Origin of the sequence: Cupriavidus phytorum (genome assembly GCF_003254285.1) — a bacterium.
In the GTDB taxonomy this organism is placed as follows: domain Bacteria; phylum Pseudomonadota; class Gammaproteobacteria; order Burkholderiales; family Burkholderiaceae; genus Cupriavidus; species Cupriavidus phytorum.
In genome coordinates, this window is record NZ_QKZN01000002.1 from 591,852 (window position 1) to 644,703 (window position 52,852).

45 protein-coding genes and 3 tRNA genes (1 of these 48 running past the window's edge) are annotated in these 52,852 nt (G+C 67.9%); 28 read left to right on the forward strand and 20 right to left on the reverse strand.

The annotated features are described in order from the left end of the window. Positions 1–100 carry the beginning of an undecaprenyl-phosphate glucose phosphotransferase gene (locus tag C7416_RS08125; RefSeq protein WP_111518128.1) on the reverse strand. The gene continues 1,280 nt to the left of window position 1, outside the view, so the window shows 100 of its 1,380 coding nt (coding positions 1–100); it begins with the start codon at positions 98–100; the stop codon falls past the left edge of the window. 660 nt (positions 101–760) lie between these two features. Between C7416_RS08125 and C7416_RS08130 the strand changes: the two genes are divergently transcribed. The 4 genes from C7416_RS08130 (at position 761) to C7416_RS08145 (ending at position 6,261) form a co-directional block, all read left to right on the forward strand. After that, a complete protein-coding gene (locus tag C7416_RS08130; RefSeq protein ID WP_111517923.1) occupies positions 761–1,582 on the forward strand; it encodes a transcriptional regulator in 822 nt (273 codons plus the stop codon). A gap of 74 nt (positions 1,583–1,656) precedes the next feature. Further along, on the forward strand, positions 1,657–3,366 hold the full coding sequence (locus C7416_RS08135) for a hypothetical protein (RefSeq protein WP_181461169.1): 1,710 nt from the start codon (positions 1,657–1,659) through the stop codon (positions 3,364–3,366). Between the two features lie 187 nt (positions 3,367–3,553). Next, positions 3,554–4,675: a hypothetical protein gene (locus C7416_RS08140; RefSeq protein WP_111517939.1), complete on the forward strand. Its 1,122-nt coding sequence runs from the start codon at positions 3,554–3,556 to the stop codon at positions 4,673–4,675. A gap of 662 nt (positions 4,676–5,337) precedes the next feature. Beyond that, complete coding sequence (locus C7416_RS08145; protein WP_240988168.1) at positions 5,338–6,261, forward strand: transcriptional regulator; 924 nt, start codon at positions 5,338–5,340, stop codon at positions 6,259–6,261. 28 nt (positions 6,262–6,289) lie between these two features. Here the strand turns inward: C7416_RS08145 and C7416_RS08150 are convergent, their stop codons facing one another. Then, positions 6,290–7,228, reverse strand: coding sequence for a LysR family transcriptional regulator (locus C7416_RS08150; protein ID WP_111517944.1), 939 nt, complete (start codon positions 7,226–7,228; stop codon positions 6,290–6,292). 89 nt (positions 7,229–7,317) lie between these two features. Here C7416_RS08150 and C7416_RS08155 point away from each other — a divergent pair, with 89 nt between their 5' ends. After that, positions 7,318–8,292, forward strand: coding sequence for an NAD-dependent epimerase/dehydratase family protein (locus C7416_RS08155; protein ID WP_111517954.1), 975 nt, complete (start codon positions 7,318–7,320; stop codon positions 8,290–8,292). Positions 8,293–8,329: 37 nt separating this feature from the next. Here C7416_RS08155 and C7416_RS08160 read toward each other — a convergent pair whose 3' ends face one another. Continuing rightward, positions 8,330–9,280 (reverse strand): LysR family transcriptional regulator, encoded by a 951-nt coding sequence (locus C7416_RS08160; RefSeq protein WP_111517960.1) that lies wholly within the window; start codon positions 9,278–9,280, stop codon positions 8,330–8,332. 130 nt (positions 9,281–9,410) lie between these two features. Between C7416_RS08160 and C7416_RS08165 the strand changes: the two genes are divergently transcribed. The 6 genes from C7416_RS08165 (at position 9,411) to C7416_RS08190 (ending at position 12,777) form a co-directional block, all read left to right on the forward strand. Then, on the forward strand, positions 9,411–10,256 hold the full coding sequence (locus tag C7416_RS08165; protein WP_111517971.1) for a type 1 glutamine amidotransferase domain-containing protein: 846 nt from the start codon (positions 9,411–9,413) through the stop codon (positions 10,254–10,256). A 120-nt stretch (positions 10,257–10,376) separates the two neighbouring features. Beyond that, entirely contained in the window at positions 10,377–11,171 is a 795-nt protein-coding gene (locus tag C7416_RS08170) for an SDR family NAD(P)-dependent oxidoreductase (protein ID WP_111517981.1), read from the forward strand. Between the two features lie 152 nt (positions 11,172–11,323). Further along, complete coding sequence (locus C7416_RS08175) at positions 11,324–12,406, forward strand: alpha/beta fold hydrolase (RefSeq protein ID WP_111517983.1); 1,083 nt, start codon at positions 11,324–11,326, stop codon at positions 12,404–12,406. A 107-nt stretch (positions 12,407–12,513) separates the two neighbouring features. Further along, positions 12,514–12,589 (forward strand) — tRNA-Asn (locus tag C7416_RS08180). 4 nt (positions 12,590–12,593) lie between these two features. Then, positions 12,594–12,669, forward strand: a tRNA-Gly gene (locus C7416_RS08185). Between the two features lie 33 nt (positions 12,670–12,702). Beyond that, a tRNA-Thr gene (locus C7416_RS08190) sits at positions 12,703–12,777 on the forward strand. A 60-nt stretch (positions 12,778–12,837) separates the two neighbouring features. On the opposite strand, the gene C7416_RS08195 is transcribed toward C7416_RS08190, so the two are convergent. From C7416_RS08195 to C7416_RS08205, 3 genes are all read right to left on the reverse strand, one after another. Continuing rightward, positions 12,838–14,184, reverse strand: coding sequence for a type II toxin-antitoxin system HipA family toxin (locus C7416_RS08195; RefSeq protein WP_181461171.1), 1,347 nt, complete (start codon positions 14,182–14,184; stop codon positions 12,838–12,840). Positions 14,185–14,186: 2 nt separating this feature from the next. Beyond that, positions 14,187–14,519 carry a helix-turn-helix transcriptional regulator gene (locus C7416_RS08200; RefSeq protein WP_111517987.1) on the reverse strand — a complete coding sequence of 111 codons (333 nt, stop codon included), beginning with the start codon at positions 14,517–14,519 and terminating at the stop codon, positions 14,187–14,189. A 192-nt stretch (positions 14,520–14,711) separates the two neighbouring features. Next, positions 14,712–15,632 (reverse strand): TVP38/TMEM64 family protein, encoded by a 921-nt coding sequence (locus tag C7416_RS08205; protein WP_240988167.1) that lies wholly within the window; start codon positions 15,630–15,632, stop codon positions 14,712–14,714. Between C7416_RS08205 and C7416_RS08210 the strand changes: the two genes are divergently transcribed. Further along, positions 15,631–16,482 (forward strand): helix-turn-helix transcriptional regulator, encoded by an 852-nt coding sequence (locus tag C7416_RS08210; RefSeq protein WP_111517991.1) that lies wholly within the window; start codon positions 15,631–15,633, stop codon positions 16,480–16,482. The two genes, C7416_RS08205 and C7416_RS08210, sit on opposite strands and share 2 nt — an antisense overlap. 30 nt (positions 16,483–16,512) lie before the next feature. On the opposite strand, the gene C7416_RS08215 is transcribed toward C7416_RS08210, so the two are convergent. From C7416_RS08215 to C7416_RS08235, 5 genes are all read right to left on the reverse strand, one after another. Continuing rightward, positions 16,513–17,742, reverse strand: a complete 1,230-nt coding sequence (locus tag C7416_RS08215; RefSeq protein ID WP_111517993.1) for a hypothetical protein — start codon at positions 17,740–17,742, stop codon at positions 16,513–16,515. A 299-nt stretch (positions 17,743–18,041) separates the two neighbouring features. Beyond that, a complete protein-coding gene (locus tag C7416_RS08220) occupies positions 18,042–18,554 on the reverse strand; it encodes a GNAT family N-acetyltransferase (protein WP_111517995.1) in 513 nt (170 codons plus the stop codon). A 27-nt stretch (positions 18,555–18,581) separates the two neighbouring features. Continuing rightward, on the reverse strand, positions 18,582–19,103 hold the full coding sequence (locus tag C7416_RS08225) for a phage tail protein (protein ID WP_111517997.1): 522 nt from the start codon (positions 19,101–19,103) through the stop codon (positions 18,582–18,584). Between the two features lie 37 nt (positions 19,104–19,140). Beyond that, entirely contained in the window at positions 19,141–19,677 is a 537-nt protein-coding gene (locus C7416_RS08230; protein WP_111517999.1) for a phage tail protein, read from the reverse strand. A gap of 9 nt (positions 19,678–19,686) precedes the next feature. Continuing rightward, positions 19,687–20,235, reverse strand: coding sequence for a phage tail protein (locus tag C7416_RS08235; RefSeq protein WP_111518001.1), 549 nt, complete (start codon positions 20,233–20,235; stop codon positions 19,687–19,689). Positions 20,236–20,691: 456 nt separating this feature from the next. Between C7416_RS08235 and C7416_RS08240 the strand changes: the two genes are divergently transcribed. Further along, complete coding sequence (locus tag C7416_RS08240; RefSeq protein ID WP_111518003.1) at positions 20,692–24,807, forward strand: putative Ig domain-containing protein; 4,116 nt, start codon at positions 20,692–20,694, stop codon at positions 24,805–24,807. A gap of 70 nt (positions 24,808–24,877) precedes the next feature. On the opposite strand, the gene C7416_RS08245 is transcribed toward C7416_RS08240, so the two are convergent. After that, positions 24,878–25,348, reverse strand: coding sequence for a hypothetical protein (locus tag C7416_RS08245; protein WP_240988166.1), 471 nt, complete (start codon positions 25,346–25,348; stop codon positions 24,878–24,880). Positions 25,349–25,599: 251 nt separating this feature from the next. Here C7416_RS08245 and C7416_RS08250 point away from each other — a divergent pair, with 251 nt between their 5' ends. Next, a complete protein-coding gene (locus tag C7416_RS08250; protein WP_111518007.1) occupies positions 25,600–27,027 on the forward strand; it encodes a homospermidine synthase in 1,428 nt (475 codons plus the stop codon). Between the two features lie 32 nt (positions 27,028–27,059). Next, positions 27,060–28,370, forward strand: a complete 1,311-nt coding sequence (locus C7416_RS08255; protein WP_111518009.1) for an NAD(P)/FAD-dependent oxidoreductase — start codon at positions 27,060–27,062, stop codon at positions 28,368–28,370. Between the two features lie 12 nt (positions 28,371–28,382). Here C7416_RS08255 and C7416_RS08260 read toward each other — a convergent pair whose 3' ends face one another. Beyond that, positions 28,383–28,823, reverse strand: coding sequence for a DUF2231 domain-containing protein (locus tag C7416_RS08260; protein WP_111518011.1), 441 nt, complete (start codon positions 28,821–28,823; stop codon positions 28,383–28,385). Positions 28,824–28,914: 91 nt separating this feature from the next. Further along, entirely contained in the window at positions 28,915–30,444 is a 1,530-nt protein-coding gene (locus tag C7416_RS08265) for an FAD-dependent oxidoreductase (protein WP_111518013.1), read from the reverse strand. 182 nt (positions 30,445–30,626) lie between these two features. Here C7416_RS08265 and C7416_RS08270 point away from each other — a divergent pair, with 182 nt between their 5' ends. Continuing rightward, positions 30,627–31,247: a DUF2239 family protein gene (locus C7416_RS08270; protein ID WP_111518015.1), complete on the forward strand. Its 621-nt coding sequence runs from the start codon at positions 30,627–30,629 to the stop codon at positions 31,245–31,247. Positions 31,248–31,256: 9 nt separating this feature from the next. Here C7416_RS08270 and C7416_RS08275 read toward each other — a convergent pair whose 3' ends face one another. Then, positions 31,257–31,658 (reverse strand): hypothetical protein, encoded by a 402-nt coding sequence (locus C7416_RS08275; RefSeq protein WP_111518023.1) that lies wholly within the window; start codon positions 31,656–31,658, stop codon positions 31,257–31,259. Positions 31,659–31,851: 193 nt separating this feature from the next. Here C7416_RS08275 and C7416_RS08280 point away from each other — a divergent pair, with 193 nt between their 5' ends. From C7416_RS08280 to C7416_RS08305, 6 genes are all read left to right on the forward strand, one after another. Further along, on the forward strand, positions 31,852–32,358 hold the full coding sequence (locus C7416_RS08280) for a DUF1993 domain-containing protein (protein WP_111518025.1): 507 nt from the start codon (positions 31,852–31,854) through the stop codon (positions 32,356–32,358). 352 nt (positions 32,359–32,710) lie between these two features. Beyond that, entirely contained in the window at positions 32,711–33,346 is a 636-nt protein-coding gene (gene queE, locus C7416_RS08285; protein WP_111518027.1) for a 7-carboxy-7-deazaguanine synthase, read from the forward strand. A gap of 144 nt (positions 33,347–33,490) precedes the next feature. After that, positions 33,491–33,967, forward strand: coding sequence for a 6-pyruvoyl trahydropterin synthase family protein (locus C7416_RS08290; protein ID WP_111518029.1), 477 nt, complete (start codon positions 33,491–33,493; stop codon positions 33,965–33,967). A gap of 11 nt (positions 33,968–33,978) precedes the next feature. Continuing rightward, a complete protein-coding gene (gene tadA, locus C7416_RS08295; RefSeq protein ID WP_181461172.1) occupies positions 33,979–34,581 on the forward strand; it encodes a tRNA adenosine(34) deaminase TadA in 603 nt (200 codons plus the stop codon). Next, positions 34,578–35,534, forward strand: a complete 957-nt coding sequence (ldcA, locus tag C7416_RS08300; protein ID WP_111518031.1) for a muramoyltetrapeptide carboxypeptidase — start codon at positions 34,578–34,580, stop codon at positions 35,532–35,534. The genes tadA and ldcA overlap by 4 nt, the downstream gene beginning before the upstream one ends. 182 nt (positions 35,535–35,716) lie before the next feature. After that, positions 35,717–37,339 carry an ABC-F family ATPase gene (locus C7416_RS08305; RefSeq protein WP_012352879.1) on the forward strand — a complete coding sequence of 541 codons (1,623 nt, stop codon included), beginning with the start codon at positions 35,717–35,719 and terminating at the stop codon, positions 37,337–37,339. 66 nt (positions 37,340–37,405) lie between these two features. Here C7416_RS08305 and C7416_RS08310 read toward each other — a convergent pair whose 3' ends face one another. Then, positions 37,406–38,008: a hypothetical protein gene (locus C7416_RS08310; protein WP_111518033.1), complete on the reverse strand. Its 603-nt coding sequence runs from the start codon at positions 38,006–38,008 to the stop codon at positions 37,406–37,408. Positions 38,009–38,253: 245 nt separating this feature from the next. Between C7416_RS08310 and C7416_RS08315 the strand changes: the two genes are divergently transcribed. The 4 genes from C7416_RS08315 to C7416_RS08330 all read left to right on the forward strand — a co-directional run bounded on the left by C7416_RS08315 (position 38,254) and on the right by C7416_RS08330 (position 43,821). Next, complete coding sequence (locus tag C7416_RS08315) at positions 38,254–39,687, forward strand: aldehyde dehydrogenase family protein (RefSeq protein ID WP_111518035.1); 1,434 nt, start codon at positions 38,254–38,256, stop codon at positions 39,685–39,687. Positions 39,688–39,807: 120 nt separating this feature from the next. Further along, the gene (locus C7416_RS08320; RefSeq protein ID WP_111518037.1) at positions 39,808–42,267 is read left to right on the forward strand and encodes a penicillin acylase family protein; all 2,460 of its coding nucleotides are present in this window, start codon (positions 39,808–39,810) and stop codon (positions 42,265–42,267) included. Positions 42,268–42,397: 130 nt separating this feature from the next. Further along, positions 42,398–43,105 carry a glutamine amidotransferase gene (locus C7416_RS08325; RefSeq protein ID WP_111518039.1) on the forward strand — a complete coding sequence of 236 codons (708 nt, stop codon included), beginning with the start codon at positions 42,398–42,400 and terminating at the stop codon, positions 43,103–43,105. Next, entirely contained in the window at positions 43,102–43,821 is a 720-nt protein-coding gene (locus tag C7416_RS08330) for an MOSC domain-containing protein (RefSeq protein WP_111518041.1), read from the forward strand. Before C7416_RS08325 ends, C7416_RS08330 begins: the two co-directional genes overlap by 4 nt. Before the next feature lie 22 nt (positions 43,822–43,843). Here the strand turns inward: C7416_RS08330 and C7416_RS08335 are convergent, their stop codons facing one another. After that, a complete protein-coding gene (locus C7416_RS08335; RefSeq protein ID WP_111518132.1) occupies positions 43,844–44,095 on the reverse strand; it encodes a DUF1289 domain-containing protein in 252 nt (83 codons plus the stop codon). A 166-nt stretch (positions 44,096–44,261) separates the two neighbouring features. On the opposite strand from C7416_RS08335, the gene C7416_RS08340 reads away from it, so the two are divergent. Next, positions 44,262–44,735 (forward strand): PaaI family thioesterase, encoded by a 474-nt coding sequence (locus C7416_RS08340; protein ID WP_111518043.1) that lies wholly within the window; start codon positions 44,262–44,264, stop codon positions 44,733–44,735. A 379-nt stretch (positions 44,736–45,114) separates the two neighbouring features. Beyond that, positions 45,115–47,142, forward strand: coding sequence for a galactose oxidase early set domain-containing protein (locus C7416_RS08345; protein WP_111518052.1), 2,028 nt, complete (start codon positions 45,115–45,117; stop codon positions 47,140–47,142). Positions 47,143–47,242: 100 nt separating this feature from the next. On the opposite strand, the gene C7416_RS08350 is transcribed toward C7416_RS08345, so the two are convergent. The 3 genes from C7416_RS08350 to acnD form a co-directional block, all read right to left on the reverse strand. Beyond that, positions 47,243–48,367 (reverse strand): asparaginase, encoded by a 1,125-nt coding sequence (locus tag C7416_RS08350; RefSeq protein ID WP_111518054.1) that lies wholly within the window; start codon positions 48,365–48,367, stop codon positions 47,243–47,245. Between the two features lie 294 nt (positions 48,368–48,661). Beyond that, positions 48,662–49,852 (reverse strand): 2-methylaconitate cis-trans isomerase PrpF, encoded by a 1,191-nt coding sequence (gene prpF, locus C7416_RS08355; RefSeq protein WP_111518056.1) that lies wholly within the window; start codon positions 49,850–49,852, stop codon positions 48,662–48,664. Positions 49,853–50,006: 154 nt separating this feature from the next. Beyond that, the gene (acnD, locus tag C7416_RS08360) at positions 50,007–52,619 is read right to left on the reverse strand and encodes a Fe/S-dependent 2-methylisocitrate dehydratase AcnD (protein WP_111518058.1); all 2,613 of its coding nucleotides are present in this window, start codon (positions 52,617–52,619) and stop codon (positions 50,007–50,009) included. Between the last annotated feature and the right edge of the window lie 233 nt (positions 52,620–52,852).

Here is a 52,852-nt window from a genome sequence, read left to right on the forward strand (position 1 = left end):
CGAACCGCACTTCACTGGCCAGGATTGCCGCCACCCAGATGGTGCCGGCGTCGAGCAGGCGAGCCATCAGCGCGAGCTGATCGTGGTGCCTGGCAAACATATCGCGATAGATACCCAATTGCTTCTCCCAGAAGCGTTGAGTAATGGGCGCTCATGCGAGTGCCCACGCCCTTGTTGTCTCCTCCGAACTCCCGGTCCGCGCGAAGTGGCGGCCAGGCTCGTCGCATGGCATGCATCTGCCTGTGCATGCTCATGGCGTGATCAAGCAGAGTCGTGCGGGGCTGCCTTGCGGCAGCGGTTCCATGGTGTGGCGACGGTCAGCGCGTGACCTGCCACGGGCCGCATCGGTGAGGGCCGTCCATGCAACTGCAACGCTCTCGTTCTGCCGGTGCGCTGAAGGCCCCGGCGTGCTCCGTGTTTTCAGGAGCGAATAGTGCGATGCGGCCAAAAGCGTCGGTACCCTGCATCGGAAGGGAAACTCCGGACGCGTGCGAAGCGGCCTCGCGCCGGTGCATGCAGCGCAAATCGTGGGGGACGTGACCGACTTTCGCGCGTTTTTTCGCGCGCGAAAATGCCGTCATTCGCGCTTGCGCGTTACCCCGCGCAAGGAGGGAAACGACAGGGCAGCGCACCCCTCGCTGCGGGGGTGAGAATAAAAAGCGATGACGAGCAGGTCCGGAACCGCCGGCCCGGTGCGAGGCACCGACACGGCGGATGCGGTGCAGCGTCCGGGCATCCTTCACTCCACCGCGGTAGAGGAATGAGAAAGAACACAGAGCCACTGACGGTCTTCACGCGCGAACAGCTGGATTCGTATTTCGCGTCGTACGTAGGGATGGAAGGCGGCAATCCAGGCGCTGCGGTCTGGTTCTGCGACAGCTCTCCGCTTCCCGGCGTGGCGCCGCTGGCGGGCCCGCTGGTTCCGCATGCGCGGCCCACCGCCTGGGATGCCGCCTACCGCTACAAGTACCGGCACCACATGGAGCGCTGGCAATCGCACCAGAGGATCGCGCGCATCATGGCCGCCGCGCGCGCCAGGGTGTTCAAGACCACCATGGGCGAGCAGGACTGGAAGCATTACTTCGATCATCACCTGTACGGCCCGCAGGGCGCCGAGTTCAAGCTCAGCCTGTTTCCGCTGCCGGCGCGGGTGACCGAAGAAATCCCGTGGTCGAAGGCGTTTCGCGGCCAGCCGGAACTGTTTCCGCGGCGGCGCTATCTCGACCTGTGCCGCGAAGGCCGGCGCTTTGCCTTTATCGACGGGATTCGCCGGTTGTGGAAGCCGAAGGTGGTGATCTGCCTGGGCGAGCGCCATGCCGACGATTTCGCGCAGGCCTTCGGCCTGGCGCAGGCGCACGCCACCGACCACGTGCTGCAGCCCGCCGACCAGCCCAAGACGCTGCGCGTGCTGGAACGCGACGGCACTACGTGGCTGATCTGTCCGCCGCTGGCCGGGGCCGGAGGAATGATGTCCGACGTACTGCTCGACGCGATGGGGCAGTACCTGTCGCGCTGGCTGCGCCCGGACGATTTCTCCGGACACGTCATCGGCATGGCGCAGGAGCCGGTGAGCCAGCCATGAACCCTCGCCAGCGAGCGTCATGGACACCCTCACCATGTTTCGTCGTAGCGATGTATTGATCTCAGGAGAGCAGCGTGCAAACTAAAACCCGGAACATCTTCATGCTTGGCATCATGGCAGGCGCGGCGGCAACGCTCGTGGCTTGCGGCGGCGGCGACGATTCGCCAGCGCCTTCCCAGCCGTCCCAGCCCTCTGCCACGGTAAGCGGCAAGGCGGTGGACTTCTACCTGTCGGGCTCGACCGTGACCTTCCTCGATTGCGAGAACAAGACCGCGGTCACCAATGCCACCGGCGACTTCACCTTCCCGGCAGGCTGCACCAAGAGCGCGCTGAAGCTGACCGGCGGCACCGATGTCGGCACCAACCTGCCGTTCGCCGGCGTGCTGCAGGCCCCGGCGATCGATTACCGGGAGGGCGTGACCCAGGTGGTCTCGCCGCTGACCACGCTGGCGGTGCAGCTGGGCGCAGGCCAGGTCGCGCCGCTGGCGACGGGACTGGGCCTGGCAGGCAAGGACCTGGCCACGCTTGACCCGATGCAGGATGCGCAGGCGCTGCGCGCGGCGGTCGTGGTGCAGCAACTGGTCGACCACGTCTCCAAGACCCTGACGGGCCTGGGCGCGGGCGGCACGCTGACGCCGGCGGATTCGGCCGCGGCGGCGTCGAAGGCAGTTGCCACCGCGGTGGCGAGCGCGCAGGGCACGGCGGATCTGAGCAGCGGTGCGCTGGTGGCGGGCGTGGTGTCCAGCGCCGTGCAGAACGCGCAAGCGGGGCTGCCCACCAGCCTGCAGTCGAACATCGGCGCCGTGGCCACCAATGTGGCCGCACTGGCCGCGCCGGTGATCGCCAGCGAAGTGGATAGCGTCAGCACCGCGCTGGAAGCGATCGACGTCAGCAGCAGCCCCACCGAAACGCTGTCGGCCCTGATCGAGGGCGGTTCGATCAACATCGTCACGCAGAGCGCCCAGACGGCCACGACCACGGCGCTGGTGCAGGCGGTCCCGGCTGGCGCACTGGCCAACGCGGCAAACGCGGCGGGGCTGGCGCAACTCGGCGACGCGGTATCGAGCGGCAGTGCCGCACAGATCCAGCAGGTCGCCGCGAACCTCGGCGGCGTGGTGGACGCGGGCGCCATCAACAGCGTGGCAGACGCGGTCCGGCTGAAGAACTCGCTGGTGCTGTCGAACCTGACCATCAACGGTGTGACGCAGCCGATCACCGACACCATCACCGCCACCGGCGGCTCGCTTAATGCGATCCAGGTCGGCGTGGCGCAGAATGGCGACGCCTTCAACGGCGGGCCGACGCAGGTGCGCGCGGGGCTGAGCTACACCTATAACGGCAACCAGGTCGATGTCATCATCGAGAACGTCACGCTGACCTTCAACGGCTCGCAACTGGTCGATGCGGTGGTGCCGGCCAACACCGCGTATTCGTTCCGTGTCAGCGGCAACCTCTCGGTCGCGGCAAGCCTGACCAATGCCGCTGCCGACAGCCTGTTCTCCAGCGCCAACGGCGGCTCGCTCAACCTGCCGTTCACCACCTTCCTGGGCAAGCTGCGCTCCTCCGGCGCACTCAGCCAGGCGCAGGTCGACGCGCTCACGCCGAGGGCGACCAGCACCTTCCCGGTGACCTTCGCCACCACTACCGGCCGCCCCGGCAGGGACGTGCGCGTGGGCATGCTGGTCAACAACGACGTCGCCTTCGCCAAGACCGCCCTGGTCAAGACCGACGCCGAGATGGTGGTCGGCGACGGCCTCAAGACCACGGTCACGCTCAACCCGTGAGCGGCGCTTAGCGCCGTAGCAAAGGCCTTCCGCCGGCACGGGGAAGGCCACCGCCCCCGGTCATGCGGGCGCGTGGCGGGTGTTGCCTGCCGCGCGCCGGCGATGACTGGGTCATGTTGTGTCTGCGTCGGGCGCTTCCGTGGAGCGCGCCGCGCATGAGGCTCGCCCAGTGGCCTCGGAGTTTCCTATGCAGCTGCTTCGAAAGCGCCGGCTGGACCAGGCCTGCGCCCTGATGCTGGGGCTGTGCGCCGTCGGTACGGCCAGGGCCGCCCCGGACGATGTGTTCATGCAAGCCGAGCCCGCCACCGGCGAGTTTACTTCGGTGCGGGTGGAGGCCAGCTACGACATGGTCAACCGCAGCGTCGATGTGTTCAACCTGCGCGGGCGCCAGGGCCCGGTGTCGGACAATGCGGGCGACTACCGCGGCGGCAAGCTGATGCTCGGCTACAAGTTCTCGCCGCACTGGTCGGGATCGGCCACCTACTGGCGCCGCGGCATCGACTACGGGCAGGACCGCAACCATATCGATACCTGGATGCTGGCGATGCACTACGACCCGCTCGCCGAGGCCGGCGCGCGCGATCGCATCATGCTGCGCTTCTCGCTGTGGGGCGACCACGCCGGCAGCCTGAACCGCTCGTCGCCGGTGATGGTCCGCAACACCACGTTCAACAGCCTCACCGTGAACAACGCCAATGATGTCCAGGCCCAGGCCGACGTGATCTTCTCCGGCGAGCTGAGCGAGCGCAACCAGCTTACCGGCTTTGTCGGGCTCGGCATCAGCCGCGTCACGGTGGGCAGCCTCAATACCCGGGTGCAGCGCGGCAACTGCAATTTCAATGTTGCCATCGGCTCCGACAATCTCGCCAACGGCCAGCTGGCGGCGCCGTGCAACGTCGGCAACGTCACGCTGCAGTCGGCCTCGTTTTCGGTCAATGCCAGCCAGTTCGGGCTCGATTTCAACGACGATTTCAACTACACCGCCGGCTACCTGAACCTGGGCGGGTCGTGGCGCTGGAAATACGAGCGCTTCGCCGCGCGCCTGGGCTACCAGTTCCAGTACCTGCTGCGCAGCAATGTCGACAGCCGCGCCGAAACCTATGGCCATGCGCCGATCCGCTCCAACCATACGCTGGGGCTGGAGCTGTCGTACGGGGTGGCCAAGAACGTGGAGGTGTTCCTGCGCGGGCAGGCCTCGCTGTACAACTTCGTCGGCACCATCCCGTTTCTCTACAACGCGACCACCGCCGGCAAGCTGGACCGCTACTACGGCTACGGCTCGATCGGCATCCGCTTTTCCGGATTCTGAGCCGCACGCGCGCGGCGGGGCCGCTTCCGGTAATCCGTCAGCTGTTTTTTATCCCCTCCGGCGAGGGGATGGAAAATCGCAACCAAAATATATTGCGGCGCAGCAGATTGCTTATTTCAGACCTTAGAAGATTGAAATTCCTATATCCAGGGGTATTGGATAAAATCATCTCAATCGAGAAAGGGCCAGAGAGCCCAATATCAGTCGAACCGGCACCGGCATGGTGCATTTGGCGAACCGCGGCCCTGATTATCCAGCGTGGAAGGCCAATGCCAGGTTTGAAACATTTGTAATTTTTTGTATTTACTGGGGGGAAGTAAAATAATGAATATGCTTCGGCCTGTTTAAAAGCCCAGACGCATTGTGTCTTGTCGCGCGCCAGCAGTGGCGCGCGAGATTCCCGCCACCGGAGCGCGTGCCAGGGCGTCCGCGCCGGGACACGCCTGTTCCAATCACGCCGGCAGGCAGTTCAGGACATTATAAAAACCGATGGATGCATGCCGCTCGGGGGAGGGGCATTGCGCGTCCGTCTATTTCCCTGCCTGAAACAGAATTTGCTTATGACCATGGCAGTACGTACGCCCGTTGCGGCGGCGGCATGCTGCGGCATTAAATATTGGGGGTCCCACCAAGCAGCAAGGGATAAAATGCAGCATTCACGGATGTTCACGCGCCAGGAACTGGACCGCTATTTTGCCTCCTACGTCGGCATGGAAGGAGGCAATCCCAGGGCCGCCGTCTGGATATGCGACCGCAGCCCGGCGTGGTCCGAGCCCATCGTCGCACCGCTTCATCCACACCTGGCACCACCGGCATGGGATGCCGTGTTCCGCCAGCAGCATCGACAGGACATGGCCAGGTGGTTCGGCCACCAGTGCGTGGCGCGCATCATGGCCGCCGCGCGGGCCGAGGCGCTTGGGGTGCGCCTCGGCGACAACGACTGGGAACATTACTACTGGAGCCATCTGTATTCGCCGGCGGGCGCGGAATTCAGGCTCAGCCTGTTTCCGCTGCCCGCGCATGTCGACGGCAGAACCACATGGTCCAAGGCGTTCCGGGGCCAGCCGGAACTGATTCCGCAGAAGCGCTATGTCGCGTTGTGCCGGGAAGGCGAGCGCTTCCGCTTTATCGCCAGGACCTGCGAGCGCTGGCGCCCGAAGGTGGTCATCTGCCTGAGCCACCGCCATACGGACGAATATGTCGAAGCCTTTTCGCTCGACGACGTCGCCGGCGAAGAGCACGCGCTGCGGCCGGCGGACCAGGCCCGGCGCCTGCACCTGTTCACCCGGGGCGACACCACGTGGATCATCTGCCCGGCGATCGGCGGCAGCGCCGGCATGACCTCGCAGGTCCAGCTCGATGCGTTTGGCAAGTTCATCGGCGCGCGCCTGGCAGCGAGCGACTTCAAGCACTGCCTCGAGCTGGCAGCGCACGAGGCACCGGCGCGGCCGGAGCACGTGCCCGAGCCGTATGCCGCGAGCGTGGTGCCTGTCGCGGCCGCTGGACGCGATCCTGGCCATCGCATCCCACCCGGCTTCGGCTGGGGTGAGCCCGTGCGGGCCGGCAATTGCGAATCCTTCGCCTAGGCATTTCGCCGGTTCCGGGAAGGCGCCGCTAGCGGCGCCTTTTTTTATTGGCCGGCGCGCGGGCAGCGCGTGCGTGGCCGCTGCCGACGTGCGCCTGCATGCAGGCCACCAGCGCATCGAACACGACCCGGCAACGGCGGCTGCCGCGCAGGTCGCCATGCATCGTGACCCACGTGTCGAGCGAAAAGGAGAACGCATCGGGCAGCACGCGCAGCAAGTAAGGATCGCGTGCGGCCAGCGCCGCCTGGCAGATGCCGATGCCGCAGCCTGCGCGCAGCATCGCCAGCTGGGCCAGGTCGCTGTCGCTGCGCAGTGCGAAGGCCTCGCGGCGCCAGGCCGGAAACCTTGCGCTGGCGGCGCGCAGGAACGGGGTTTCCTCATCAAAGCCGATCAGCGCATGCGCGGCCAGGCCGGCGACGGTGGCCGGCATGCCGTGCTCGGCGACGTAGTCGGCATGGGCGAACAAGCCCAGCTCGACGGCGCCGATGCGTCGTGCCACCAGCGCCTCTTGCCGCGGCGGCGACATGCGGATGGCGAGGTCGGCTTCGCGCTGGAGCAGATCCTGCACGCGGTTGGTTGCCACCAGTTCCACGCGCAGCAAAGGGTGCTCGCGCCGCAGCCGCGCCAGCACCGGCGGCAACACTTCGATGGCGATGACCTCGCTGGCCGAGACCCGCACCGTGCCCTGGATGCCCTGGCCCTGGCTGAACGCCTCGCGCTCCAGCGCGGCCGCGGTGCTGTGCATGGCCTGCGCGTACCCCTGCAGCGCCGTGGCGGCGTCGGTGGGCACCAGTCCGGTCGGGGTCCGGGTGAACAATGCCTGCGCGAACGCCGCTTCCAGCGCGCACACATGCCGCCCCACCGTGGGTTGGGTCAGTCCCAGCTTGCGCGCGGCGCCGGACAGCGAACCCTCCGTCAGCACGGCGAGGAAGCTGCGGTAGTACTCCCATCCGATGTTGTGTCCCATACAAAAACGTATAGCAGATAGCCTTCGATCGATAATTGCAGTTTAGCCCGGCGCGCGTGACCATGTCTCCAATTTGATGGAGAGGCCCGATGCCCGAACACAATGACGAAGCGATGCACGCACTGGTGCTGGGCGCCAGCGGCGGCATCGGTGGCGAAGTCGCCCGCCAGCTGCGCGACGCCGGCTGGCAGGTGCGGACACTCAAGCGCGACCTGGCCGACGGCAGTGAATACCGCGACGGCATCAGCTGGCGGCGCGGCGATGCCATGAACCGGCACGACGTGCTAGAGGTGGCGCGGGGGTGCCAGGTCATCGTCCATGCGGTCAACCCGCCCGGCTATCGCCACTGGGCCCAGCGCGTGCTGCCGATGGCGGACAACACCATCGCCGCGGCCATCGCGGAGCGTGCCACCATCGTGTTGCCCGGCACGGTCTACAACTACGGGCCCGATGCATTTCCGGAGCCGAACGAAGATGCGCCACAACACCCGCAAACCCGCAAGGGCCGCATCCGGGTCTTGCTCGAGCAGCGCTTGCGCGATGCCACCGCGCACGGCGCGCGCGTGATCGTGGTGCGTGCCGGCGATTTCTTTGGCCCGCGTGCCGGCAACAGCTGGTTTTCGCAGGGCCTGGTCCGGCCCGGCCGACCGTTGCGCAAGATCCTGCAGCCAGGCAAGCCTGGCGTGGGGCACCAGTGGGCGTACCTGCCTGATGTCGCGCGCACCATGGTGCGCCTGATCGAGCAGCGTGCCGGGCTCGAGCCGTTCGCAAGCTTCCACCTGGCAGGGCATTGGGATGCCGATGGCACCGCGATGACCGGCGCGATCCGCCGCGTGGCGCTACGGCATGGGCTTGCTCCTTCGATCGCGGCCTTCCCCTGGTGGCTGACGGCACTGGCGGCGCCGTTCGTGCCCACGCTGCGCGAACTGCGCGAAATGCGCTACCTGTGGAGTCAGCCGGTACGCATGGACGCCTCGCGCCTGGCGCAGTTTCTCGGCGAAGAACCGCACACGCCGCTGGACCAGGCGGTGGAAGCAACGCTGGCCGGACTGGGTTGCCTGTAGCCGGAACGTCCGGCGCCGATGAAGGCGACGAGCGGGTTCAGCGCAGCTGCCTGGTGGTGCGCCCGGGTTCAGGCTGCTGCGGCTCGTTCGCTTCGTTCGCGGTCAGCAGTTCGATCATGGCCCGCGCGGCCGCGGATTGTTGGCGGTGGGGTGCATAAACCACGGAGAACGGCCGCGAGCGGCCTCGCAACTGCGGCAGCAACTCCACCAGCCGTCCGCGCCCGATCCGCTCGCGCACGATGAATTCATAACTCTGGCAAATGCCGACCCCTTGTTCGGCCAGCGACACCACGCCCAGCACGTCATCCGAGACGGCCAGCGATGCATCCGGCAGCCAGTCGAGGTCGCGGTCGTCGTCGCGAAATACCCATGGTGCGAGCCGGCCCGTGCGCGGCATCACGAAGGGCAGGCACTGGTGTTGCCGCAACGCGTCCAGCGTCTGCGGCATGCCCATGCGTTCGATGTAGTCGGGCGATGCCACCAGCAGCAGGGCGGCGTCTTCCAGCTTTCGCGCCACCAGGCCGCTATCCGGCAGATGGCCAAGGCGGATGGCGAGATCGAAGCCTTCCGCCGCCAGGTCGACATTGCGGTTGGTGATGTTCAGTTCCACCTGGACGCGCGGGTAAAGCCGGGTAAAACGCGCCAGCAAGGGCGGCAGGCGGTAATGCCCATAGGTGGTCGGCACGCTCAGCCGTACGCGCCCGGCCAGTTCGCCCTCCTGGCCCTGCACCTCGCGCTCGGCATCGTCGAGCAGGGAGAAGGCTGAGCGCGTCTGCTCGAAGTACAGCCGGCCGGCGTCGGTCAGGCCCAGGCGGCGCGTGGTTCGCCGCAGCAGCTGCCGGCCCAGGCGCGCTTCCAGCCGTGCGATGGCGCGACTCAGTACCGACGGCGTGGTCGAAAGCTTCACGGCGCCCGCGGTGAACGAGCCCTGCTCGACCACGGCAATAAAGGCTTCCACATCTCCCAGGTAGTCGAATTTGCGGCTCATTTTGTCTTCAAAAGAACAAATGTTTTCTCGGGTGGCTAGTTTATCTCCTCGTGAGCGATGAATACAGTGCAGTGGCTGGCCCGGTACGCCACTGCCATCCCTTGAACCGATTAACCCTACGAGCCTCTCCATGAAGCCGATGCACCAACTCGTGGCCGCGATGGCCATGGCCTTGAGCCTCGCGGCCACCGCCGCTCACGCGGGCAACGTTCTGGTCGTGTTGTCCGACGCCGATCGCCTGGACCTGAAAGACGGCAAGGTCTTGCCGACCGGTTTCTACCTCAATGAACTGATGCAGCCGGTCAAGCTGCTGCGCGATGCCGGCCACCAGGTCACGTTCGCGACCCCCACGGGCAAGGCGCCGGCGGTCGACGCGGCCTCGATCAAGCCGATCTATTTCGGCAATGACGCCGCCAGCCTGAAGGTGCACCAGGAGCTGCTCGACCAGCTTGCGCTCACGTCGAAAGAGACCTCGCCGGTTGTGAGCCTGGCGCGCATCGAGCAGATCGGCTATGACCGCTTCGATGCGGTCTATCTGCCCGGCGGCCACGCGCCGATGCAGGACTTGCTGAAGAGCCGGGCTCTGGGCCGCCTGCTTGCCGATTTCCATCGCCGCGGCAAGGCCACGGCGCTGGTGTGCCACGGGCCCATTGCCTTGCTGTCGACGTTGCCGCACGCCAATGGTTTTGTGACCGCGATGGCATCGGGCCAGGCCAGGCGCGTGCCGCAGTGGATCTACAGCGGCTACCAGGTCACCGTCATCAGCAACCAGGAAGAAGAACTGGCCCGGCCGCAACTGGGCGGCGGCGAGATGAAGTTCTATCCGCAGTCCGCGCTGCAGCGGGCCGGCGTGCAGTACCGCGCCCATGACACGCCGTGGGCTCCCAACGTGGTCGTGGATCGCGAGCTGATCACCGGCCAGAACCCGGCCTCGGCGCTCGGCGTGGCGCAGGAACTGCTCAAGCGCCTGAAGTAGGCGGCGCCGCGCCGCCGCGACATGCACCGCCGGCGCGCCGTGCCGCGCCGGACTTTGCTAAGCGATGGCGGGCCCCGCGGTGCACGCGGACACGCCATCGGTTCAACTCAAGGAAACCCAATGGATCTTCAACTCAACGGCAAGACTGCCCTCGTCACCGGCGCCACCGCGGGCATTGGCCTGGCCATTGCCCGAACCCTGGCGCGCGAAGGCGTCGCCGTTACCCTGGCCGGGCGCGACCCCGAAAAGCTGGCAGGCGCCGCCGCTGGGATCGCCGCGGCGGCCCCCGGCAGCCAGGTTGCGACGACGGTCGCGGACCTCGGCGGCGCCGCGGGCGCCGCTGCCTTGATCGAGGCCCACCCGGACACCGACATCCTGGTCAACAATCTTGGCTATTACGAGGCCAGGCCCTTCGCCGAGATAACCGACGAGGACTGGCTGCGCATGCTCGAGGTCAACCTGATGTCCGGGGTCCGGCTGTCGCGCCACTACTTCCCGCGCATGCTGCAACGGAACTGGGGCAGGGTGATCTTCATTTCCAGCGAGGTGGGCGCGTTCACGCCGCCGGACATGGTGCATTACGGCGTCAGCAAGTCGGCGCAGCTGGCGGTCTCGCGGGGCATGGCCGAGCTGACCAAGGGCACCGGCGTTACCGTCAACAGCGTGCTGCCGTCGGCGACGCGCTCCGACGGCATCATCGACTACCTGCGCCAGACCGCGCCGCGGCCCGGCATGACCGATGCGGAAATCGAGGCGCACTTCTTCCAGACCTATCGCCCCAGCTCGCTGATCGCGCGCATGATCGAAGCCGACGAGATCGCCGCCATGGTCGCGTTGCTGGCGAGCCCGCTGGGCGCCGCGTCCAATGGGGCCGCGGTGCGGGTCGAGGGCGGTACCTTCCGCTCCATCCTCTGACCCAACGGGCGGCGCGCCAATTTTGTATCGCCGTATGGGATCGTGCCGGTCGGATACACGGCGATACAGATGGCGCGATTTCAGACACATGCCGCTTGCAACGGCCTCCTAGACTTGCGTTCGGATTCACACCACGCATACAGGAGAACAACATGTCGAACGCCATCAATCTGCCCCGTCGGGGCTTTCTCGGTGCCGCCGCGGTGACGCTGGCGGCCGGTTCGCTGGGCCTGGCGGGCGCGGCGCACGCACAGGCCAGTGTGTCGCCGGCGGACGCGCTGCCGACCATCGCGCCGGGCACGCATACCAGCTTTGCCTCGATCCGGCAGGTCGATGCCGGCGTGCTCAACGTCGGCTACGCCGAGGCCGGCCCGGCCGACGGGCCGGTGGCCTTGCTGCTGCACGGCTGGCCCTATGACATCCACAGCTTTGCCGACGTCGCGCCGCTGCTGGCGGCGCGCGGCTATCGCGTGATCGTGCCTTACCTGCGCGGCTATGGCTCGACCACCTTCCTGTCGGCCGACACGCTGCGCAACGGCCAGCCTTCGGCGATCGCCGCCGACATGATCGCGCTGATGGATGCGCTCAAGATTCAGAACGCCGTGGTCGCGGGCTTCGACTGGGGTGCGCGTACCGCCGACATCATGGCGGCGCTGTGGCCCGAGCGCGTGCGCGCGCTGGTCTCGGTCAGCGGCTACCTGATCGGCAGCCAGGCCGCCGGCCGGCAGCCGCTGGCGCCGGAGGCCGAGCTGCAGTGGTGGTACCAGTTCTATTTCGCCACCGACCGGGGCCAGGCTGGCTACCAACAATACACGCACCAGTTTGCCAAACTGATCTGGAAACTGGCGTCGCCGCAGTGGAACTTCGACGACGCCACCTTCGCGCGCAGTGCCGCGGCGCTCGACAACCCCGACCACGTCGCCATCACCATTCACAACTACCGCTGGCGGCAAGGCCTCGCTGCCGGCGAGGCCCGGTTCGATGCGATCGAGCAGCGGCTTGCCACGGCACCGACCATCGGCGTGCCGACCATCACCATCGAGGGCGATGCCAACGGCGCGCCGCATCCGAAGCCGAGTGCCTATGCCAGCAAGTTCACCGGCTGGTACCAGCATCGGACCCTGAGCGGCGGGGTGGGCCACAATCCGCCGCAGGAGGCGCCCACCGCGTTTGCGCAGGCCGTGATCGACGTCGACCGGCATGCGCCGGGGCGTGGCGGGCGCGGCGCGGCGTGAGCGCCGGCGCGGACCCCGGAAGCAACGCTGCAAAAGCTTTCAAAACGGGGCTTTCAATTCGGCGCAATGATGTTGTAGAATTCGCGCTTCGCTGAACGGCGATATGTTCCCTGATAGCTCAGTCGGTAGAGCGACGGACTGTTAATCCGCAGGTCCCTGGTTCGAGCCCAGGTCGGGGAGCCAGCATGCGGGAGTAGCTCAGTTGGTAGAGCGCAACCTTGCCAAGGTTGAGGTCGCGAGTTCGAGACTCGTCTCCCGCTCCATTTGATTCCGCGTGGTTCCACGCCGGAACACCCGCCCATGTGGCTCAGTGGCAGAGCACTCCCTTGGTAAGGGAGAGGTCGGCAGTTCGATCCTGCCCATGGGCACCATTTCCCTTCCGCTTTATTTCGCTTCGGTCGATCGATGCCTGCGCTGGCATCCGCCCGCGTTCACAGGTCCGCCTCGGTCCGCGCCGCCAGCCTGCGGTTGTGCCGGCGCATGCCGTCGAAGATCGCGTCGGCCACATCCAGCGGAAAGTCCGCCGGCAATCCCGACGCAACCTTGTCGATGACCTGTGCGGTCTGCCCGGTCACGTGGTCCAGGATGGCCTCCACCTCGGCGGGAGCAAAGCCGATACGCTGACCCTGTGCAAACCAGTGGCGCGCGCGGATCTCATGGATGGCGTAGTGGGTGTTCCGGCCATGCAGCGCCATCGCCAGCCGCGCCTTCTGCGGCGCCAGCTGGTTGCGACCGCGGCCGATCACCGGATGTGCCGACAACACGTCGTACAGCGGCGTCGCCTCATACTGGCTGCCCGGCAGGTGGCTGATGCTGAAGTTCTTGGCATGGCCGTCGGTTGCGGCCAGCAGCCAGAACACCACCTGCGCCGTGAAGAAATGCCGGCGGTCGGCCGCCGCCGCGCGCGAGCCGGACAGGATCTCGGCAATCTGCCGGATGCCAGGTCCGCCGTCGGATTCGTATTTCTGCAGGGCCGAGGTGCCGGTGGCCTGGCACATGTCTTCCTGCGGCAGGCGCAGCAGCCACGTGCCGCGACTCGACGGCCTGCGGTCGAAGCGTTCGACCACCAGCGCCTTGGTGCCGGCGAAGCGGGCGATCTCGCACTGCGCCACCGGCAGGCCATACGCCGCGACGATCTGGGCGCACAGCCATTCGTTTTCGACCGAGGTGCGCATGTCGGCGCGCATATTGCCCACCAGTCCGAGCGGCAGCTTGAAGATGTGCGTGGTCGGCGTGCTGCCCTGGGGCAGCTGCCATTGTCCGCGCCAGCGCAGCAACGCGGTTTTCTCCTGCGCGCCGGCGATCGACAGCCGCAGGTCGTCGATGGGCTCGCGATGGCCCAGCACGGGCGCCGACGTGGTTTCGTGCAGCAGCGTGGCAATGTCTTCGTCGCCGAGCGCGCGGCCGCTGACCGTCTGCAGCGCCTCGGGCGTTTCGCCGGGCGGCAGCATCTGGATGGCGCCGACGCAGTCGCGTCCCACCCTGGCCAGCAGCGCGAAGGCGTCGGTGCCGCCGGCCCGATAGCGCGCCGCGATGCGGCGGCGGATGACATCGCTGTCGGGCAGCAGGTTGTCGAAATAGTTGGCCACCGCCGGTCCGCGATGCGGCTGGTTGCCGGGCGTGAACGGCAGCGACAGCGACAGCGGGCGCCCCTGCGGGTCGGCGATCCAGTCTTCGCGATAGACCAGCCGGTCACCGCCGGCGCCGGTTTCCCAATGGCCGACCGGGATGCCGTTCATCCACAGGTCGAGGCGGTTGCCTTGCCGCGCGCGCGCCATGGTCACCAGTCCTCGCGCGGGCGCCGGCCGGTCGCGGGCCGGGCCGGCGCGGTCTTGCCTGCCGGCGTACCGGGCTTGGCACGGGGGCGGGCGGGCGCGGGCTGCGCGGTAGTGCCAGCCTCCGCCTGCGACAGCACGAGTTCGACGCCGAGCACGCGCAGCACCCGCAACAGGCGTTCGACGCTCACGGCAGCGGGGTTGGCTTCCAGTTCGGCATAGGTCTGTTGCGTAACCCCGAGGTGCTCGGCCATCACGGCCTGTGTCATGCCGCGCGACTTGCGGAATCCCTGCAGAATCGGACGCAACTGGTGGACGGTCTTGATGGCGTAGTGCATGGCGCGTTCCCGGACCCGGCCGGCGGCCGGACAGATACAGGATATTGCCTGTTACGCGGATTTACAAGCTTTGGCCTGTTATTTGTAAAAACAGGCTATTTCCTGTATTAGTGGATTATCGGGCGAAACCTGTGAGGCGCCGGGCGCAGCCGAGCGGCCGCGGTGGCGCCAACGCCCCGCATACCAGTCTTGTCAGCGCTGCGGCAGGCGGCGGGTGCGGTGCTTGCGCGCACGCAGCGCCAGGCCGGCCGCGACCGCCACCACTCCGAGGACCGCCACGGCGACCAGGAAGTGCAGGGGCTGGTCGATGGCCAGGCTTTCGCCCGCGACGACGATGCCGAACGCATAGACGGCTTCGGCGAGGGCCATGGCGGCGAGGAATTTCAGGAAGGGGTAGTGCATGGTGCCGAACAGGTAGCCGGGGATTTCCGAAGGCACCGCGATGCAGAACAGCAGCACCGCCCAGAACTTCATCCGCTTCGACACATAGCCCCGGTATTTCTCCAGCTTGTCCGCGTAGCCGATACGGGCGAGCAGCGGACCGGCCAGGCGACCGATGCCGAAGGCCGCGCACGCGCCCACCAGCCAGCCGCCCCACAGCAGCAGCACCGTCAGCGGCTTGCCCCATACTTCGCTGGCCACCGGCACCAGCACCACGCTCGAGGCAAAGGCCAGCATCGCCGAAACGGCCGAGAACACGAAGAACACCAGCGCCCCCGCGCCTGGGTGCCGTGCCATGATCTCGCGCGCCCAGTCGACCGCCTGATCGATCAGGTCCTTGAAGGCGGGCGACATCGCGACCGCGACCCCCAGCACGGCCACGGTGCCGACCGCCAGCCAGAACCAGAGCGCGCGCCGGAGGGTGTGCCGCTTCCCAGACAATGTGGCAGACAATTTGCTCAGCATATGAAAATTTAGAACGCCGGGCCGGGGGCAAAGTTTCGGCACAGGCTGCCGTCGACGCGGGTGGTGGCCGCAGGCGGGCGGGTTGAAGCGCACTCGCGTGACGCCGCCGCATGTCGCCGCCGCGTGCGGCACGCTACAATCCGACGGTCTGGCATTTTCATCATTCTTGTCGTTACCCTTGTGCCGCCGCAGGCGAAAGGCAAGCATGCGCCCCTCACCGACCGCCCTGACGTCAGAGGACAAGAAGCTGCAGGCATTCCGGGATGAAGTGATCTCCCTGTACGAGCACGAGCCCGACCTGCTGGCGCTGCCGGACGTGCTGTTCCCCAGCGTAGCCAGGCTGACCGACGGCGACGTCGTCGCCTATGCCGAATTCCACCATCGCAGCCAGGCGTTCCGCGCGCTGGTCTCGGTGGACGATGACCCCGCCGCGCGGGCGCGCGGCATGCAGGCCTTCGCCAGGCACCGCCTCACCCATCCGTTCTGGCAGTACGACCCGGCGTTCTATGGCGAACGCGCCTTGCGCGAATCCGATTTCTTCAGCGATGACGAGTTCATGGCGCTGCCGATGGCGCGGGAAGCCTTGCTGCCGTCGAATGCGCGGCGGCTGCTGGCGATCGTGTTCGAGCACGAGGGCTATGTGGTCACCGTGGTGAGCCTTCGCGTCAGCGGCAGCCCGCCGTTCAGCGACGGCGACCGCGACCGCCTGCAGGCGCTGCGCCCGCACTTGCTGCGCTGCTATCGCCAGGCGCAGCAGCGCACCGTCGCCAGGCTGGGGCCGGCCGAGCGCCTGCGGCTGGCATTTCCGACGCTGACGCCGCGCCAGCTCGAGGTGTGCGGATGGCTGGCGCAAGGCAAGTCGAACGAGGACATCGCGGCCATCCTCGGTGTCAGCGTCGACACCGTGAAGGTGCATGCGCGCGTGATCTACGACAAGGTCGGCGCGGGCGGCCGGCACGGCGTGGCGGCGATTGCGCACACCGTGCCGCCGTTCTCGCAATGGCCGCCGCTGTGGACCCTGCAGGCGGCCGCCCGCGCGCGAGGCGCAGCCGCCTGAGCGTGGCGCTGGCGGTGGCTGGGCGCTGCGCTACAGCCTGAGCGACGGCCGCGCCGTGCTCGCCTTGCCGGCCAGCGGGCTGGTCCCGGTCTTCAGCGTGCGCTGGCTTTGCGGCGGATAGACCGTCGCGGTGATCTCCGGCAGCGGGTCCTGCACGCTGGCGCCGACCGTGTTCATGTTGTTGACCACCTGGAACGTGGTGAGGGTCGGCACGGCTTGCCACCAGATTCCGGTGGTGGCCACGTCGGGCTTGTCGATGTCGAACCGCTTGGCGATGGTGGTGGCTTCGGTGATCGACAATTCCTCGGTGAACGAGACCGAATAGGACAGCGTCAGGTTGACCTTGGCGCTGAACACGCCGATATCGAAACCCGACTCCAGCCCCAGGCTGACGCCGAGGGTTTGCGTTTCGCTGTCGGTGATGCTGACGCCGGTGGTCACGTCGACCTCGTAGCCGGTGTCCAGGCCGGGCTGTCCGGTCAGCTCCACCAACTGCTGCCACACCTGGCTGATGCCGAGGATGGTGTAGGTGCTGCTGTCCGTACCCGGCACCAGCATGGCGAACGGCGTGCTGGACGTGACGGTGGCCGGCATCTGCTCGCCGACGTAGGTGGGCGCGGGCGGTTGGTCCGGTGCGCCGTAGGGCGTCGCCGGCGGCGTGTCGAGCGTCACGGTGCTGGCGCCGCCGATAAACACCGGGCCGCTCGGTCCCCAGTTGCTGATCGCGCCCGACGGCTGCAGCGCAAAGCCCTGCGTGGCGGTCTGGTCGGCGCCGTTGGTCAGCAGCACCGACTGCACCATGCCGCAGAACGGATACGAGTAGCTGTCCCAGAACGCGCCCACATAGCTGGTGCCGTCGGCAACCGGTGGCTGCAGCGGATTGTCTGACACCGGCACCGATTGCACCTGCACCCCGTTGACCAGCCCCACCAGGCTCTGGCCCTGGGTCCAGATCATTTCCACCAGGCTCCACTGGTCAGTCGGGATCTGCCCGGCCTGGAAGGTGTAGCGGTTGCCGGCGTTGTCCCACACCTCCGGATAGAGCAGCGGCACGTCGCCACCGGCGGTGCCGACGCCCAGGATCAGCGATTGGGAGAGCGAAAACACTTTCTGGTCGGCGGGCAGTCCCGCGCTGTCCACATAGATCCAGGCCAGCACGTGCACGGTGCTGGCGTTCAGGATGATGCCTGGCGCACCGGCATTGAACTGCACGGCGCCGGGCGATGAAAAGTCGAATGCACTGACGGTTGGAGCGTTCATGGTGTTACCCCTCGGATCTCGAATCGTTCATGAAGCAACGGGAACGGCATTTACCCCTGCAACAACGTGCCGCCTTATTGATCGGGATGCGGAACGGAAGCGCGGCTGGCGGCTGAGTCGTTGCTGTGGCCCGCGCTCCGTGCAGCGATGTCGCATTGCGTCGCGCGGTGCGCGTTGCGCCGGACATGCATGCTGCTGGGGCAATATAGGATCGCGCCATGCCGGTCGCCATTACTCATCGGGATTAGGGGGAGCGGGCAGGGCGGCATGACGGCCGCTGGCAGCAAGCGGCGTTTGACTCAGGCCTGCGCGGGCCCTTCGGCAATGGAGCGGGGATCGTCCCAGACCATCCGTCGATAGATGCCGTCGTCGTGCACCGTCCGGAAACCGAGCCGCCGGTACAGCGCCTGCGCACGGTTGTGCCGTTCCACATGCAGCACGACGATCTTGCCCGCGTTGCCGGCCAGCGCCTGCACCGCCGCCAGCACGCTGCCGCCGACGCCACGGTTCTGGTGTTCGGGCAGCAAGGACAGGTCGATCACGCGCAACGCGCGGGCGTTGTGCTGCAGGTAGAGGCGCCCGATGGTCTCGCCGTGACGCAGCATCAGCAGCAACTCGGCATCCGGGTAGGCCTGATAGGCGCGCTGCTGGGCATAGAACTGCATGGCGAGGAAGCTGGCGCGCTGCGCCTCGTTCCACCCGGTGCGGTGCATTTCGGCGTCCCGGGTGGTGGCGTACAGGCGTGCCAGGAAGGCTTCATCGGTCGCGACGACCGGCCGCAGCGCGATGCCGGGCACGGCGATGGTGGTCATCGGCGGTCATCGGCGGTCATCGGGGGGCTATGGACGCGGCGGATAGGCGCCCGTCAGCGCGATGCAGTACATCAGCGCGGTGCAGGGCTGCATGTTCTCGTGCGGCTGGCTGGCGCCGGCCGTGCCCACGGCCTGCGGCGACAACGTGGTCATGACCGGTGCCGGCGAGGCGTCGACGGGGATGCAGCTCTGGTTGTTGGGCAGCATGAAGCGGGCGGGCAGCCTGGCGCTGGCCTCGGTGGACACCGCGCGCGCGGTATCGCCGTAGACCAGGTGGTTGTGCGCGGGCATTTCCGCCGCGGTGAGCGTGACCGTGGCCGTGCCCTGCGGATTGCCCGGCTGGTTGTCGACCGGCCCGGTCACCGCGCGGCCGCGCAGGTCGGGCAGGGCGAAGTTGGTGGTGCCGTTGCCGCCGTACTGGGTGCCGAGCAGCGAGAACAGCGCCGGGTTCTGCTGGATCGCCAGCAACTGGCCGTCGCACGCGGCCCAGCCGGCCGGCGGGTAGGCGCAGCCGAAGATGCGGATTTCTCCCAGGTACTGGTCTGACATATGGCCTCCGTTGTCCAGGTTGGCTTGCGCCCGGTGCTCAGCTTTGCGACGGATAGATGCCATCCGTGGCGATGATGTAGTTCAGCGACAGCGTCGGCATCTGGTTGCTGTGCGGCTGGGTGCCGCCGCTCATGCCGACGGTGCCGGCCGCAAAGGCGTTCTTGCCGGGCGGGTTGGCGGTGCCGGCGTCGTAGAACGCGTTGGGCGACGGCGTGGTGCCAGGCAGCACGTCCGGTCCCGGCGTCACCGTCGAGGCCATGGTGTTGGTCGCCTGGATCGGATGGGTGTGCCCGGGGATCTGGCCCGGCAGCAGCGTTATGTTGGGGCTGCCGAAGGCCTGGCCGATGGTGCGTGCGCTCAGTCCCGGTCCTGTGCCCTGGCCCAGCGGCAGGTTGCCGCGCAGGTCGGGCAGCCTGAAGGTGGTGGTGCCGTCGCCGCCGTAGATAGTGCCCAGCAGCGAGAACAGCATCTCGTACTGGGCAATGCTGAGCGTCTGGCCAGCGCAGAACTGCCATCCCGCCGGTGCAAAGTTGCCTGCAAACATGCGGATCTCACCCACGAACGGTTGCGCCATGATGTCTCCTCAACCCCGGCTCGGGTAGATGCCGGCCAGCGAAATGATGTAGTTCAGCACCAGCGACGGCTGCATGTTGTCGTGAGGCTGTCCGCCGCCGGTGCTGCCGCAGGCCTCGTCCAGCCATGGCGTGAGCGAGTCAGGCGTGCCGTACAACAGTTCGCCGGGGCCGGACACCGACGGATCGTTGGGGTTGTAGAGGTTGCTGGCCGCCAGCATGCGGTCTTGCGATACGCCGACATTCAGCGCCGTCGCCGGGCTGGAAGAGACGTTGAACGGATGGCTGTGGGCTGGCACCTGCGCGGTGGTCAGCGTGACCGCCTCGGCCCCCGCCATCTGGCCCTGTGCGATGCCGTCGGGATCGCGGTGCAGCGGCGTGCGGCCGCGCAGGTCGGGCAAGGCGAAATTGGTGGTGCCGTTGCCGCCGTATTGCGTGCCGAGCAGGCTGAACAGCGCCTGGTTCTGCGCGATGGGCAACAAGGCGCCGTCGCACAGCGCCCAGCCCTTCGGCGCAAACGCGAACGCGCACAGCCGGATTTCCCCCAGATACTGTTCCAAGATCTGCCTCCCCGGTTGAACAACACCCAAAAGACGCGGCGCCTCCCTGCCAACGGCGTCGCATCGATACTGATTTAATTAAATTTGATATCTGTTATCAAATTTGATCAATTACGTATTGATCGATTTGACGTATTTTCTGCACCGGGCCGCATCACGATTGCGGCCCGTTCCGCAGCCCATCCCGCGCGATTCACAGACAGACCGAAGTGTTGGCGATGCCAGCGGAAAGTCAACAAAAATAACAACGCCCGTCCCGAGCCGCGCCCGGCCAAGCATCGGCGCGCCGCGCTCGACGACGGCAATGGCAACCCGCCGCAAGCCGCGGGTGTCGGGAGAAATCGGGTGTCAAGACAAGCCAGGGGTTGCGCCAGCGCTGAGCGCGCGGAGCGGACGGTGGGGGCCGTCGTACGAGTCCATCGGTGGTGGCGGGGCTGGCGTTGCGGGTTCGGATCGGTGCTGGTGGCACTGTGTCTGGGTTTGCTGCTGGGGTCGCCGGCGCCGGCATTTGCCGTCTCGTGCACGCTGAACATCGCCGCCACGTCCAACCAGCAGAAGGTCTATGCCTTCACCGCCGCGGATTACACCGCCTGCGATCCGAACCAGTTCGGCATCGCCTATGACGCCATCGGCAACGGCAACTTCGGCGCCCCGATGCAAACCACCCCGACTGCCCAGAGCGGCACGCTCTATGTCTACAACGGCAACCTGCCGAACGGGCAGAACGAGAACGGCTTTGTCTACACGCCGCCCGCCGGTTTCACCGGCATCGACAGCGCCGTCTTCTATACCAGCGACAATGGCGCGACCTGGTCGCCCGCCGGCACGGTGTACTTCAACGTCGCGGCCGGCCCGCCGACCGTGACCGGCGTGACGCCTCCGTCCGGCCCGGCCAGCGGTGGCACCGCTGTGACCGTTACCGGCACAAACTTTGTCGGCGTGACCGCGGTCAGGTTCGGCGCCGCGGCCGCATCGTTCGTGGTCAACAGCCCGACCTCGCTGAGCGCCACCGCGCCGGCGGGCGCGGCCGGCACCGTAGACGTGACCGTGACCACCACCGCCGGCACCAGCGCCACCAGCGCCGCCGGCCGGTTCACCTATGTCTCGGCGCCCCCGGTGGCCAACAACGTCAGCGCCACGGTGGCGTATGGCAGCGCCGGCAACCCCATCACGCTGAACCTCACCGGCGGCGCGGCCGCCAGCGTCAGCGTGGCGTCGCCGCCTGGCCACGGCACGGCGATCGCCAGCGGTACGTCGATCACCTATACGCCGATCTCGTCCTACGCCGGACCGGACAGCTTCACCTATACGGCCACCAACGCTTCCGGCACGTCCGCTCCCGCCACCGTGACGATCACGGTGACGAACCCGAATCTCATCTACGCGCCGGCATCGCCGCCGCCGGGCTCGGTGGGCGGGGCCTACAGCCACTCGCTGGCAGCAGCCACGGGCGGAACCGGGCCGTACACCTATGCGGTGGCGTCGGGTTCGTTGCCGCCCGGCATGACGCTGTCTGCTTCGGGTTTGCTGGTGGGTACGCCGACGGCTGGCGGCACCTTCAACTTCACCGTGCGAGCCACGGACAGCAGCACGGGAACCGGGCCGTTCAGCGTCACCAGCGGCATGCTGTCGCTGGTGCTGGGCGGGGCCGCGATGAGCCTGTCGCCGGCGCCCGGCGTGCTGAGCGCGGCGGCAGGCACGCCGTTCAGCCAGGCCTTCACCGCGAGCGGCGGCACCGGCCCGTATTCCTACTCGATCACGGTCAATGGCGGCACCATGCCGTCCGGACTGGCATTCAACAGCGCGAGTGGCGTGCTGTCCGGTACGCCGCGCACGGCGGGCACCGTGTCGTTCACCATCCAGGCCAACGACAGCAGCACGGGAACTGGGCCGTACAGCGTGGCCGGCGCCTATGCGCTGACCATCGCCGCGCCAACGGTCACGCTGGCACCCGCGACGCTGGCCAATCCCGCGCTGGGCGTCGCGTACAGCCAGAGCGTGACGGCGACCGGCGGCACCGCGCCCTACACCTACAGCCTGGTCGCGGGCGCCTTGCCGCCCGGCCTGACGCTGAACAGCAGTACCGGCGCTATTGCCGGTACCGCGGTGGCCGGCGGCACCTACAACTTCACCGTCCAGGCGACCGACAGCCAGGGCTTTACGGGAAGCCGCGCGTACAGCCTTGCGATCGGTGCGCCGACCATCGTCATCAATCCGGCCACGCTGCCGCAGGCGACCGTCGCCGCGGCCTACAGCCAGGCCCTCACGGCCGCCAGCGGCACGGCGCCGTACACGTTTGCGATCACGGCGGGCGCCTTGCCCGCCGGCATGTCGCTGTCGGCAGGCGGCGTGCTGTCGGGCACGCCGACCGCCGGCGGCACCTACAACTTCACCGTGCGCGCCACCGACAGCAGCACCGGCACCGGCCCCTATACCGGCAGCCAGGCCTACACGCTGACCGTCAGCGCGCCGGCGCTGAGCCTGTCGCCCGCGTCGCTGCAGGCTCCAGTGGCAGGGGTGGCGTACAGCCAGGCGTTTACGGCGGGCGGCGGCACCGCGCCTTACACCTTTGCCGTGGCGGCCGGCACGCTGCCCGCGGGCCTGTCGTTGAACCCGTCCACCGGTGTGCTCAGCGGTACGCCGCCGACGGCCGGCACGCATACCTTCACGGTGCGCGTGACCGACAGCAGCACCGGCACCGGCGCCCCGTACAGCATCAGCCGCGTCTATACGCTGGCAACGGGACAGGGCATGCCTTCGGCGCCGCCGGTGGCGGTGACCACGCTGTCGAATGCGCCGGTGACGATCCATGCCGCCGCCAACGCCGCCAACGGTCCCTTCTCCGGCGTCAGCATCGTCACGCCACCGGGCAGCGGCAGCGCCGTGGTGAACGGACTGGACATCATCTATACGCCGGTGCCGACCGCGTCGGGACCGATCACGTTCACGTATGCGCTGGTCAACAGCGCGGGGACCTCGGCGCCGGTGCCGGTTACCATCACGGTCAACGCGGTGCCGGTGCCGGTGGCGCAGAAGCAGGTGTCGACGCTGGCGGGCCGGCCCGTCGATGTCGACGTGACCGAGGGTGCCAGCGGCGGGCCGTTTATCGGCGCCGCGATCGTATCGGTGGTGCCCGCCGACGCCGGCACCGCCACCGTCGGCAGTGCCGCGCCGAAGACGCCGGCGGTCGACGGCAGGCAGCCCGCCGCCACCGCCTACACCGTAAACTTCGCCCCGGCGGCCACCTTCGCCGGCACCGCGGTGGTGACCTATACCCTCAGCAATGCCGTGGCGACGTCGTCGCCGGCGCTGATCCAGGTGGCCGTGGCGGCGCGCCGGGATCCGTCCACCGACCCTGACGTGGTGGGGCTGGTCAATGCCCAGATCCAGGCGGCACGGCGCTTCGCCACCGCGCAGATCGCCAATTACAACCAGCGCCTGGAGGCGCTGCACGGCAAGGGCAGGGCGCCGTCAGGCAACCAGATCTCGGTGGTGATGCCGCGCGCCCAGGCGGACCCGGAGCGCTGCCAGGCGGTCGAAGGCTTCGCCGCGCGCGATGCCTGCCTGCGCGGCACGGCCTCGACAGGCCAGCGCGGAAGCGGGCCCGGCCCCGCGACCAGCTCCCGTACCGCGCGCGCGACCGCCGAGGCCAGCGCTGGCACCGGCAACGCCCCGGACCTGCCCGGCGGCGCGGACCCCGGCAGCGGCGCCGACGCGGCTGGCGCGGACGACACCGACGACGCGCGCCTGGCGTTCTGGACCGCGGGCACCGTAGATTTCGGCTTCGCCAACGCGGCGACGCAGCGCTCGGGCTTCCGCTTCACCACGGGTGGCGTGACCGCCGGGGCTGACTACCGCTTCTCCGACCAGCTCACACTCGGCATCGGCTTCGGCTATGGCCGCGACAGCACCGACGTGGGCTCGGCCGGCACGCGCAGCACGGCGGATAGTTTCAGTGCCGCGCTGTACGGCAGCTACCGGCCGCAGCCGTCGCTGTTTATCGACGGTGTCGCCGGCTACGGCTCGCTCAGTTTCGATTCGCGCCGCTGGGTCGGCGACGAAAGCGCGTTCGCCTACGGCGAGCGCGACGGGCACCAGATCTTTGCCTCGCTGTCGGCGGGATACGAGTATCGGAGCGAGGCCTGGCTGGTCTCGCCGTACGGACGGCTGTCGGTGTCCGACAGCACGCTCGATCCGTTCACCGAGACCGGCGCCGGCTTCAGCGCGCTGAAGTATTTCGGCCAGACCGTGACCACGGTGTCCGGCACGCTCGGGCTGCGCACGGAATACGCTACGGCGACGCGATGGGGGCTGTTCCTGCCGTTCGCGCGGCTGGAGTACCAGCATGACTTCAGCGGCCAGAGCGGGGCCGGGCTGGCGTACGCCGACCTTGCCGGCACCGGCCCCGCTTACACGGTGGTCAACGCGCCATACGGGCGCGACCGCCTGCAGCTGGGGCTGGGCGGCAAGCTGCGCACGCGCTCGATGACGTTTGGGCTCGACTACAACGTGATGGTCGGTATGGGCGGGGTGCAGCAGGGCGTGCGGCTGACGTTCGCGGCGCCGTTCTAGACGGAGGCGCCGCGCCCGTGCTGCTGTCCCGTTAGTTGGCGCGCTCAGTCAGCGCGCTCAGTCAGCGCGCTCAGCGGCCCATGCCGGTTCCAGGCGCGCCGCCCGACGGTCCGGTGGTGCCGGTACCGCCCGTGCCTGTGCTGGGCGCGTCCAGTCCGCCGCCACGCGTGGTCCCCGAGCCGGTCACCGACGGCGAACCGGTCGAGCCCGAGGGCGCGGCCACGCCCGATGCCCCCGCCGCGCGGCCGGCGCCGGCGTCGGTGCCATGCCGCTTGCCGGCCGACGAGCGCGAGCTGCCGTGCGTGTCGCCGCTGGCGGCCTTGCCGCCGCCGTCGGTCATGCTGGTGCCGGTGCCGGGCGTGCCCGGGCTGCCCGGCGTGCCGGTCGTTCCCGACGGACCCGTGCCGGCGCTGCCGCCGCCGGAGCTGCCGCCCGAGCCACCGCCAGCACCGCCAGCACCGCCGGCGCCCTGCGCCACTGCCGCACCGCTTGCCAGCGCCGTGCAGGCCAGCCACACCATCATCCATGTCCGAGCTTTCATCGTCGTCTCCTTGCGTTGGAAGCACCGTAGCCGCAAGGGGCGTTCCAGCCCGGCGCGCATGCTGGCGCGCACACCGTTGCAAGGTTTGCCGGGGTGCGGCGGCAATAGTTACCTGAGGCCACATCGGCCGGTGTGCGCGGCAGCAGGCAGCGGCATATCGCTGCGCATGGCGCAACCCGGGCGACCGGCATGCGGATTGCTTATCAGAGATAGAAGTCATCTCCGCAGCGGCGGTATCTCGGGAGCACACGATGGACGCGCCGGCAACCACCTTCAAGAAATTCGGCCGCCTGGACGGCCGCATGCTGATCGTCGGTTTCGGCAGCATCGCGCGTTCCGCGCTGCCGGTGCTGCTGCGCCATCTCGACATCACGCCGGGGCAGATCACCGTGATCTGTCCGGCGGGCAACGATCTCTCGATCGCGCAGGGTTATGGCATCCGGGTGTTGACCAAGGCGCTGACCGAAGAGAACCACAAGCAAGTGCTGCAGGACCTCGTCGGCCAGGGCGACTTCCTGCTGAACCTGTCGGTCAATGTCTCGAGCGAGGCGCTGGTGCGCTATTGCTGGGAGCACGGCGCGCTGTACCTGGATACCTCGATCGAGCCGTGGGCAGGGGCGGCCACGGACCCGGCCGCGCCGCTGTCACGCCGCAGCAACTATGCGCTGCGCGAAGGCGTGCTGGCGTTCCGCCTCGACAAGCGCGACGGGCCCACCGCGATCCTGACGCAGGGCGCCAACCCCGGCCTGGTGTCGGCACTGGTGAAGCAGGCGCTGGTCAATATCGCGGCGGACAATGACGTCGACCATGAGCGGCCGGCAAGCTTCGAGGACTGGGCGGCACTGGCGCGGCAGCTGGATATCCGCGCCATCCATATCGCCGAGCAGGACACTCAGGTGGGCGACCGGCGCAAGGTTGCCAACGAGTTCATCAATACCTGGTCGGTCGACGCCTTCATCGAGGAAGGAATGCAGCCGGCCGAGCTCGGCTGGGGCACGCACGAGCGGCACTGGCCCGCGGACGCGAAGCGGCACGGGTTCGGCTCGGATGCGGCGGTGTACCTGACGCGGCCGGGATTCGGCACGCGCGTGCGCAGCTGGACGCCGCTGGGCGGCCCTTTCCACGGCTACCTGATCACGCACGGCGAATCGATCTCGATTGCCGACCACCTGACCCTGCGCGACAACGGCGAAGTCGTCTACCGGCCGACCGTGCACTATGCCTACCGTCCCTGCGACGACGCGCTGCTGTCGATCGAGGAGCTGATGGGCAACGGCGGGCGCAAGCAGGACCACCAGCGCATCCTGCGCGACGACATCGTCGCCGGCATGGACGAGCTCGGGGTGTTGCTGATGGGCAATGCGCGCGGCGCCTACTGGTACGGCTCCAGGCTGACCACGGAGCAGGCCCGGCAGCTGGTGGAACACAACACCGCCACCAGCCTGCAGGTGGTTGCGGGCATCCTGGGCGGCATGGTGTGGGCGCTGGAGCATCCGCGCGCGGGCGTGGTCGAGCCCGATGACCTGGATTACGAAGCCGTGCTGCGCGTCGCGCGGCCCTACCTGGGCGAACTGGTCGGCGTCTATGGCGAATGGACGCCGCTGGCACAGCACTCGCGGCTGTATCCGGAACCGGGCGACGAAGACCCCTGGCAGTTCGTCAACGTGCGCGTGCCGTAGGCGCAGGCCGGGTGCAACCGGAGCCGAAGGCGATGTCGGGGCTGCTGCAAAAAGAACTGGGCGTCATCGAAAACTCGTACTACGAGGCGAGCGTCGCGCGGCCCGCGCCGAGCCCGCCGTTGCAGGGACGCACGGAGGCCGAGGTGTGCGTGGTGGGCGGCGGCTATGCCGGCCTGTCGTGCGCGCTGGAACTGGCCGCACGCGGTTTCCATGTCGCGCTGCTCGAGGCGCAGCGGATCGGCTGGGGCGCTTCCGGGCGCAATGGCGGCCAGGCCATCGTCGGCTTCGGCGCCGAGGGGGAGGGCGCGATCGAGCGCCAGTGCCCGGCCGAGGTCGCGCAGGCGGCCTGGAACGCATCGGTCGAGGGCATGCGCCTGCTGGAGCAGCGCATCGCCACCTACGGCATCGACTGCGACCACGTGCGCGGCTACATGACGCTGGCGCCAAGGGCGCACAAGGTCGACGGCCTGCGCCGCTGGGTGCGCCATATGCGCGAGCGCTATGACTATCCGCTCGAATGGGTCGAACGTCCGCACCTTGGCCGCCATGTCGCCAGCGACCGCTTTGTCGCCGGGGCGTATGACCCGCACTCGGGCCACCTGCATCCGCTCAAGTACTGCCTGGGGCTGGGCGATGCGGCGCGCCGGCAGGGTGTCGAGGTATTCGAGAATTCGGCTGCGTATCGCGTCGAGCGCGACCAGGCGCCGGTGGTGAAGACCGCCGAGGGCGAAGTGCGGTGCCGGCAGGTAGTGCTGGCGGGCAACGTCTACCTGGGCGAGTTCGGCGACCATCTGGCGCCGGAAATCGCCGCGCGCATCATGCCGGTGGGCACGTACATGATCGCGACCGAGCCGATGGAGGCGCACCGTGCCGCCGCGCTGATGCCGAGCCGGGTCGCGGTATCCGACAACAACCTGATCGTCGACTATTTCCGTCTCAGCGCCGACAACCGCCTGCTGTTCGGGGCCGGCGAGACCTTCAGCGCGCGCCCGCCGGGCAACCTGGTGCAGCGCATCCGCGCGCGCATGCTGCAGGTCTTTCCGCAGACCGCGGACCTGAATATCGATTATTCCTGGGGCGGCTTCGTCGATATCACCATGAACCGGGCGCCGGACCTGGGCCGCATCGGCAGCAACCTCTACTATGCGCAGGGATTCTCCGGCCACGGGCTGTCGTTTGCCGGCATGGCCGGCAAACTGATCGCCGAGGCGATGAGCGGCGATGCGTCGAGATTCGATGTCTTTACCCGCATCCGGCATCACCGCTTCCCGGGCGGCGCGATGTTCAGGACCCCCGCGCTGGTGCTGGGGATGTGGTACTACAAGCTTCGCGACCTGCTGTAGGGGCCAGCTTCGTCACCGCAGCGGTGCCGGCGGCGTCTGCACGCCCACGCCATGGACATGCACCATCTTCCCGCCCAGCCAGCCGGATACCGCCAGCAGGCCGATGGCAATCGCCGACAGCACGATGGCGCCGGCGCCGGCTCCGCGCATGCGCCACCAGGCGTTGATCACATAGAGCGCGACCACGGTCAGGTTGATGCCCATGTGCAGCAGCGCAATGCGGCGGATGCCGCTGGGCAGCGACAGCAGGTCGATCAGGCCGGGCAGCGCCGCGAGCAGCGCGCCGATGATGCCGCCGACCATGGCATAGAGTGCCACCACCGGCCAGTTGGGACTGTCGCCGCCGAAATAGCGGATCAGGTCGCAGGCAAAGGAAAAGATCCACAAGCCGATGGGGATGGTGATCAGCATCGGATGGATCGGGTGCTTGGCAATGCTGGCGGGAGTGAGCATGGCGACTCCTTTGACGTTCAGGGCGCATTTATGGCGCAGGGCGCGCGAGGGCCCTTACGGTTCGCCGCTCAGGCGCGGCGTGCCTCCCCGTTCAATGATGGCGCTGGTCGTCCCGTGTCACGTCGACGGGTTCCAGGCCACCTTTCGCCGGACCATGCAGCACCGAGCCATCGACGCCGAAGCGCGAGCCATGGCAAGGGCAATCGAAGGATTGCTCCAGGCTGTTCCACTGGACCAGGCATTTCAGGTGCGGGCAGGTGGCGTCGAAGGTGTGCAGGCCGCCATCCGCATCGCGGAACGCGGCCACGTGGCGGCCGCCGGCCTTGACCACATGCCCTGTGCCCGGCGCGATGGCGTCCAGCGCGACGCCGTCGTCCTTGCCGAGCCAGTCGGCGTACTGGACCACCACATTGGCGTTCTCGCGCGCATACTCGACCACCGCGGTCACCGACTTGCGCGACGGGTCGTAAAGGTCGGCCCAGTCGTTGGTGCGGTCGGTGACCTGGTCGCGGATCAGCATGCCGGCGATCGCGCCGTGGGTCATGCCGTTGCCGGAATCGCCGGTGACGACATAGACGTTGGTATCGCCGGGGTTGCGGCCGATAAAGGCGACCCCGTCGACCGGCTCCATCACCTGGCCCGACCACGCGAACACGGGTTCGTCCACCACCGGGAAGCGCTGGCGGGTCCAGTCGACCAGCCTGGCGAAGCGTTGCCCGGCATCGTCGGCCTGGCCGACCTTGTGGTCTTCGCCGCCGCTGATCAGCAACTGGTAGCCGTCGTCGAGGTCGCCGGCGATGCGCACGTAATGGTAGGGATCGAGCGTGTCCCAGAACTGGCACAGCGGCATGCTGCCGCGCGGCACCTTCATGCCCACCACGAAGGTCCGGTACGCGGCCTGCTTGGTATGGATGGCGAAGCGGTCGATAAACGGCGTATTGGTGGCGACGATGACGCTGCCGGCCTCGATGCGCGCTCCGCTGGCGGTGCGCACGGTGGCGGGCCGGCCGTCTTCGACCTCCATGGCGCGGGTCTTGCCGTAGATCTTGCCGCCGCGGCGCTGGATCGCTTCGACCAGGCCGCCCAGGTACTTCAGCGGATGGAGCTGCCCTTGCCGCGGGAACCGCAGCGCCGAGCGCAGCGCCACCTTGCCGGTCGGCACGTCGCTGGCCCGCTCGACGTCGTCGAGGCCGGCCCGGTGCGCGGCATCCAGTTCTTTCGACAGCAGCTCCTCGCCATCGGACGATTCGGCAAAGAGAAAGCCGTCGACGCGCCGGAAGTCGCAGTCGATGGATTCGGCTGCGCAGATCGACTCGATCCGCGACACTGCCGCCGCATGGCTCTGGGCCACCTGCCGTGCCGCCTGATGCCCGAGGTGGCGTTCGATGTAGAAAAAATAATCGTCGAAGGCCGTCATCAGGTGCGCGGTGGTCCTGCCGGTCTCGCCCGCGCCAGGCCCGTCCGCGTCGATCACGATCACGGCCTGTCCGGCCGCAGCGAGTTCATAGGCGACCGACAACCCGGCGATGCCCGCGCCAATGACGCAGGCATCGCAGGTCGCATCGCCGTCCAGGGGCGGGCTGGAAAGGGTTGTCCCGGCTGTCCAGTATGAAATCGTCATGCCGCCCGACCTCCGCTTGTTCTTGCCTATGTCTCAGTGATAGGTCAGTGATGCCGGCGCAGGTATCGGGCGCGGTCCTACACCCGGACGACCGGTCGAATAAATTACCCGGGTAATATTGACTTCCTATTTTATCCGGGTAATATTTGGCGATGTTCCTGTTTCTCTTTCGCAGAGCTGCCATGACCGCGCCGACGCCTCACCACTTCACCACTTTCGACGGCCACCGCCGCATCGCCTCGGGTCCGCTGCCGGACAACGCGCTGGCGCTGAGACGCGCCCTGGACCACGGCGCGGCCGGGCCGGTGCTGGTATTCGACGACAGCACCGGCCGCTCGATCGACCTGGATACCAGCGGCACCGAAGACGAGATCGTCGAACGGTCGGCAGTGCGCGCGGCGCAGCTGGCCGCGCTGCAGCCGGCTGCCGGCGAGGGCAGCGATGCCCTGGAAGCGGCCGAACCGCGCGGCCGTGGCCGGCCAAAGCTCGGCGTGGTGTCGCGCGAGGTGACGCTGCTGCCGCGCCACTGGGAATGGCTGGCCGCGCAGCCCGGCGGCGCCTCGGTGGCGCTGCGCAAGCTGGTCGAGCAGGCCCGCCGCGAACACGCCGGCAAGGACCGCAGCCGCGCCGCCAGCGAGCGCGCCTATCACTTCATGGTGGCGATTGCCGGCGACCTGGCCGGCTTCGAGGAGGCGAGCCGGGCGCTGTTCGCCAACGACCTGCAAGGGTTCGCCCGGCAGATCGCGGACTGGCCGGCGGATGTGCGCGAGCACGCGCTGCGGCTGGCCGACAGCAACGGCTGAGCGGCGCGCTCAGGCTCCGCCCAGCAGGTCGTGCGCATCGACGATCGCGTAGGCGATCTCGGGATGCGCCTCCATGCTGCGCCGGATCGCGGACGGGATCGACTGGCGGATCTTGCGGCACAGGCCGGGCTGCTCCAGCACCTGGATGTTGATGCCGCGCACGGTGCGCACGCCGCGCGCGCTGGGCGTGATGCTCAGCACGATGCCGAGCTGGGCCTGCATCAGGCCCTCCATCCGTTGCAGCTCGGCCAGGCTGGTCAGGTTCTCGAGGCGTTCGACCAGCCGCTTTTCCTCGGCGCGCGTCAGGCGCAGCACGCGCAGGTCGGCATCGGGGTCGCTCAGCAGCGCTTCGCGCCCGCAGATGCAGGCACCGGGCGGGCATTCCGTGCGGAGAGGGAACGGCGCGTTCATGTCGGGCGCGGGCTGGGCAGGGCAGCAGGATTGCAAGATTGCGGGGGCGGTGGCTGGCTATGTTAAAGCAGGTTGCCCGCCAGCGGCGCACGGTCCGGCACCGAAGGCCGATCCGGTCTATGCTCGCGGCTGCGGTCCGCATGCCCAAGGGGCCGCAAGACAAGAAACCCGCCCCCTGCACAGGAGACCCTCCATGGCACTTTCGATGTACGACGTTTCGATCCCTCCGTTTATCCGCGCGCTGGGCCACCTCGACGCGATCCTCGCCAAGGGCGCGGCGCACGCCCAGGCGCAGGGGATGGACCCGGCCGACCTGATCCAGACCCGCCTGATCGCCGACATGGACCCGCTGCCGGCGCAGGTGCAGCGCGCCAGCGATGCCGCCAAGGGCTGCGCCGCGCGGCTGGCCGGGATCGAGGTGCCGTCCTTCGCCGATACCGAAACGACCTTTGCGGAACTGCAGGACCGCATCGGCCGCACCATCGTGTTCCTGGAGCAGATCACGCCGGCGCAGCTAGAAGGCAGCGAACAGCGCGTGGTCGAACTGAAGCTGCCGCAGGGCCCGCTGCGCTTCGACGGCAAGTCCTACCTGCTCGGCTTTGCCTTGCCCAATTTCTATTTCCACGTGACCACCGCCTACGACATCCTGCGCCACAAGGGCGTGCAAATCGGCAAGCGCGACTACCTCGGGCTGAAGTAAGCCCGCACCGGGCCGGGCCGGCGGGAGCACCGCGCTTCACCTTTGGCGCGCCGCCGGCCGTGGCGCTCAAGCGAGAACCCCGGGGCCTCTGGTATACTTGCGGCACGTCCGGCCAATGCCGGGCGCAGCCTGCGACAGGCCAGGACAGCCCCACCCCGGCAGCACCCGCGCTGCCAGCACAGCCGCCCAGTTCGATACGTTTCGGTCCACATCGAGGGCGCGACCACGCGCCAGTGCGACCACGCAGCGCGAGGTCCGGCTCCGGCCCTGCCCATCCTTTACTGAACCCCGGCCAGCAAATGCTGCCGAACTGCTGCGAACCGCTGTTTACGGTCCAAGAGAGACCTCACGCATGACTTACGCCGTCAAGGAAATCTTCTATACGCTGCAGGGCGAAGGCGCCAACGCCGGCCGCGCCGCGGTGTTCTGCCGCTTTGCCGGCTGCAACCTGTGGAGCGGCCGCGAACAGGACCGCGCCAGCGCGGTGTGCCAGTTCTGCGACACGGATTTCGTCGGCACCGATGGCACGCGTGGCGGCAAATACCGCAGCGCCGGGGAACTGGCCGCGGTGGTCGCGTCGGAGTGGCCGCAGGGCGCCGGCGGCAAGCCGCTGGTGGTCTGCACCGGCGGCGAGCCGCTGCTGCAGCTCGACGCGCCGCTGATCGACGCGCTGCACGCACAAGGGTTCGAGATCGCGATCGAGACCAACGGCACCATCGCCGTGCCGCCCGGCATCGACTGGGTCTGCGTCAGTCCCAAGATGGGTTCGGAGCTGGTGGTCACGCACGGCGATGAGCTGAAGGTGGTGATCCCGCAGGAAGGGCAGGACTTCGCCGCATACGAGAAGCTTGATTTCCGCCATTTCCTGGTGCAGGCCATGGACGGTCCGCTGGCGCGCGAAAATACCGCCGCCGCGGTGGCCTTCTGCCAGCGCCACCCGCGCTGGCGGCTGTCGCTGCAGACCCACAAGCTGCTGGGCATCCGCTGAACGGTCGGGGCGGCCGCTCGCCCCGCGGGCGGCAGCGGGCTTACAAGGCCATCACCACCCACGCAATTCAGTCCACAATAGAGGCTTCGGACGCACGCGCGGCGTCCGCTTCAACGCAGGCCGCCGGCACCGGCGCCGGTACACATGAGCAAACAAGTTTCCATCACCCGCCGGCTGGAGTTCGACTCCGGCCACCGCATCCCCAACCACTGCGGGCAGTGCCGCAATATCCACGGCCACCGCTATCGACTGGACCTGACGCTGTCGGGCGAGGTGCTGCATCGCGAGGGCGCGTCGGATGACGGCATGATCCTGGATTTCGGCGACATCAAGGCGCTCGCCAACGAGCACCTGGTCAGCCAGTGGGACCACGCCTTCCTGATCTACCGCGGCGACACCGCGCTGCTGAACTTCCTGCAATCGATGGAAGGGCACAAGACCGTGGTGCTGGACGCGATCCCTACGGTCGAGAACCTGGCCCAGGTGGCCTTCGACATCCTGGCGCCGGTGTTCAAGGACTGCTTCGGCCACCAGCTGCAACTGACCCGGCTGGTGCTGTTCGAAACGCCCAACTGCTGGGCCGAAGTCAGCGCGCCGGCGGTGCTGCCCGCGCAGGACTGAGCGGGCGACGAATGACCCAGCCGCCTTCACCGGCTTCGCCGCCACCGCTGCCGCTGCGCGCCCCACGCGCGCTGCCGGACGATCCGGCGCAGGCCGCCGAGCGCGACGCGCGCTACATGCGCGCCGCGCTGGAAGAGGCCCGCCTGGCCGAAGCCGCTGGCGAGGTGCCGGTCGGTGCGGTGGTGGTCTGGAACGACACCATCATCGCGCGCGGCCACAACCTGCCGATCCGCTCGGTCGACCCCTCGGCGCACGCCGAAATGCAGGCCCTGCGCGCCGCCGCGCAGGTGGTTGGCAACTACCGCATGCCCGAGTGCGAGCTCTACGTGACGCTGGAGCCGTGCGCCATGTGCAGCGGCGCGATCCTGCATGCGCGGCTGCGCCATGTGGTGTTCGGGGCCAGCGACCCCAAGACCGGCGCCGCTGGCAGCGTGGTCAACCTGTTCGAGCAGGCCCAGCTCAACCACCAGACCAGCATCACCGGCGGCGTGCTGGCCGACTCATGCGGCCAGATGCTGAAGGACTTCTTCGGCGCCCGCCGCCGCGCGCAGAAGGCCGCGCGCCAGCCGGCGCCGGCCGCCGCACCCGACCAGAACCACGACACCGAAGCATGAGCACGCCGAACAGCAGGCCGCATACCGAAGTCCGACTGATCGCCTCGTCCGGGTATCCGCACGATGTCGCCACCGCCGCGCGCGGCTGTGCCTGGCTCAAGCACCATGGCTACCACATGACCAACCCCGACGTGCTGGCGCGGCGCTACCTGCGCTTCGGCGGCACCGACGCGGAGCGGCTGGCCGACCTGCACGCGATCGGCACCGGCGTGCCGCATGAACTGACGCTGGCGGTGCGCGGGGGCTACGGCATCGCGCGCCTGCTGGCACAGGTCGACTTTGCCCGCATCGCCGGGCAGGCGCGCGCCAGCGGCACGCCCATCGTCGGCCACAGCGACTTCACCGCGTTCCAGCTGGCCTACCTGGCGGCCACCGGCGGCGTCACCTTTGCCGGACCGATGCTGCTGGCAGACTTCGGTGCCGAGGGCGTCGACCCCTACATGTGGGAGCACTTCGAGGGCATCCTGCGCAATCCGGCCTACCGCGTCGACATCGCCGCGCCGCAGTCCGGCGGCCAGCCGTTCTCCGGCAGCGTCGAGGGCACGCTGTGGGGCGGCAACCTGGCGATGCTGTGCAGCCTGCTGGGCACGCCGTTCATGCCGCAGGTGCAGGGCGGGGTGCTGTTTCTGGAAGACATCAACGAGCCCCCTTACCGGGTCGAGCGCATGCTGGTCCAGCTGCAGCAGGCCGGCGTGCTGGGCGCGCAGCGCGCCATCGTGCTGGGCGATTTCTCCAACTACCGCGTCACCGACTACGACAACGGCTACGACATGGACGCCGTGGTGGCCTACCTGCGCGAGCAGCTGCAGGTGCCGGTGCTGACCGGCCTGCCGTTCGGGCATTGCGCGCGCAAGCTGACGCTGCCGGTCGGTGCCCAGGTGCGGCTGTCGGCACGCGCCGACGGTTTCAGCATGGCATTCTCCGGCTACCCGGTACTGCCGCCGCTGGCCTGAGCCCGCAGCTCGCCTCCGGTCGCAAGGAATGCGTCCGGATGATAGAATGCGCGGTTATTTCCTGATTTCCTGCCGGGTTCTCGCATGAGCCCGGCGTGGCCCGTGCCGCAACGCCGGCCATGGCTGCCGGAATCCTTCCGGCCCGCGCCGCGGCGCCACAATCTCCAGACAAGGTTCCAGACGTGCTTTCTACCGCAAACATCACCATGCAGTTCGGCCCCAAGCCGTTGTTCGAGAATATCTCGGTCAAGTTCGGCGAGGGCAACCGCTACGGCCTGATCGGCGCGAACGGCTGCGGCAAGTCCACCTTCATGAAGATCCTGGGCGGCGACCTCGAGCCGTCGTCGGGCAACGTCATGCTGGAGCCGGGCATCCGCCTGGGCAAGCTGCGCCAGGACCAGTTCGCCTATGAAGACATGCGCGTGCTGGATGTGGTGATGATGGGCCACACCGAGATGTGGGCCGCCGCACAGGAGCGCGACGCCATCTACGCCAACCCGGAAGCGACCGACGAAGACTACATGAAGGCCGCCGAGCTCGAGGCCAAGTACGCCGAATACGACGGCTACACCGCGGAGGCGCGCGCCGGCGAGCTGCTGCTGGGCGTGGGCATCCCCACCGCGCAGCACCAGGGCCCGATGAGCGACGTGGCACCGGGCTGGAAGCTGCGCGTGCTGCTGGCGCAGGCACTGTTCTCGAACCCGGACGTGCTGCTGCTGGACGAGCCCACCAACAACCTTGACATCAACACCATCCGCTGGCTGGAGACCGTGCTCAACGAGCGCAACTCCACCATGATCATCATCTCGCACGATCGCCACTTCCTGAACTCGGTCTGCACCCACATGGCCGACATGGACTACGGCACGCTCAAGGTCTACCCGGGCAACTACGACGAGTACATGGAAGCGTCGATGCAGGCCCGCGAGCGCCAGATGGCCGCCAACGCGCGCGCCAAGGAGCGCATCAGCGAGCTGCAGGACTTCGTGCGCCGCTTCTCGGCCAACAAGTCCAAGGCCCGCCAGGCGACCTCGCGCGCCAAGCAGATCGAGAAGATCAAGGTCGAGGACATCAAGCCGTCGTCGCGCCAGAACCCGTTCATCCGCTTCGAGTTCGAGAAAAAGCTGCACAACCTGGCGGTCGAGGTCGAAGGCATCACCAAGAGCTACGACCGCAAGATCATCGACAACCTGTCGCTGGCGATCCAGGCCGGCGAGCGCGTGGCGATCATCGGCGAGAACGGCGCGGGCAAGACCACGCTGCTGCGCAGCCTGCTCAACGGCGCGGTGCAGACCGGCGTGCAGCGCGGCGTCGAGGTCGACCGCGGCACGGTCAAGTGGGCCGAGAACGCCAACGTCGGCTACATGCCGCAGGACACCTACGAGGAGTTCCCGGAAGACCGCGACGTGATGGACTGGATGAGCCAGTGGACGCAGGCCGGCGACGACGAGACCTCGCTGCGCGGCACGCTGGGCCGCCTGCTGTTCTCGGCCGACGACATCAAGAAGAACGTCAAGGTGCTGTCCGGCGGCGAGAAGGGCCGCATGATCTGGGGCAAGCTGATGCTGGGCCGCCACAACGTGCTGGCGCTGGACGAGCCCACCAACCACATGGACATGGAATCGATCGAGTCGATGCAGATCGCGCTCGACAAGTTCCAGGGCACGCTGATCTTCGTCTCGCACGACCGCGAGTTCGTCAGCGGCCTGGCCACGCGCATCATCGAAGTCCGCACCGACGGCACGCTGACCGACTACCTGGGCACGTACGACGAGTACCTGCAGTCGCAGGGCATCGACGGCTGAGCGCCGCGTCCCTATGCTTGCTGAAGGCCGCCTGCGGGCGGCCTTTTTGCTGTCCGCACCGGCGTGTCAGGCGGCGCTGCCGTCGCGGACCTGGTCCAGCTGCGCCATGATGGCGCGCGCGGTGAGGTCGCCCCGCGCCTTGAGCAGCGCCGCGTGCAGCGGCTCGCGCAGCGCCATCAGCGCGGGCAGGTCGGCGGCCTTCTCCACCTTCACCTGCAGCATGTAGCCGCGCAGCCCGAGATGCTGCCCGATCACGTCGGTATAGAAGTGGTAGACGCGCTGGTACGCCTGGATCTCGGCGGGCGAGTGGGCGGCGGCTGTACTGGTGGGCGGCGGCGCCGCTACCTCCGCCACCGGCGCATGGCGCATGGCATAAACCGAGAACAGGTTGGTGTCTGCAGCCGGTGGCGCGACACGTGCGGGTTCTTGCGGCGCGGTGACGGGCGGCTGCGCCGCTTCGGCGACGGCTTCGACCAGCCCCTGGGCCAGCAGCGTTGCCATGGCGTCCGGGCCGATCCCCATGCCCGCCACCTGCGCCAGCAATGCCTGCTCGCGGCGCTCGCCGTTGACCATCAGCAGCAGCGCGCGCAGCTTGTGGTCCAGCTTGCGCGCGCGGCTGCGGATTTCGTCCTGCCCCGCCTCCGTCTTGCGGTAGATCGGATCGACCATGCCTCGCCCCCTTTGTCTTGTTATGTGCGCGCGCCGTGGCGAGTCTTCCTCGTCCCCGCGTCGCGTGTCTCCCGTCTGTCACCCGCGGCCGATTATCGCCAGGTTCTTGTGCGGAGCGGCAGGCGCGGCCGGCGCCATTTCCCGCAGCGCCATAACATGGGCCGGAATCCGCTCTACAATGTGCCTGCACCATAAAAGTAACAAAAAATTGCAATCGCCAATTCACCAAACCGAGAACTGTGGCCATGCAACAACGAGACAAACTCTTCATTAACGGCAAGTGGGTCGCACCCCACGGCACCGGCAAGATCGATGTCATCCATTCCGCCACCGAAGCGGTGATGGGGACCATTCCGGAAGGCTCGGCCCGCGACGCCGAAGACGCCATCCAGGCCGCGCGGGCGGCCTTCGACGGCTGGTCGGCCACGCCGCCGGAAGTGCGGGCCGGCTATATCGCCAGGATCGCCGAAGGACTGAAGGCGCGCAGCGAAGAACTGGCCCAGCTGATCGCCGGCGAAGTCGGCATGCCGATCAAGCTGGCACGCGCGATCCAGGTGGGCGGGCCGGTCTACAACTGGGGCCAGGCTGCCAAGCTGCTGGAAGGCTTCCACTTCGAGGAAGAAGTCGGCAATTCGCTGGTGGTGCGCGAGCCGGTTGGCGTGGTCGGCGCGATCACGCCGTGGAACTACCCGCTCAACCAGATCACGCTGAAGGTGGCGCCGGCGCTGGCGGCGGGATGCACCGTGGTGCTCAAGCCGTCCGAGGTGGCGCCGCTCAATGCCTTCGTGCTGGCCGAGGTGATCGAGGCCGCGGGGCTCCCGCCCGGCGTGTTCAACCTGGTGACCGGCTATGGACCGGTGGTGGGCGAGGTGCTGGCCAGCCATCCGGAAGTCGACATGGTGTCGTTCACCGGCTCGACCCGGGCCGGCAAGCGCGTGTCCGAGCTGGCCGCGCAGACCGTCAAGCGCGTCGCGCTGGAGCTGGGCGGCAAGTCGGCCTCGGTGATCCTGGACGATGCCGACCTGCCGGCGGCGGTCAAGGGCACCATCAATGCCTGCTTCCTCAACTCCGGCCAGACCTGCTCAGCGCACACGCGCATGCTGGTGCCGCGCGCCCGCTACGACGAAGTCAAGGCGATCGCGCAGAAGGTGGTGGCCGGCTTTACCGTGGGCGATCCGCTGCAGGAAACCAGCAAGCTGGGCCCGCTGATCTCCGCGGTGCAGAAGGACCGCGTGACCGGGTATATCCGCCGCGGCCTGGAAGAGGGCGCCGAGCTGGTGGCCGGCGGCCCCGAGACTCCGGAAGGGCTGGACCAGGGCTTCTACGTCAAGCCGACCGTGCTCGGCAACGTCGAGCCGCGTGCGACGGTGGCGCAGGAAGAGATCTTCGGGCCGGTGCTGTCGATCATCTGCTACGACACCGAGGACGACGCGGTGCGCATCGCCAACGACAGCATCTATGGCCTGGGCGGCGGCGTGTGGTCCGGCGACGAGGCGCGCGCGATCCGCGTGGCGCGCCGCATCCGCACCGGGCAGGTCGATATCAACGGCGGGCCGTTCAACATGCAGGCGCCGTTCGGCGGCTACAAGCAGTCCGGCAACGGCCGCGAAGCCGGCAAGTACGGGCTGGAGGAATTCCTCGAGTACAAGTCGCTGCAGCTGAAGAAGTCCGCCGCCTGACGGGCGCGCGGGCAAGCAGGCCATCAGCGAGGAAATGCCCGGCTGGTCCGGGCATTTTTTCGTGCGGAAAATGCGCGGATAATGCGCGAACAACATGACAAGGACAAAGGGGGAGCAACGATGCGCGGGATCGGTCGGCTGGCCAGGTGGCTGGTAGTGCTGCTCGGGCTTGCAGTGGCCGGCGCCGCCGGCGCGTTGGTCTGGTATCGCCACGCGGCGCAGCCGCCGGTGTCGGGCAACGAGGTGCTGGCGGGGTTGCGCGAAGCGGTCACGGTGGTGCGCGACAGCCATGGCGTGCCGCATATCCGCGCCGCCAGCAAGGCCGATGCATGGTTCGCGCTGGGCTACGTGCACGCGCAGGACCGGCTGTGGCAGATGCAGATGAACAAGCGCATCGTCGCCGGCCGGCTCGCCGAAATCCTTGGCCCGTCCGCGGTCGATAACGACAAGTTCCTGCGCACGCTGGGCGTGCGGCGCAACGCCGAGGCCATCTTCGCGCAGGCCTCGCCCGAGGCGCGCGCGGCGCTGCAGGCCTATGCCGACGGCGTCAACGCATGGATCGACCAGCGCCGGGGCCCGCTGCCGCCGGAGTTCCTGCTGCTGCGCACCCGGCCGGAGCGCTGGGAACCGGCCGACACGCTGGGCTGGCAGACCATGATGGCATGGGACCTGGGCGGCAACTGGACCCAGGAGACGCTGCGCATGCGGCTGGCGCAGGTGCTGCCCGTGGCCCGCATCAGCGAACTGCTGGCGCCGTATCCGGGCGAGCAGCCGGTACGCACCATGGACTATGGCCATCTGTACCGCCAGCTGGCGCCGCTGGCGAGCGCGATGGCCAGCGTCGGCGACAAGGCGCCGCCGGGCTATGTCGAGGGCATGGGCTCGAACAACTGGGTGGTGTCGGGCGCGCACACGCAATCGGGCAAGCCGATGCTGGCCAACGACCCGCACCTGGGGCTGCAGGCGCCGGCGCTGTGGTACTTCGCGCGCCTGAGCGCGCCCGGGCTGGAAGTGGCTGGCGCCACGCTGCCCGGCATGCCGCTGGTGGTGCTGGGGCACAACGACCGCATCGCCTGGGGACTGACCAATACCGCGCCCGACGTGCAGGACCTGTATCTCGAGCGCGTGCGACCGGGCAACGACACCCAGTACCAGACGCCGCAGGGCTGGGCCGTGTTCGAGACCCGCACCGAGACCATCCGCGTCAAGGGCGCCGCCGACGTGACGATGAAGGTCCGCAGCACGCGCCACGGCCCGGTGATTTCCGATGTGGCCGAGTCGCTCGCCAGCGCCGCGGCGCCGCTGGGCGCGCAATACGTGGTGGCGTTCCAGTGGACCGCGCTGCGCCCGGACGACGGCACCTTCCTGGCGGGGCTGCGGCTGAACCAGGCGCGCGACTGGAACAGCTTCACCGCCGCGCTGCGCGACTTCCACTCGCCGCAGCAGAACATCGTCTATGCCGACGTCGACGGCAATATCGGCTTCTATGCGCCGGGCCGCGTGCCGCTGCGCCGCGCCGACAACGACCTCAAGGGCCTGGCGCCTGCCCCGGGCTGGGACGCGCGCTACGACTGGACCGGCTTTATCCCGTTCGAGGCGCTGCCGCACCAGTACAACCCCGCCGAGGGCGTGATCGTGACGGCCAACCAGCGCATCGTCGCGCCCGACTACCCGTACTTCATCACCAGCGAATGGACGGTGCCGTATCGCTTCGACCGCATCCGTACGCTGCTGGCGGCCACGCCGAAGCACAGCTTCGACAGCTTCGCCGCGATCCAGAAGGACGTGGTCTCGCTGGCGGTGCGCGATGTCCTGCCGCTGCTGCTGGCCGCGCCGGTCAGCAACGACGCCGCGCGCCCGGCGCGCGAACGCGCCTTGCTGCAGGCATTGCGCCAGTGGGACGGCACCATGGATCCGGATCGCGCCGAGCCGCTGGTGGTCACCGCATGGCTGCGCGAGCTGTCGCGCCGGCTGTTCGAGGAGAAGACTGGCGAGGCGATCTTCGTGCGCCTGTGGGACCAGCGCAACGTGCAGCAGCCCATGCTCAACATCCTGCGCGATCCGCGCAAGCTGGGCGCGTTCTGGTGCGACCGGCCCCATACCGGCCCGGCCGAGAGCTGCGACGATGCCGTGGCCGACGCCTGGACCCAGGCCATGGCGGACCTGTCGCGCCGCTATGGCGACGACCCCGCGCGCTGGCGCTGGGGCGAGGCGCACGCGGCGCGGCTGGAGCACCGGCCCTTCGGCAAGGTCGGCTACCTGGCACCGCTGTTCAACCTGCGCGTGCCGACCGGCGGCGACACCTACACGGTCAACGTCGGCCGGCACAACCTGCGCGACGACAAGGCGCCGTTCGAAAACACCCATGCGGCCAGCGTGCGTGCGCTCTACGCCCTGTCCGACCTGGCGGCGTCGCGCTTCATGGACTCCACCGGGCAGTCCGGCAATGCGCTGCTGCCGCGCTACCGCGACTGGATCGGCAAGTGGGCGGCGGTGGAGTACATCACCATGCCGCCGGCGGCAGCCCACGGTCCGCAGGGCGCGGCAGGCTCCCTGGTGCTGGCGCCTGCGACAAAATAGCGCGGAACACGCATGTCTCGCCGGGAAGGTTCTCAAACTGGCGAGGTCATGCCCGGGTCGTCCTCCGGGAGTTGGCGCCAGGCGCTAACATGAGGGCCTTTCTCTCCCTCAGTCCCGGCAGGAGCCCCTGATGACAACGCGTACTACCCATGTGATCCAGCACGTCGCCGTCGAACACGCGGGTGTGATCGGCAACGCCCTGCGCGCGCGCGGACACACGCTGCGCGTGTTCCAGGCCGGCGTCGACGACCTTGGCCCCATCGCCAGCGAGCCGGCCGACCTGCTGCTGGTGCTCGGCGGCCCCATCGGCGTCTACGAGACCGACGCCTATCCGTGGCTCGAGGCGGAAATCGCGCTGATCCGCGAGCGCCTGGCCGCCGGCGGCAAGCTCATCGGCGTCTGCCTGGGCGCGCAGCTGATCGCGCGCGCCGCCGGCGCCAGCGTCTACCCCGGCCCGCGCGAGATCGGCTGGGCGCCGATCTCGCCGACGCCGGCTGGGCAGGATTCGGCGCTGGCCGAGCTGGCCGCGGCGCAATGGGAAGTCCTGCACTGGCACGGCGACACCTTCGACCTGCCCGCCGGCGCGCAGTTGCTGGCCTCGACCGCGGCGGTACCGAACCAGGCCTATGCCATCGGCAACCAGGTGCTGGCGCTGCAGTTCCACCCCGAAGTCATGCCGCGCGATATCGAGGCCTGGCTGATCGGCCATACCGTCGAACTCGGCAAGGCCGGCATCGATCCGCGCACCATCCGCGCGCGCACCGCGCAAGTCGGTGCCACCGTGGCGGCGGCGGGAGAGCGCATGTTCGCGCGCTGGCTGGAGCAGGCCGGACTATGAGCCAGTACGTAACTCCCCTGCGCGTGCCGCTCGCTGCGGTGCTGACCGGCGCCGTGCGCCCGTTCGGGCCCAAGGGCGTACCCAGCGGCATTGCCAAGGCCGCAACGCGCGCGCGCCTGCGCGTGACCGCGACCGGGCTCGAGGGCGACGGGCAGGGCGATCCGCGCCACCACGGCGGCCCGGAAAAGTCGCTGCACCACTATGCCTTCGACCACTACCCGGCGTGGCGCCTGACGCTGCGGGAACAGGGGGCGTCGGCCGATGGCGTCCTCGACGCGCCTGGCGCCTTCGGCGAGAACCTGAGCACCACGGGCCTGACCGAAGCCGATGTCTGCATCGGCGATCGCTTCCGGCTCGGCACGGCGCTGGTCGAGGTGTCGCAGGCGCGCCAGCCGTGCTGGAAGCTCAATCACCGCTTCGGCTATGCGGGCATGTCGCGCGCCGTGCAGCAGAGCCTGCGCACGGGCTGGTACTACCGCGTGCTGGAAACCGGCGACGTGGCCGCGGGCGATATGCTGGAACTGGTGGCGCGGCCCTGTCCCGAGTGGTCGCTGCACCGTCTGCTGCAGGTGCTGTATGTCGACCGGCTCGACTATGCCGCGCTGGCGGAAATGGCCGCGCTGGCGCCACTGGCCGAGAACTGGCGCAAGCTGGCGCGGCAGCGGCTGGAACGGCGCGAAGTCGAAGCGATGGAGCGGCGCCTGTCCGGGGAATGACCCCGCTGCGGGCGAAGGCGCCTCAGCCCTGGCGGAAACGCTTGCCGGTGCCTTCGCGCGTGATGCGTTCCCACACCCGCTGCTTTTCCTCGTCGCTGAAAAATACCCAGTTGCTGACCTCGGCCGCGGTGCGGCCGCAGCCCTGGCACACCTCGTCGAACAAGGTCGAGCAGATGCCGATGCAGGGGCTGTCCGGGCGCTCGGACAGCGTGGAATCCGTGGTGCCGTGGTCCGGTTCGGGGCGGAGCGGGGCGGATTCGGAAGGTGACGGCATGGTGGCGGGAAGGTGGAGCGTGAAACGGCCGCCCATTATATCGGGTGCGCAAGTGCGGCTCGTCCAAGGCCGTGCCGCGGGGCCGGGATTACCTCGCAGGTCATTGAGCCGCAAGGCCACCGCCGTTACGCTGCCTCAAGCCTCGAACCTTCACCGGAGTCCAGCCATGCCCCAGACCATCGCCGCCGTGCCCCTTTCCCACGACCGCCGCGCCGCCGGCGTCGACCCGCGCATGCGCGCCATGGTCGATAACGTGCTGCTGGGGTCTCCCGTGGCGCGCGCACTCGGCGTGCGGCTGGCCAGCCTGGCGCCTGACCATGTCGAACTGGAGATGCCGTTCCTGCCGACCAACGTGACCCACGGCAGCATCGTGCACGGCGGTGTCATTGCCACGCTGATCGACATCGCCGGCGCGGCCGCGGCGGCGTCGGGCGCCAATGCCGACGACGTCAAGGGCGGAGCGACCGGTTCGCTGTCGATCCAGTACCTGGCGCCGGCACAGGGGGCCGCGCTGCGGGCGGTGGCGTCGGTGGCCCGGCGTGGCCGTCGGCAGGTGGTGACCGATGTCTCGGTGTATGCCGAAGCGCCCGACGAAGGCGTGCTGGTTGCCAGGGCCTTGATAAGCAGCGCCATGTTCTGAGCCGGCCGGGATGGAGCCCGCGCTGCTCGCTTCTATTAACGCAATTAACCGCCATTAATCACCCTCAAAGCCGCGCGCGCCAGTTGCACTGGCGCGACCTGCTCGCAGTTGTTGAGCCCGCCTGTTCCGGCCCGGCCACCAGGCAGGCAGATATCACGCATCCCGTCTGTGCGGTGGACCACATACGTGCGCGGTCCTATGTGCATCGGCCAGGCATCGGCGCGCCACAACGCTGCCTAAACTGATTTTATGCTCACCACCGGATGTGTAAAAAAGCGGTGCAATGCCGCACGCCAATAACATTTATGCATTTAAAGAAAAGCCATAAAAATTGAAAAAATCCGGGTCTTTGGGGCAATGGTCTCGAAGGAGGTGTGGCATGAAGACCGTGCAAAAAACTTTCGCGGCGGCAGTGGCGGGCTCGTGCTCGTTATGGCTGTTGGTCGTGCCGGCAAGCCCCGCGCGGGCGGCCGTTGAGTGTCCCGAAGCCGGTCCGGCGGTATGTGGAGAAAAGAGCGGCCTGGTGCCGGCTCACAAGGATTTTATCCATGCCACGCTGATATGGAACAAGAAATATTCGGCTTGTCCCAATATGCTGGTCTGGATGCGGCCGTCGGAATATAAGCCAAAACATTATCTCAATGCGCCGGTTCCCGGCAGCAATGTATTTCCGGGATTCAACCAGAAATACATCAGCCTGGTACAGGGCGGGTTCGGCCTGGGCCAGCTCGACGAGAGCGGCTGGTCGCGCTACGGCCCGGATCTCGAGCGCGAAAACGCGCAGATTCTCGATGTGTGCGGGCTGCAGTCGATGATCGATACCGGCGTCTTCACCAAGAACGCGATCGCCGACCTGACTAGCGCGGAGATCAGCAGCACCGACCGGTTCTTCACGGATGCCGGCTTTTCCAGGGGCCTGGGCTATAACCTGTTCTGCAATGGGCATGTGTCCGGCGTGGATGGCCGCATCTACGTGGTCGGGCTGCACGACAAGGGCGGCAACAACGGCGGCAGGAAGGTCAATATATTCGACCCGAAAACCGAGTCATGGATACCAAGGCCGATGCCCTGCGTCAGGATCGGCTATGAAATGGATCCGACCGGCGTGCTGTCTCACTGCGATCCGCTCAACGAAAACAACACCGATCCGCCGACGCCGTCAGACCTGAAATACCAGCGCTGGTACCCGACCGCGGTGACCTTGCCGGATGGCAGGATCCTGGTCCTGTCCGGCTCCGACCAGGACACCAGCGTGGGGCCGGCCAATGCCGGCAGCACCAAGGTGCGCCAGGGCGTGCCCGAAGTCTACGACCCGAAGACCGACACGACGGTCGCGCTGGAAAACGCGTGGAAGCAGTTGCCGATGTATCCGCGCGCCTTTGTCGTCCAGACCGGCCCGAACGAGAAGGACTGGAAGGTCGCGGTCACGGCCGAGGTGGTGCCGCCGCTGCCGGGCCAGCCAGGCGGCCTCAATATCGGGGGATACGACCCGTTCTTCTACAGCGGCAATACCTATCTGCTCGATGTCCAGGGCGCGCTTGCCGATCCGCTGATCGCCACGCGCGCGCAGAATCACTGGACCTTCGTCGACACCGCCCAGAATGGCCACGACAGCGGCGCCGGCGTGCTGATGGTGACGATCCGTGCCGACGGCACCTGGTCGCAGGAGGTCTTCCTGTTCGGCGGCTCCAGCGGGGGCAACACGCCCGAATCGGCGGTCGCGGAAACGATCGATTTTTCCAGCGCGACGCCGAAATGGAAGCCGCTCGCCAGTCTTATCCAGCCGGCCACGCAAAACAATGTGGTGGCGCTGCCGGACGGGAAACTGCTGGTGGTCGGTGGCGCGAGCGGAAGCGCGAACAGCCTGCGCTACCAGATGTTCAACCCGGCGGATGGCAGCCGGACCGATCTCGTGTCGTCTCCCGTACCCAGGCACGATCACTCCACCGCGCTGCTGATGCCCAATGGGGCGGTGTGGGTCATGGGCGGCAACCGCGTCAACCTGATTCCGGGTTCGCCGCAGACGCAGGCGCAGCGGGATGCCGCCGTCCCGGTGATCGAGCAGTACAAGCCGCCTTACTTCTTCAAGGGGGCGAAGCCGGTCATCGACAATGCGCCGTCCAGCATCCGTCACGGCAACAAGTTCAAGCTGGAGGTCACCGGCACCGAGGTGGCAGCGGTAACGATGATCCGCACCGGCCCGGTCACGCACAACTGGACCTGGGGCAACCGGTATGTGAAGTTGCCGTTCGCGCAGCAGGGCGGCAAGCTCGAGGTCACCGCGCCGCCGCTGCCGGGGCTGGCGATCGCCGGCGATTACCTGCTTTACGTGGTCGGCACGAACGGTGCGGTCAGCGACGGACGGCATCTGGTGCTCAAGCTCATGAGCGATCCTGAGCCGGATTGATGGCGCCGCTCGGCTTCCCGGCCCGGCCGCGGGTCGGGAAGCGCCCGGGTTTCGGGATCGACCAGGCCATGGCGCTGGACGACCCCGGTGCTGCCCTGGATCAGTACTTCCAGAACACCTGCTGCAGCGCCTTGCTGTCGTTGGTCTGCGTCAGCGCCAGCGCCATCAGGATGCGCGCCTTCTGCGGCAGCTGGTCATCGGTGACGATCCAGTCGTACTTGTCGTCCGGCTGCTCGGCGTTACGCACCACCACGCCGCTGCCGGTGCGCGACGCGCGCACGATCTGCACGCCCTTGGCGCGCGCGGCCTTGAGCGACTCGACCATGTAGTCGCCGACGCTGCCGTTGCCGGTGGCGGCGTAGATGATGGCCTTGGCGCCGCTCTTCACCGCCGCCTCGACCGCGGCCGGGTTGGCGTTGCCGTAGGCATAGACCACCGCCACTTCGGGCAGCTTGTCGATCTTGTCGATGTCCCACTGCGTCTGCAGCGTGTGCGGACGCGCCGGCAGGCGGTAGAACAGGGTGCGGCCCTCGACCACGTAGCCCAGCGGGCCGAACGGAGAGCGGAAGGTCTCGGTCTTGAAGGTGTTGGTCTTGGAGACGTCGCGGCCGGTGTGGATTTCGTCGTTCAGCACCGCCAGCGTGCCCTTGCCCTTGGAAGCGGGGTTGGAGGCGACCAGCACGGCGTCGTAGAGGTTCAGTGCGCCGTCCGCACCTAGCGCGGTGCCCGGGCGCATCGAGCCGACCACCACCACCGGCTTGTCGCTCTTCAGCGTCAGGTTGAGGAAGTAGGCCGTTTCCTCGATGGTGTCGGTGCCGTGCGTGATCACGATGCCGTCGACGTCAGGCTGCTTGAGCAGTTCCGACACGCGCTTGGCCAGCTTGAGCAGGCGTTCGTTGTTGAAGCTTTCCGAGCCGATCTGGAAGATCTGCTCGCCCTTGACGTTGGCGACCTTGGAGATTTCCGGCACCGAGGCGATGATCTTGTCGACCGGGACCACGGCGGACTGGTAGGCGGCGGTGTTGGTCGCCGCCGCGCCGGCGCCGGCAATGGTGCCGCCGGTGCCGATGATGACGATGTTGGCCTTGCGCGCTTCGGCCGGGGCCGTGGCAGCGGCGGCGGCAGGCTGCGTCGCGGGCGCGAGCTGGGCGTGCGCGGTGCCGGTGATCAGGCTCGCCGACAGCAGGGCAGCGGCCAGCGTGGTGACGCGGGCGGAATGTTTCATGGTTCTCCTCGGTATCTATACGAACGTGTGGCCCGTACTGGAAGCGGCACGACATACCTTATGGGTGGAATGGTGCCGTCCGTGTTCAGTCGGTGGCTGCCGGCGGCCGGGCCTGTGGTGCAGGGTCCGGTTCAGGCAGCGGCAGAGACTATACGTGAGGAGAAATTCGCGGTGGAAGGGCGGCGCAAGGGTTATGCCGATTCGGCATAAAACCGCCTTTCCCATAACTTCAGGCGCATACATTGCCGGGCCGGCCGAGTGTCGCCGGCACCGGCGTTTTCGCTTGCAACCGGCTCAGAACGCGTCGCCGGGCACGCGCACCCAGCCTTCCATCAGCACCCGCGCGCTGCGGCTCATGATGGCCTTCCTGACCACCCATTCGCCGTCGACCAGTTGCGCCTCGGCGCCGACGCGCAGCGTGCCGGACGGATGCCCGAACCGGACCGCATTGCGTTCGCCGCCGCCGGCCGCCAGGTTGACCAGCGTGCCGGGGATGGCGGCGGCAGTGCCGATCGCCACCGCGGCCGTGCCCATCATGGCGTGGTGCAGCTTGCCCATCGACAGCGCACGCACCAGCAGGTCGACGTCGGCCGCGGCCACCTGCTTGCCGCTGGAGGCGGTGTAGTCCACCGGCCTGGCCACGAAGGCGACCTTGGGCGTGTGCTGGCGCCTGGCCGCCTCGTCGACGTTCTTGATCAGGCCCATGCGCAGCGCGCCGTAGGCACGGATGGTTTCGAACATCGCCAGCGCCTTGGTGTCGCTATTGATGGCGTCCTGCAGCTCGGTGCCGGTGTAGCCGATGCTGTCCGCATTGACGAAGATGGTCGGGATGCCGGCGTTGATCATGGTGGCCTTGAGCGTGCCGACTCCCGGCACCTCCAGATCGTCGACCACGTTGCCGGTCGGGAACATCGCACCGCCGGCGCCTTCCTCCTCGGCGGCCGGGTCCATGAACTCGAGCTGGACTTCGGCGGCTGGGAAGGTCACGCCGTCCAGTTCGAAATCGCCGGTTTCCTGCACTTCACCGTTGCTGATGGGCACATGGCCGATGATGGTCTTGCCGATATTGGCCTGCCAGATGCGCACCACGGCCACGCCGTTGTGCGGCACGCGGCCCGGGTCGACCAGGCCGGCGCTGATGGCGAACGGGCCGACCGCGGCCGACAGGTTGCCGCAGTTGCCGCTCCAGTCGACAAAGGGCTGGTCGATCGAGACCTGGCCGAACAGGTAGTCGACATCGTGGTCCGGACGCGTGCTCTTCGACAGGATCACGGTCTTGCTGGTGCTGGAGGTGGCAGCGCCCATGCCGTCGATCTGCTTGCCATAGGGATCGGGGCTGCCGATCACGCGCAGCAGCAGCGCGTCGCGCGCCGGGCCGGGCACGCGGGCGCGCTCGGGCAGGTCTTGCAGGCGGAAGAACACGCCCTTGCTGGTGCCGCCACGGATGTAGGTGGCGGGGATCTTGATCTGGGGTACGTGGGCCATGGGAATGAATGTCGTGGTTAGGCCTGGGGCCTGGTGACAGCTTAGGAATCCATTTGCGGGGAAGCAAAGCCTGGCGCTTGTTTGCTCCCCTCTCCCTCTGGGAGAGGGGCGGGGGAGAGGGGAGCACACCACCGGCTTCCGTAGCAGCTCGAGCTTACGCCGCCGCCTTGTTCGACTCCAAGAAGTCCTGCGCAAACCGCTGCAGCACGCCGCCGGCCTCGTAGATCGAGACTTCCTCGTCGCTGTCGAGGCGGCACGTCACCGGAACTTCCACGCGCTCGCCGTTCTTGCGATGGACCACCAGCGTCAGCGTCGCGCGCGGCTGGCGCTCGCCGATCACGTCATAGGTCTCGGTGCCGTCCAGCCCCAGCGTCAGCCGGTTCACGCCCGGCTTGAACTCCAGCGGCAGCACGCCCATGCCGATCAGGTTGGTGCGGTGGATGCGCTCGAAGCCTTCGGCGACGATGGCTTCCACGCCGGCCAGGCGCACGCCCTTGGCGGCCCAGTCGCGCGACGAGCCCTGGCCATAGTCCGCGCCGGCGATAATGATCAGCGGCTGCTTGCGGTCCATATAGGTCTCGATCGCTTCCCACATGCGCACGACCTTGCCTTCCGGCTCGATGCGCGCCAGCGAACCCTTCTTGACCTGGCCGTCGACCACCGCCATTTCATTGACCAGCGTCGGGTTGGCGAAAGTGGCGCGCTGGGCGGTCAGGTGGTCGCCGCGGTGCGTCGCGTACGAGTTGAAGTCCTCTTCCGGCAGGCCCATCTTCGCCAGGTACTCGCCCGCCGCGCTGTCGAGCAGAATGGCGTTGGACGGCGACAGGTGGTCGGTGGTGATGTTGTCGCCCAGCACCGCGAGCGGACGCAGGCCCTGCAGCGTGCGCGCGCCGGCCAGCGCGCCTTCCCAGTACGGCGGACGGCGGATATAGGTGCTTTGCGGGCGCCAGTCGTACAGCGGCGCGGCGCTCTCGCCGGTGTCGACGGTCAGCGCGAACATCGGCTCGTAGACCTTGCGGAACTGCTCGGGCTTGACGCTCTGCTTGACGATGGCGTCGATCTCTTCGTCGCTCGGCCAGATGTCCTTCAGGTATACCGGCTTGCCGTCCTGGTCGGTGCCCAGCACGTCCTTCTCGATATCGAAGCGGATGGTGCCGGCAATGGCGTAGGCCACCACCAGCGGCGGCGAGGCCAGGAAGGCCTGCTTGGCGTACGGGTGGATGCGGCCGTCGAAGTTGCGGTTGCCGGACAGCACCGCGGTGGCGTACAGGTCGCGGTCGATGATTTCCTGCTGGATCTTCGGATCGAGCGCGCCCGACATGCCGTTGCAGGTGGTGCAGGCGAAGGCGACGATGCCGAAGCCGAGCTTTTCCAGGTCAGGCAGCAGGTTGGCTTCTTCCAGGTACAGCTCGACTGCCTTCGATCCGGGCGCCAGCGACGACTTGACCCACGGCTTGCGCGTCAGCCCGCGCGCGTTGGCGTTGCGTGCCAGCAGCGCGGCGGCGATCACGTTGCGCGGGTTGCTGGTGTTGGTGCAGCTGGTGATGGCGGCGATGATCACCGCGCCATCGGGCATCAGCCCTTCGGCCTCCTGCGCGCGCGCCTTGTCCAGGTCCACGGCGATGCCGCGCTCGGCCAGCGCCGAGGTCGGCAGGCGCTTGTGCGGGTTCGACGGGCCGGCCATGTTGCGCACCACGCTCGACAGGTCGAACTTCAGCACGCGCTCGTATTCGGCATGCTGCAGCGCATCCGCCCACAGGCCGGCGGTCTTGGCATAGGTCTCGACCAGCTTGAGCTGCTCGTCGGTGCGGCCGGTCAGGCGCAGGTATTCGATGGTCTGTTCGTCGATGAAGAACATCGCCGCGGTGGCGCCGTATTCGGGGGCCATGTTGGAGATGGTGGCGCGGTCGCCGAGCGTCAGGCTCGACGCGCCTTCGCCGCGGAATTCCAGGTAGGCGCCGACCACCTTTTCCTTGCGCAGGAACTCGGTCAGGGCCAGCACGATATCGGTGGCGGTGATGCCGGGCTGGCGCTTGCCAGTCAGCTCGACGCCGACAATATCCGGCAGGCGCATCCACGAGGCGCGGCCGAGCATCACGTTCTCGGCTTCCAGGCCGCCCACGCCGATGGCGATCACGCCCAGCGCATCGACGTGCGGGGTGTGGCTGTCGGTGCCGACGCAGGTGTCGGGGTAGGCCACGCCGTTGTCGGCGTGGATCACCGGCGACATCTTCTCCAGGTTGATCTGGTGCATGATGCCGTTGCCCGGCGGGATCACGTCGACGTTCTTGAACGCCTTCTTGGTCCAGTCGATGAAATGGAAGCGGTCTTCGTTGCGGCGGTCTTCGATGGCGCGGTTCTTCTCGAACGCCTGCGGGTCGAAGCCACCGCACTCCACCGCCAGCGAGTGGTCGACGATCAGCTGCACCGGCACCACCGGGTTGACCTTGGCAGGGTCGCCGCCTTGGTCGGCAATGGCGTCGCGCAGGCCGGCCAGGTCCACCAGCGCAGTCTGGCCCAGGATGTCGTGGCACACCACGCGTGCCGGGAACCACGGGAAGTCGAGGTCGCGCTTGCGCTCGATCAGCTGCTTCAGCGAATCCGTCAGCGTGGCGGGGTCGCAGCGGCGCACCAGGTTTTCTGCCAGCACGCGCGACGTGTACGGCAGCTTGTCGTAGGCACCCGGCTGGATCGCCTCGACCGCGGCGCGCGCGTCGAAGTAATCCAGCTTGGTGCCCGGTAGCGGTTTGCGGTTTGCAGAATTCATGGTGTAGGGAAATCGATATAGGTATGAAAAAGGGGTAGTGGCCCTGTGTCAGCGACCAGCTACCCCTTTGCCCGCAGGCTCGGATTCAACGCAACCCGACGCAGGGCAATCCGGCAGCCGGTCTTACTTGCGATCCTTGATCGGCACGAACTTCAGGTTCTCCGGCCCGGTGTAGTTGGCGCTCGGGCGGATGATCTTGTTGTCGATGCGCTGCTCGATGATGTGCGCGGCCC

What these genes read in the sequence shown, in the direction of transcription:
- C7416_RS08280 (WP_111518025.1), top strand. Translation starts at nt 31,852, where the DNA reads ATGGCACTTTCGATGTACGACGTTTCGATCCCTCCGTTTATCCGCGCG.
- queE (WP_111518027.1), top strand. Translation starts at nt 32,711, where the DNA reads ATGACTTACGCCGTCAAGGAAATCTTCTATACGCTGCAGGGCGAAGGC.
- C7416_RS08165 (WP_111517971.1), top strand. Translation starts at nt 9,411, where the DNA reads ATGAAGCCGATGCACCAACTCGTGGCCGCGATGGCCATGGCCTTGAGC.
- C7416_RS08265 (WP_111518013.1), bottom strand. Translation starts at nt 30,444, where the DNA reads ATGACGATTTCATACTGGACAGCCGGGACAACCCTTTCCAGCCCGCCC.
- C7416_RS08150 (WP_111517944.1), bottom strand. Translation starts at nt 7,228, where the DNA reads ATGGGACACAACATCGGATGGGAGTACTACCGCAGCTTCCTCGCCGTG.
- C7416_RS08250 (WP_111518007.1), top strand. Translation starts at nt 25,600, where the DNA reads ATGGACGCGCCGGCAACCACCTTCAAGAAATTCGGCCGCCTGGACGGC.
- C7416_RS08320 (WP_111518037.1), top strand. Translation starts at nt 39,808, where the DNA reads ATGCGCGGGATCGGTCGGCTGGCCAGGTGGCTGGTAGTGCTGCTCGGG.
- C7416_RS08255 (WP_111518009.1), top strand. Translation starts at nt 27,060, where the DNA reads ATGTCGGGGCTGCTGCAAAAAGAACTGGGCGTCATCGAAAACTCGTAC.
- C7416_RS08325 (WP_111518039.1), top strand. Translation starts at nt 42,398, where the DNA reads ATGACAACGCGTACTACCCATGTGATCCAGCACGTCGCCGTCGAACAC.
- C7416_RS08310 (WP_111518033.1), bottom strand. Translation starts at nt 38,008, where the DNA reads ATGGTCGATCCGATCTACCGCAAGACGGAGGCGGGGCAGGACGAAATC.
- C7416_RS08175 (WP_111517983.1), top strand. Translation starts at nt 11,324, where the DNA reads ATGTCGAACGCCATCAATCTGCCCCGTCGGGGCTTTCTCGGTGCCGCC.
- C7416_RS08195 (WP_181461171.1), bottom strand. Translation starts at nt 14,184, where the DNA reads ATGGCGCGCGCGCGGCAAGGCAACCGCCTCGACCTGTGGATGAACGGC.
- C7416_RS08345 (WP_111518052.1), top strand. Translation starts at nt 45,115, where the DNA reads ATGAAGACCGTGCAAAAAACTTTCGCGGCGGCAGTGGCGGGCTCGTGC.
- C7416_RS08230 (WP_111517999.1), bottom strand. Translation starts at nt 19,677, where the DNA reads ATGGCGCAACCGTTCGTGGGTGAGATCCGCATGTTTGCAGGCAACTTT.
- prpF (WP_111518056.1), bottom strand. Translation starts at nt 49,852, where the DNA reads ATGGCCCACGTACCCCAGATCAAGATCCCCGCCACCTACATCCGTGGC.
- C7416_RS08225 (WP_111517997.1), bottom strand. Translation starts at nt 19,103, where the DNA reads ATGTCAGACCAGTACCTGGGAGAAATCCGCATCTTCGGCTGCGCCTAC.
- C7416_RS08270 (WP_111518015.1), top strand. Translation starts at nt 30,627, where the DNA reads ATGACCGCGCCGACGCCTCACCACTTCACCACTTTCGACGGCCACCGC.
- C7416_RS08215 (WP_111517993.1), bottom strand. Translation starts at nt 17,742, where the DNA reads ATGAACGCTCCAACCGTCAGTGCATTCGACTTTTCATCGCCCGGCGCC.
- C7416_RS08340 (WP_111518043.1), top strand. Translation starts at nt 44,262, where the DNA reads ATGCCCCAGACCATCGCCGCCGTGCCCCTTTCCCACGACCGCCGCGCC.
- acnD (WP_111518058.1), bottom strand. Translation starts at nt 52,619, where the DNA reads ATGAATTCTGCAAACCGCAAACCGCTACCGGGCACCAAGCTGGATTAC.
- C7416_RS08140 (WP_111517939.1), top strand. Translation starts at nt 3,554, where the DNA reads ATGCAGCTGCTTCGAAAGCGCCGGCTGGACCAGGCCTGCGCCCTGATG.
- C7416_RS08245 (WP_240988166.1), bottom strand. Translation starts at nt 25,348, where the DNA reads ATGAAAGCTCGGACATGGATGATGGTGTGGCTGGCCTGCACGGCGCTG.
- C7416_RS08220 (WP_111517995.1), bottom strand. Translation starts at nt 18,554, where the DNA reads ATGACCACCATCGCCGTGCCCGGCATCGCGCTGCGGCCGGTCGTCGCG.
- ldcA (WP_111518031.1), top strand. Translation starts at nt 34,578, where the DNA reads ATGAGCACGCCGAACAGCAGGCCGCATACCGAAGTCCGACTGATCGCC.
- C7416_RS08290 (WP_111518029.1), top strand. Translation starts at nt 33,491, where the DNA reads ATGAGCAAACAAGTTTCCATCACCCGCCGGCTGGAGTTCGACTCCGGC.
- C7416_RS08130 (WP_111517923.1), top strand. Translation starts at nt 761, where the DNA reads ATGAGAAAGAACACAGAGCCACTGACGGTCTTCACGCGCGAACAGCTG.
- C7416_RS08170 (WP_111517981.1), top strand. Translation starts at nt 10,377, where the DNA reads ATGGATCTTCAACTCAACGGCAAGACTGCCCTCGTCACCGGCGCCACC.
- C7416_RS08145 (WP_240988168.1), top strand. Translation starts at nt 5,338, where the DNA reads ATGTTCACGCGCCAGGAACTGGACCGCTATTTTGCCTCCTACGTCGGC.
- C7416_RS08160 (WP_111517960.1), bottom strand. Translation starts at nt 9,280, where the DNA reads ATGAGCCGCAAATTCGACTACCTGGGAGATGTGGAAGCCTTTATTGCC.
- C7416_RS08350 (WP_111518054.1), bottom strand. Translation starts at nt 48,367, where the DNA reads ATGAAACATTCCGCCCGCGTCACCACGCTGGCCGCTGCCCTGCTGTCG.
- C7416_RS08315 (WP_111518035.1), top strand. Translation starts at nt 38,254, where the DNA reads ATGCAACAACGAGACAAACTCTTCATTAACGGCAAGTGGGTCGCACCC.
- C7416_RS08205 (WP_240988167.1), bottom strand. Translation starts at nt 15,632, where the DNA reads ATGCTTGCCTTTCGCCTGCGGCGGCACAAGGGTAACGACAAGAATGAT.
- C7416_RS08200 (WP_111517987.1), bottom strand. Translation starts at nt 14,519, where the DNA reads ATGCACTACGCCATCAAGACCGTCCACCAGTTGCGTCCGATTCTGCAG.
- C7416_RS08155 (WP_111517954.1), top strand. Translation starts at nt 7,318, where the DNA reads ATGCCCGAACACAATGACGAAGCGATGCACGCACTGGTGCTGGGCGCC.
- C7416_RS08335 (WP_111518132.1), bottom strand. Translation starts at nt 44,095, where the DNA reads ATGCCGTCACCTTCCGAATCCGCCCCGCTCCGCCCCGAACCGGACCAC.
- C7416_RS08210 (WP_111517991.1), top strand. Translation starts at nt 15,631, where the DNA reads ATGCGCCCCTCACCGACCGCCCTGACGTCAGAGGACAAGAAGCTGCAG.
- C7416_RS08275 (WP_111518023.1), bottom strand. Translation starts at nt 31,658, where the DNA reads ATGAACGCGCCGTTCCCTCTCCGCACGGAATGCCCGCCCGGTGCCTGC.
- C7416_RS08260 (WP_111518011.1), bottom strand. Translation starts at nt 28,823, where the DNA reads ATGCTCACTCCCGCCAGCATTGCCAAGCACCCGATCCATCCGATGCTG.
- C7416_RS08330 (WP_111518041.1), top strand. Translation starts at nt 43,102, where the DNA reads ATGAGCCAGTACGTAACTCCCCTGCGCGTGCCGCTCGCTGCGGTGCTG.
- tadA (WP_181461172.1), top strand. Translation starts at nt 33,979, where the DNA reads ATGACCCAGCCGCCTTCACCGGCTTCGCCGCCACCGCTGCCGCTGCGC.